This is a genomic window from Streptomyces daliensis (assembly GCF_054782395.1).
This window is the reverse complement of sequence record NZ_BAAGSO010000089.1, coordinates 1-56,821: the sequence shown is the minus strand read 5'-3', so window position 1 is coordinate 56,821 and position 56,821 is coordinate 1. Positions and strand designations below refer to the sequence as shown.

The 56,821-nt window shown below is 70.3% G+C and carries 55 protein-coding genes (1 of these 55 cut by a window edge); 32 read left to right on the top strand and 23 right to left on the bottom strand.

Annotated features, from left to right (window positions below):
- From ACYVOO_RS21770 to ACYVOO_RS21755, 4 genes are all read left to right on the top strand, one after another.
- On the top strand, positions 1–360 hold the final stretch of the coding sequence (locus ACYVOO_RS21770; protein WP_461017348.1) for an NAD(P)/FAD-dependent oxidoreductase. 903 nt of this gene lie to the left of the window's left edge; only the last 360 of its 1,263 coding nucleotides appear in the window; the start codon falls outside the window, past its left edge; its stop codon occupies positions 358–360.
- Between the two features lie 257 nt (positions 361–617).
- The gene (locus ACYVOO_RS21765; RefSeq protein WP_461017347.1) at positions 618–2,360 is read left to right on the top strand and encodes a pyruvate dehydrogenase; all 1,743 of its coding nucleotides are present in this window, start codon (positions 618–620) and stop codon (positions 2,358–2,360) included.
- 178 nt (positions 2,361–2,538) lie between these two features.
- Complete coding sequence (dnaG, locus tag ACYVOO_RS21760) at positions 2,539–4,458, top strand: DNA primase (RefSeq protein ID WP_461017346.1); 1,920 nt, start codon at positions 2,539–2,541, stop codon at positions 4,456–4,458.
- 265 nt (positions 4,459–4,723) lie between these two features.
- On the top strand, positions 4,724–6,133 hold the full coding sequence (locus ACYVOO_RS21755; protein WP_461017345.1) for an RNA polymerase sigma factor: 1,410 nt from the start codon (positions 4,724–4,726) through the stop codon (positions 6,131–6,133).
- 53 nt (positions 6,134–6,186) lie between these two features.
- Here ACYVOO_RS21755 and ACYVOO_RS21750 read toward each other — a convergent pair whose 3' ends face one another.
- Positions 6,187–7,752 carry an FGGY family carbohydrate kinase gene (locus ACYVOO_RS21750; protein WP_461017344.1) on the bottom strand — a complete coding sequence of 522 codons (1,566 nt, stop codon included), beginning with the start codon at positions 7,750–7,752 and terminating at the stop codon, positions 6,187–6,189.
- A gap of 281 nt (positions 7,753–8,033) precedes the next feature.
- Between ACYVOO_RS21750 and ACYVOO_RS21745 the strand changes: the two genes are divergently transcribed.
- Positions 8,034–9,122 carry a MalY/PatB family protein gene (locus tag ACYVOO_RS21745; RefSeq protein ID WP_461017393.1) on the top strand — a complete coding sequence of 363 codons (1,089 nt, stop codon included), beginning with the start codon at positions 8,034–8,036 and terminating at the stop codon, positions 9,120–9,122.
- A 140-nt stretch (positions 9,123–9,262) separates the two neighbouring features.
- On the opposite strand, the gene ACYVOO_RS21740 is transcribed toward ACYVOO_RS21745, so the two are convergent.
- From ACYVOO_RS21740 to ACYVOO_RS21720, 5 genes are all read right to left on the bottom strand, one after another.
- Positions 9,263–9,652, bottom strand: a complete 390-nt coding sequence (locus ACYVOO_RS21740; RefSeq protein ID WP_461017343.1) for a hypothetical protein — start codon at positions 9,650–9,652, stop codon at positions 9,263–9,265.
- Positions 9,653–9,707: 55 nt separating this feature from the next.
- Positions 9,708–10,208 (bottom strand): hypothetical protein, encoded by a 501-nt coding sequence (locus tag ACYVOO_RS21735; RefSeq protein WP_461017342.1) that lies wholly within the window; start codon positions 10,206–10,208, stop codon positions 9,708–9,710.
- 31 nt (positions 10,209–10,239) lie between these two features.
- Complete coding sequence (locus ACYVOO_RS21730; protein ID WP_461017341.1) at positions 10,240–10,506, bottom strand: hypothetical protein; 267 nt, start codon at positions 10,504–10,506, stop codon at positions 10,240–10,242.
- A gap of 85 nt (positions 10,507–10,591) precedes the next feature.
- A complete protein-coding gene (locus tag ACYVOO_RS21725; protein ID WP_461017340.1) occupies positions 10,592–10,852 on the bottom strand; it encodes a DUF7848 domain-containing protein in 261 nt (86 codons plus the stop codon).
- Positions 10,852–11,082, bottom strand: a complete 231-nt coding sequence (locus ACYVOO_RS21720; RefSeq protein WP_461017339.1) for a hypothetical protein — start codon at positions 11,080–11,082, stop codon at positions 10,852–10,854. Before ACYVOO_RS21720 ends, ACYVOO_RS21725 begins: the two co-directional genes overlap by 1 nt.
- 142 nt (positions 11,083–11,224) lie before the next feature.
- Between ACYVOO_RS21720 and ACYVOO_RS21715 the strand changes: the two genes are divergently transcribed.
- Positions 11,225–12,559 (top strand): tetratricopeptide repeat protein, encoded by a 1,335-nt coding sequence (locus tag ACYVOO_RS21715; RefSeq protein ID WP_461017338.1) that lies wholly within the window; start codon positions 11,225–11,227, stop codon positions 12,557–12,559.
- A 129-nt stretch (positions 12,560–12,688) separates the two neighbouring features.
- Here the strand turns inward: ACYVOO_RS21715 and ACYVOO_RS21710 are convergent, their stop codons facing one another.
- The 3 genes from ACYVOO_RS21710 to ACYVOO_RS21700 all read right to left on the bottom strand — a co-directional run bounded on the left by ACYVOO_RS21710 (position 12,689) and on the right by ACYVOO_RS21700 (position 14,151).
- Positions 12,689–13,348, bottom strand: coding sequence for a Clp protease N-terminal domain-containing protein (locus ACYVOO_RS21710; RefSeq protein ID WP_461017337.1), 660 nt, complete (start codon positions 13,346–13,348; stop codon positions 12,689–12,691).
- A gap of 5 nt (positions 13,349–13,353) precedes the next feature.
- On the bottom strand, positions 13,354–13,578 hold the full coding sequence (locus ACYVOO_RS21705; protein WP_453349544.1) for a hypothetical protein: 225 nt from the start codon (positions 13,576–13,578) through the stop codon (positions 13,354–13,356).
- A gap of 153 nt (positions 13,579–13,731) precedes the next feature.
- Positions 13,732–14,151 carry a DUF3592 domain-containing protein gene (locus tag ACYVOO_RS21700; protein WP_461017336.1) on the bottom strand — a complete coding sequence of 140 codons (420 nt, stop codon included), beginning with the start codon at positions 14,149–14,151 and terminating at the stop codon, positions 13,732–13,734.
- A gap of 226 nt (positions 14,152–14,377) precedes the next feature.
- Between ACYVOO_RS21700 and ACYVOO_RS21695 the strand changes: the two genes are divergently transcribed.
- Complete coding sequence (locus ACYVOO_RS21695) at positions 14,378–15,673, top strand: MFS transporter (protein WP_461017335.1); 1,296 nt, start codon at positions 14,378–14,380, stop codon at positions 15,671–15,673.
- A 44-nt stretch (positions 15,674–15,717) separates the two neighbouring features.
- On the opposite strand, the gene ACYVOO_RS21690 is transcribed toward ACYVOO_RS21695, so the two are convergent.
- Positions 15,718–17,061, bottom strand: a complete 1,344-nt coding sequence (locus tag ACYVOO_RS21690) for an ATP-grasp domain-containing protein (RefSeq protein WP_461017334.1) — start codon at positions 17,059–17,061, stop codon at positions 15,718–15,720.
- Positions 17,058–17,843 carry a class I SAM-dependent methyltransferase gene (locus tag ACYVOO_RS21685; protein ID WP_461017333.1) on the bottom strand — a complete coding sequence of 262 codons (786 nt, stop codon included), beginning with the start codon at positions 17,841–17,843 and terminating at the stop codon, positions 17,058–17,060. The genes ACYVOO_RS21690 and ACYVOO_RS21685 overlap by 4 nt, the downstream gene beginning before the upstream one ends.
- 215 nt (positions 17,844–18,058) lie before the next feature.
- Between ACYVOO_RS21685 and ACYVOO_RS21680 the strand changes: the two genes are divergently transcribed.
- The 7 genes from ACYVOO_RS21680 to ACYVOO_RS21650 are packed head-to-tail and all read left to right on the top strand — an operon-like array spanning position 18,059 to position 26,378.
- Positions 18,059–18,856, top strand: a complete 798-nt coding sequence (locus ACYVOO_RS21680; protein WP_461017332.1) for a methyltransferase domain-containing protein — start codon at positions 18,059–18,061, stop codon at positions 18,854–18,856.
- Between the two features lie 33 nt (positions 18,857–18,889).
- Positions 18,890–19,870 carry an ATP-grasp domain-containing protein gene (locus tag ACYVOO_RS21675; RefSeq protein WP_461017331.1) on the top strand — a complete coding sequence of 327 codons (981 nt, stop codon included), beginning with the start codon at positions 18,890–18,892 and terminating at the stop codon, positions 19,868–19,870.
- Entirely contained in the window at positions 19,860–21,299 is a 1,440-nt protein-coding gene (locus ACYVOO_RS21670; protein ID WP_461017330.1) for a DUF6002 family protein, read from the top strand. The genes ACYVOO_RS21675 and ACYVOO_RS21670 overlap by 11 nt, the downstream gene beginning before the upstream one ends.
- 5 nt (positions 21,300–21,304) lie before the next feature.
- The gene (locus tag ACYVOO_RS21665; RefSeq protein ID WP_461017329.1) at positions 21,305–22,600 is read left to right on the top strand and encodes a hypothetical protein; all 1,296 of its coding nucleotides are present in this window, start codon (positions 21,305–21,307) and stop codon (positions 22,598–22,600) included.
- A gap of 5 nt (positions 22,601–22,605) precedes the next feature.
- Positions 22,606–23,631 (top strand): 4-hydroxyphenylpyruvate dioxygenase, encoded by a 1,026-nt coding sequence (gene hppD, locus ACYVOO_RS21660; protein WP_461017328.1) that lies wholly within the window; start codon positions 22,606–22,608, stop codon positions 23,629–23,631.
- On the top strand, positions 23,628–26,165 hold the full coding sequence (locus ACYVOO_RS21655; RefSeq protein ID WP_461017327.1) for an aminotransferase class I/II-fold pyridoxal phosphate-dependent enzyme: 2,538 nt from the start codon (positions 23,628–23,630) through the stop codon (positions 26,163–26,165). The genes hppD and ACYVOO_RS21655 overlap by 4 nt, the downstream gene beginning before the upstream one ends.
- 42 nt (positions 26,166–26,207) lie before the next feature.
- Entirely contained in the window at positions 26,208–26,378 is a 171-nt protein-coding gene (locus tag ACYVOO_RS21650) for a hypothetical protein (protein WP_461017326.1), read from the top strand.
- 18 nt (positions 26,379–26,396) lie between these two features.
- Here the strand turns inward: ACYVOO_RS21650 and ACYVOO_RS21645 are convergent, their stop codons facing one another.
- Complete coding sequence (locus tag ACYVOO_RS21645; protein ID WP_461017325.1) at positions 26,397–27,614, bottom strand: acyl-CoA dehydrogenase family protein; 1,218 nt, start codon at positions 27,612–27,614, stop codon at positions 26,397–26,399.
- Positions 27,615–27,656: 42 nt separating this feature from the next.
- On the bottom strand, positions 27,657–29,222 hold the full coding sequence (locus ACYVOO_RS21640; protein ID WP_461017324.1) for a class I adenylate-forming enzyme family protein: 1,566 nt from the start codon (positions 29,220–29,222) through the stop codon (positions 27,657–27,659).
- 152 nt (positions 29,223–29,374) lie between these two features.
- Between ACYVOO_RS21640 and ACYVOO_RS21635 the strand changes: the two genes are divergently transcribed.
- Positions 29,375–29,971, top strand: a complete 597-nt coding sequence (locus tag ACYVOO_RS21635; RefSeq protein WP_461017323.1) for a TetR/AcrR family transcriptional regulator — start codon at positions 29,375–29,377, stop codon at positions 29,969–29,971.
- 80 nt (positions 29,972–30,051) lie between these two features.
- Here ACYVOO_RS21635 and ACYVOO_RS21630 read toward each other — a convergent pair whose 3' ends face one another.
- Positions 30,052–31,437 carry an MFS transporter gene (locus tag ACYVOO_RS21630; RefSeq protein WP_461017322.1) on the bottom strand — a complete coding sequence of 462 codons (1,386 nt, stop codon included), beginning with the start codon at positions 31,435–31,437 and terminating at the stop codon, positions 30,052–30,054.
- 259 nt (positions 31,438–31,696) lie between these two features.
- Here ACYVOO_RS21630 and ACYVOO_RS21625 point away from each other — a divergent pair, with 259 nt between their 5' ends.
- Positions 31,697–32,887 (top strand): serine hydrolase domain-containing protein, encoded by a 1,191-nt coding sequence (locus ACYVOO_RS21625; protein WP_461017321.1) that lies wholly within the window; start codon positions 31,697–31,699, stop codon positions 32,885–32,887.
- 21 nt (positions 32,888–32,908) lie between these two features.
- On the opposite strand, the gene ACYVOO_RS21620 is transcribed toward ACYVOO_RS21625, so the two are convergent.
- A complete protein-coding gene (locus ACYVOO_RS21620) occupies positions 32,909–33,400 on the bottom strand; it encodes an NUDIX domain-containing protein (protein ID WP_461017320.1) in 492 nt (163 codons plus the stop codon).
- Positions 33,397–33,717 carry a hypothetical protein gene (locus ACYVOO_RS21615; protein WP_461017319.1) on the bottom strand — a complete coding sequence of 107 codons (321 nt, stop codon included), beginning with the start codon at positions 33,715–33,717 and terminating at the stop codon, positions 33,397–33,399. Before ACYVOO_RS21615 ends, ACYVOO_RS21620 begins: the two co-directional genes overlap by 4 nt.
- Positions 33,718–34,078: 361 nt before the next feature.
- Between ACYVOO_RS21615 and ACYVOO_RS21610 the strand changes: the two genes are divergently transcribed.
- From ACYVOO_RS21610 to ACYVOO_RS21575, 8 genes are all read left to right on the top strand, one after another.
- On the top strand, positions 34,079–35,320 hold the full coding sequence (locus tag ACYVOO_RS21610) for a helix-turn-helix domain-containing protein (RefSeq protein ID WP_461017318.1): 1,242 nt from the start codon (positions 34,079–34,081) through the stop codon (positions 35,318–35,320).
- A 140-nt stretch (positions 35,321–35,460) separates the two neighbouring features.
- Entirely contained in the window at positions 35,461–36,693 is a 1,233-nt protein-coding gene (locus ACYVOO_RS21605; RefSeq protein ID WP_461017317.1) for a helix-turn-helix domain-containing protein, read from the top strand.
- Between the two features lie 75 nt (positions 36,694–36,768).
- Positions 36,769–37,032 carry a hypothetical protein gene (locus ACYVOO_RS21600; RefSeq protein ID WP_461017316.1) on the top strand — a complete coding sequence of 88 codons (264 nt, stop codon included), beginning with the start codon at positions 36,769–36,771 and terminating at the stop codon, positions 37,030–37,032.
- Positions 37,029–37,415, top strand: coding sequence for a hypothetical protein (locus ACYVOO_RS21595; RefSeq protein WP_461017315.1), 387 nt, complete (start codon positions 37,029–37,031; stop codon positions 37,413–37,415). The genes ACYVOO_RS21600 and ACYVOO_RS21595 overlap by 4 nt, the downstream gene beginning before the upstream one ends.
- Positions 37,412–37,834: a hypothetical protein gene (locus tag ACYVOO_RS21590; protein ID WP_461017314.1), complete on the top strand. Its 423-nt coding sequence runs from the start codon at positions 37,412–37,414 to the stop codon at positions 37,832–37,834. The genes ACYVOO_RS21595 and ACYVOO_RS21590 overlap by 4 nt, the downstream gene beginning before the upstream one ends.
- Before the next feature lie 26 nt (positions 37,835–37,860).
- Positions 37,861–38,025 (top strand): hypothetical protein, encoded by a 165-nt coding sequence (locus ACYVOO_RS21585; protein ID WP_461017313.1) that lies wholly within the window; start codon positions 37,861–37,863, stop codon positions 38,023–38,025.
- A 35-nt stretch (positions 38,026–38,060) separates the two neighbouring features.
- Positions 38,061–38,267 (top strand): hypothetical protein, encoded by a 207-nt coding sequence (locus tag ACYVOO_RS21580; protein WP_461017312.1) that lies wholly within the window; start codon positions 38,061–38,063, stop codon positions 38,265–38,267.
- A 14-nt stretch (positions 38,268–38,281) separates the two neighbouring features.
- Positions 38,282–38,776, top strand: coding sequence for a hypothetical protein (locus tag ACYVOO_RS21575; protein WP_461017311.1), 495 nt, complete (start codon positions 38,282–38,284; stop codon positions 38,774–38,776).
- Between the two features lie 162 nt (positions 38,777–38,938).
- Here the strand turns inward: ACYVOO_RS21575 and ACYVOO_RS21570 are convergent, their stop codons facing one another.
- The gene (locus ACYVOO_RS21570; RefSeq protein WP_461017310.1) at positions 38,939–40,534 is read right to left on the bottom strand and encodes a solute symporter family protein; all 1,596 of its coding nucleotides are present in this window, start codon (positions 40,532–40,534) and stop codon (positions 38,939–38,941) included.
- On the bottom strand, positions 40,531–40,923 hold the full coding sequence (locus tag ACYVOO_RS21565) for a DUF485 domain-containing protein (RefSeq protein ID WP_453349569.1): 393 nt from the start codon (positions 40,921–40,923) through the stop codon (positions 40,531–40,533). The genes ACYVOO_RS21570 and ACYVOO_RS21565 overlap by 4 nt, the downstream gene beginning before the upstream one ends.
- An 816-nt stretch (positions 40,924–41,739) precedes the next feature.
- On the opposite strand from ACYVOO_RS21565, the gene ACYVOO_RS21560 reads away from it, so the two are divergent.
- The 7 genes from ACYVOO_RS21560 (at position 41,740) to ACYVOO_RS21530 (ending at position 49,415) form a co-directional block, all read left to right on the top strand.
- Complete coding sequence (locus tag ACYVOO_RS21560; RefSeq protein ID WP_461017309.1) at positions 41,740–44,523, top strand: sensor histidine kinase; 2,784 nt, start codon at positions 41,740–41,742, stop codon at positions 44,521–44,523.
- Positions 44,520–44,954 (top strand): roadblock/LC7 domain-containing protein, encoded by a 435-nt coding sequence (locus ACYVOO_RS21555; protein WP_453349571.1) that lies wholly within the window; start codon positions 44,520–44,522, stop codon positions 44,952–44,954. Before ACYVOO_RS21560 ends, ACYVOO_RS21555 begins: the two co-directional genes overlap by 4 nt.
- A 15-nt stretch (positions 44,955–44,969) precedes the next feature.
- Positions 44,970–45,584 carry a DUF742 domain-containing protein gene (locus ACYVOO_RS21550; RefSeq protein WP_461017308.1) on the top strand — a complete coding sequence of 205 codons (615 nt, stop codon included), beginning with the start codon at positions 44,970–44,972 and terminating at the stop codon, positions 45,582–45,584.
- Positions 45,585–45,775: 191 nt separating this feature from the next.
- Positions 45,776–47,221: a tryptophan 7-halogenase gene (locus ACYVOO_RS21545; RefSeq protein WP_461017307.1), complete on the top strand. Its 1,446-nt coding sequence runs from the start codon at positions 45,776–45,778 to the stop codon at positions 47,219–47,221.
- 65 nt (positions 47,222–47,286) lie between these two features.
- On the top strand, positions 47,287–47,532 hold the full coding sequence (locus tag ACYVOO_RS21540; protein WP_461017306.1) for an acyl carrier protein: 246 nt from the start codon (positions 47,287–47,289) through the stop codon (positions 47,530–47,532).
- Positions 47,533–47,566: 34 nt separating this feature from the next.
- On the top strand, positions 47,567–48,373 hold the full coding sequence (locus ACYVOO_RS21535) for an alpha/beta fold hydrolase (protein ID WP_461017305.1): 807 nt from the start codon (positions 47,567–47,569) through the stop codon (positions 48,371–48,373).
- Between the two features lie 31 nt (positions 48,374–48,404).
- Complete coding sequence (locus tag ACYVOO_RS21530) at positions 48,405–49,415, top strand: zinc-binding dehydrogenase (RefSeq protein WP_461017304.1); 1,011 nt, start codon at positions 48,405–48,407, stop codon at positions 49,413–49,415.
- A gap of 69 nt (positions 49,416–49,484) precedes the next feature.
- Here the strand turns inward: ACYVOO_RS21530 and ACYVOO_RS21525 are convergent, their stop codons facing one another.
- The 5 genes from ACYVOO_RS21525 to ACYVOO_RS21505 all read right to left on the bottom strand — a co-directional run bounded on the left by ACYVOO_RS21525 (position 49,485) and on the right by ACYVOO_RS21505 (position 54,975).
- Positions 49,485–49,964 carry a MaoC family dehydratase gene (locus ACYVOO_RS21525; protein WP_461017303.1) on the bottom strand — a complete coding sequence of 160 codons (480 nt, stop codon included), beginning with the start codon at positions 49,962–49,964 and terminating at the stop codon, positions 49,485–49,487.
- Positions 49,964–52,057, bottom strand: coding sequence for an acetoacetate--CoA ligase (locus ACYVOO_RS21520; RefSeq protein WP_461017302.1), 2,094 nt, complete (start codon positions 52,055–52,057; stop codon positions 49,964–49,966). Before ACYVOO_RS21520 ends, ACYVOO_RS21525 begins: the two co-directional genes overlap by 1 nt.
- Entirely contained in the window at positions 52,054–52,806 is a 753-nt protein-coding gene (locus ACYVOO_RS21515) for a 4'-phosphopantetheinyl transferase family protein (protein ID WP_461017301.1), read from the bottom strand. The genes ACYVOO_RS21520 and ACYVOO_RS21515 overlap by 4 nt, the downstream gene beginning before the upstream one ends.
- A 97-nt stretch (positions 52,807–52,903) precedes the next feature.
- Positions 52,904–54,154, bottom strand: a complete 1,251-nt coding sequence (locus ACYVOO_RS21510; RefSeq protein WP_461017300.1) for an MFS transporter — start codon at positions 54,152–54,154, stop codon at positions 52,904–52,906.
- Between the two features lie 107 nt (positions 54,155–54,261).
- Positions 54,262–54,975 carry an AfsR/SARP family transcriptional regulator gene (locus ACYVOO_RS21505; protein ID WP_461017299.1) on the bottom strand — a complete coding sequence of 238 codons (714 nt, stop codon included), beginning with the start codon at positions 54,973–54,975 and terminating at the stop codon, positions 54,262–54,264.
- Positions 54,976–55,346: 371 nt separating this feature from the next.
- On the opposite strand from ACYVOO_RS21505, the gene ACYVOO_RS21500 reads away from it, so the two are divergent.
- Positions 55,347–56,714, top strand: a complete 1,368-nt coding sequence (locus tag ACYVOO_RS21500) for a cation:proton antiporter (RefSeq protein ID WP_461017298.1) — start codon at positions 55,347–55,349, stop codon at positions 56,712–56,714.
- The last annotated feature ends 107 nt before the right edge of the window (positions 56,715–56,821 follow it).

The following is a 56,821-nucleotide window of genomic DNA, read 5'->3' as shown; positions in this document are numbered from 1 at the left end:
CGCGTGGAGCACTGGGCGAACGCGCTGAACAGCGGCCCCGCCGCGGCCCGCGCCATGCTCGGCCGGGAGATCAGCTATGACCGGGTGCCGTATTTCTTCTCCGACCAGTACGACGTGGGCATGGAGTACAGCGGCTACGCGCCGCCCGGCTCGTACGACCAGGTGGTCTGCCGCGGCGACGTCGGAAAGCGCGAGTTCATCGCCTTCTGGCTGCGCGACGACCGGGTGCTGGCCGGGCTCAACGTCAACGTCTGGGACGTCACGGGGCCCGTCCAGGAGCTGATCCGCTCGGGCGACGCCGTGGACCCGCACGCCCTCGCCGACCCGGGCGTGCCGCTCACCGCGCTCAAAAAGGACTGACCACTGCCCACCGGGTAACCGGCCAAAAAGGGTCACAGGGGATAAATTGCCGTAGTCGGGGTCCGTCCGTCCGGGCAGCCCGCGCCAGGGGTGCCCGGACGCACGGCCCCTTCCCGTGCGCGTTCTCCCGTGCGCGTTCCCGTGCCCCGGGTCCACGCATGGGCCGGGGCCCGCGCGGCAAGGCGCCCCTGACGTATCCCCGACGTATCCCTGGCGTACCCAGAGCAGCAGACCCCGGCGAAGGGCAGTGAACAGCGATGGCGAAGCAGACCGTGGCCGAGCAGTACGTGGACACCCTGGTGCGGTCCGGGGTGAAGCGGCTGTACGGGGTCGTGGGCGACAGCCTCAACCCCGTCGTGGACGCCATCCGCCGCAACTCCGCGATCGACTGGATCCAGGTGCGGCACGAGGAGACCGCCGCGTTCGCGGCCGGGGCCGAGGCCCAGGTCGCGGGCCGCCTCGCCGCCTGCGCGGGCTCCTGCGGCCCCGGCAACCTCCACCTCATCAACGGCCTCTTCGACGCCCACCGCTCCATGGCCCCGGTGATCGCCCTCGCCTCGCACATCCCCAGCAGCGAGATCGGCACCGGCTTCTTCCAGGAGACCCACCCGGACCGGCTCTTCAGCGAGTGCAGCCACTACAGCGAACTGATCTCCAGCCCGGCCCAGATGCCGCGCGTCCTCCAGACCGCGATCCAGCACGCGGTGGGCCAGCAGGGCGTCAGCGTGCTCGCCCTGCCGGGCGACCTCGCGGCCGAGCAGGCCCCCGAGAGCCCCGAGGAACACGCGATCGTCACCTCCCGACCCACCGTCCGCCCGGGTGACGCCGAGGTCGACGCGCTGGCGCGCATGATCGACGACTCCGAGAAGATCACCCTCTTCTGCGGCAGCGGCACCGCCGGGGCCCACGAGGAGGTCATGGAGTTCGCCGAACGGATCAAGTCCCCGGTGGGCCACGCGCTGCGCGGCAAGGAGTGGATCCAGTACGACAATCCGTACGACGTGGGCATGAGCGGCCTGCTCGGCTACGGCGCCGCCTACGAGGCCACCCACGAGTGCGACCTGCTGATCCTGCTCGGCACGGACTTCCCGTACAACGCGTTCCTGCCCAAGGACGTCAAGATCGTCCAGGTCGACGTGCGCCCCGAGCACCTCGGCCGCCGCTCCAAGCTGGACCTCGCGGTGTGGGGCGACGTACGCGAGACGCTGCGCTGTCTGACGCCCAGGGTGCGCGCCAAGGCCGACCGCTCGTTCCTCGACCGCATGCTCAAGAAGCACGCCGACGCGCTGGAGGGCGTGGTGGCGGCGTACACCCGCAAGGTCGAGAAGCACACCCCGATCCACCCCGAGTACGTCGCGTCCATCCTGGACGAGGAGGCCGCCGACGACGCGGTCTTCACCGTCGACACCGGCATGTGCAACGTCTGGGCGGCCCGCTACCTCACCCCGAACGGCCGCCGCCGCGTCATCGGCTCCTTCACCCACGGCTCCATGGCCAACGCGCTGCCCCAGGCCATCGGCGCCCAGTTCGTCGACCGGGGCCGCCAGGTCGTCTCCATGTCGGGCGACGGCGGCTTCTCGATGCTGATGGGCGACTTCCTGACGCTGGTCCAGTACGACCTGCCCGTGAAGGTCGTCCTCTTCAACAACTCCTCGCTGGGCATGGTCGAGCTGGAGATGATGGTCGACGGCATGCCCGCCTACGGCACCGGCTACCGCCACACGGACTTCGCGGCGATCGCCGAGGCGGCCGGGGCGAAGGGCGTACGGGTCGAGAAGCCCAAGCAGATCCGCGGCGCGTTGCGGGACGCGTTGCAGCACAAGGGGCCGGCGCTCGTCGACATCGTGACCGACCCGAACGCGCTGTCCCTCCCGCCCAAGATCACCCGCGAGCAGGTGAGCGGGTTCGCCCTCTCGGCGGGCAAGACGGTGCTGGACGGGGGCGTCGGCCGCATGATCCAAATGGCCCGCTCCAACCTCCGCAACGTCCCCCGGCCGTAGCCCCGTCAGGGGCGCGGGGAACTGCGCGATCAGCCACGATGTGGCGGGCAGCCGGGTACGGCGGGCAGGGGCTGCCCCTGTCCGCGCATCGCGGCCTGCGAGTCCGCTGTGGTTGCTCGCGCAGTTCCCCGCGCCCCTGGCGGGCGGAGGTGTCACCGGGGCGCCGTAGACTTCACGCGTGGCTGGCAGGATCAATGACGAGGACGTGAAGGCGGTCAGGGACGCGGTCCCGATCGACGCCGTCGTCTCCGAGTACCTTCAGCTCCGCAACGCGGGCGGCGGCAACCTCAAGGGTCTGTGCCCCTTCCACGACGAGAAGTCCCCCTCCTTCCACGTCAGCCCCAGCAAGGGCCTCTACCACTGCTTCGGCTGCCAGGAAGGCGGGGACACCCTCGACTTCGTGATGAAGGTTGATCACCTCTCCTTCTCCGAGGCCGTCGAGCGGCTCGCCGCCACCGCGGGCATCACGCTCCGCTACGAGGAGGGCGGCTACGGCCGGGCCAGCCAGCAGGGGGAGCGCACCCGGCTCGTCGAGGCCCACAAGGTGGCTGCCCAGTTCTACGTGGAGCAGATGAGCGGGCCCGAGGCCGAGATCGGCCGCCGTTTCCTCACCGAGCGCGGCTTCGACCAGGACGCGGCCCACCACTTCGGCATCGGCTACGCCCCCGCCGGCTGGGACCACCTCACCCGCTTCCTGCGCGGCAAGGGCTTCTCGGACAAGGAGATGATCCTCTCCGGGCTTGCCCAGGAAGCCCGCAACGGCAGGCCCATCGACCGCTTCCGGGGACGGCTCATGTGGCCGATCCGGGACATCACCGGCGAGGTCGTCGGCTTCGGCGCCCGCAAGCTCCGCGACGACGACAACGGCCCGAAGTACCTCAACACCCCCGAGACCCCGATCTACAAGAAGTCCCAGGTCCTCTACGGCATCGACCTCGCGAAGAAGGACATCGCCAAGGGCAACCGCGCCGTCGTCGTCGAGGGCTACACGGACGTCATGGCGTGCCACCTGGCCGGGGTCACCACCGCCGTCGCCACGTCGGGCACGGCCTTCGGCGAGGGCCACATCAAGATCCTCCGGCGGCTGCTGATGGACAACTCGCAGTCGGAGGTCGTCTTCACCTTCGACGGCGACGCGGCCGGGCAGAAGGCGGCCCTGCGCGCCTTCGAGGACGACCAGAAGTTCGCCGCGCGCACCTCCATCGCGATCACCCCCGGCGGCATGGACCCCTGCGACCTGCGCCTGGCCGAGGGCGACGAGGCCGTCGCGAAGGTCGTCGAGTCCCGCTCCCCGCTCTTCGAGTTCGCCATCCGCACCTTCGTCGACCAGCACAACCTGGACACGGCGGAGGGCCGTTCGGCCGCGCTGGAGCAGGCGGCGCCCATCGTCGCGCAGATCAAGGACGTCTCGATCCAGCACGAGTACGCGGTGCGGCTGGCCGGGCTGCTCGGCATCCTGGACACGCAGTTCGTCGTGCGCCGCGTCAGCCAGCTCGCCCGCTGGGCCCGCGAGCGCGGGAACACCCCGCCGCGCGGCCAGGCGCCCGCGCACGCCACGGGCGCCGGACGGCCGGCGCCCCTGGCCGCCGCGCCGCAGCAGGGCCCGGCCCTGAACCTGCGCAGCCCCGCGCACCGCGTGGAGCGCGAGCTGCTGAAGCTGGCGCTCCAGCGCCCCGAGCTGGTCTCCCCGGCCTTCGATGCCTACGGTGCCGACGAGTTCACCGGACCGCCCTACGCCGTCGTGCGCCAGGCCATCGAGGCCGCGGGCGGTGCCACGGGCGGCGAGTCGGACAGCGGCTATCTGGCCCGGGTGCGCGAGGCGGCGCCCGACGACTCGGTGCGCACCCTGGTCACCGAGCTGGCCGTGGAGCCGCTGCGCAGCGCGCGGGGACGCGATCCCGACGAGGTGTACGCGGGCATGCAGCTCGTCGCCGTGCGTCTCGCGGCGGTCAACGCGCGCATCGCCGATCTGGAGAGCGCGGCCCGGCGTCTCGAAGCCCAGCGGGACCACGAGCAGTCGGCCTCCGTACGGCAGCAGATCTGGACCCTCCAGCAGTACGGGCGCGCCCTCCGGGAGCGGGGCGCGGCGGCGCTCTGAGCGCCTCGGCGGCGTAGCGTCCCACCCCGGCTGCCGCCCCGGCCGCCGGACGGCCGGACCCCGTGCGCGCCCGCAGGCGCCCCCGAGGCGCCTCGCGGACCCCGCTTCCGCGCCCGGGAGCGCGTGGCCGCGCCGGAGGCATGTGCCAATCGGCGCGCGCGGGGCCGGTTCGTAACCGTTCGTACTCATTGGGTCACGGTTCATCCCAAAAACTGGGCGCACGACCCTCGTGGCAGGAGTGTGTCGTACTCCACACTGGTTTGCGGTGCCTGAGTCCTCGGAGCGCGGCGGTGCTGGCCAGGAGGGGCCGGAGTCCCCCGCGGATCCGCACAGCAGATACGGACGGAGTGCGGCCCGGCCGCGGCCGTCCCCGTCGCGCACGCCGCCCCCCGAACCGGCAGCGATCACACTGGAGGTCGCCCCCGTGCAGACCCAGACCCTGACCGGCGCGGCCTCCGCCGCCCCAGAGGTTTCCACCGCTTCACCGGCGTCATCCGTGTCCCCGGCGGCCCACGCGCCCGCCGCTGCCCCCGGCGTCACCGTCGCACCCCAGCACTCCGAGGCGCCCACCGAAGCGGAACCAGCGGACACGGACACGGAAACGGAGGCGGCCGGGGCCGGGTCCGTCGAAGTCCTCGGGGCCGTACCGGCCCAGCCGGGCCCGCCCGAGCTGGAGCGCACGGCGGCTCCGGACCCGGAGGGGGAGCGGGAACGGGAGCACGAGCGCGAGCCGGAGGTCCCGCGGCAGGAGTCGCCCGGCGCCGGCCCCTCGGCCGACCTGTTCCGCCAGTACCTGCGCGAGATCGGCCGTATCCCGCTGCTGTCGGCCGCCGAGGAGGTCGAGCTGGCCCGCCGCGTCGAGGCCGGACTCTTCGCCGAGGAGAAGCTCGCCAACCACTCCAACCTGGACAGTCAACTCGCCCTGGATCTGGACCAGTTGGTCGTCCTCGGCCGGATGGCCAAGCGCCGTCTCATCGAGGCCAACCTGCGGCTCGTCGTCTCCGTGGCCAAGCGCTACGTCGGACGCGGCCTGACGATGCTGGACCTCGTCCAGGAGGGCAACCTCGGTCTGATCAGGGCGGTCGAGAAGTTCGACTACGCGCGGGGCTACAAGTTCTCCACCTACGCGACGTGGTGGATCCGCCAGGCCATGTCCCGCGCCCTCGCCGACCAGGCCCGCACGATCCGCGTCCCCGTCCACGTCGTGGAGCTGATCAACCGCGTCGTCCGCGTCCAGCGCCGCATGCTCCAGGAGCGCGGCTACGAGCCGACGCCCGAAGAGGTCGCCGTCCAGCTCGACCTGACCGAGGAGCGGGTCACCGAGGTGCTGCGCCTGGCCCAGGAACCGGTGTCGCTGCACGCGCCCGTCGGCGAGGAGGACGACGTCAACCTCGGCGATCTCATCGAGGACGGCGACGCGGCCTCGCCCGTCGAGTCCGCCGCGTTCCTGCTGCTGCGCGAGCACCTGGAGGCGGTGCTGTCCACGCTCGGCGAGCGCGAGCGCAAGGTGGTGCAGTTGCGCTACGGGCTCGTCGACGGGCGCCCGCGCACGCTGGAGGAGATCGGCCGTCTCTTCGGCGTCACCCGCGAGCGCATCCGCCAGATCGAGTCCAAGACGCTGAACAAGCTCCGCGACCACGCCTTCGCCGACCAGCTCAGGGGCTACCTGGACTGACGGACGGCAGCGGTCCGCCGCTCCTCCCGCCGCTTCCGCCGCTCCCGGCCTCGCTAGGCGCCGTACGTCCCGCCGTACGTTCCGTCGTACGCGCCGCCGTACGTGCCGCCCGTCTCCCCGGCCTGCCCGGGCGCGGGGTGCCCCGGCATCCGCTGGTCCGGCACCTGCTGCTGCCCCGGCCCGTGCTGCTCCCGCGCCTGGCCGACGACGGGGCCGGGACCGAACGCGCCAGGGTGGGTCTGTTCGCGCACCGTCACATACTGCTGCCGCACGGCCTGGCCCACCGGCAGCTCCTCGCCCGGCTCGAACGTCTCGGCCGCCGCCGCGGGCCACTGCGGCGGCTGTCCGCCGCCGCTGAGCGCCCACGCCGCCTGGCGGGCCGCGCCGAGCGCGGTGTAGTCGGCGGGCTGCGGCACGACCACCTGGGCCCCGAACAGCGCGGGCGCCGCCTCCCGCACGGCCGCCAGCCCCGCCGCCTGTCCGAGCAGGAAGACGCGCCGCACCTGTACGCCACGGGCGCGCAGTACGTCCAGCGCGTCGGCCAGCCCGCACAGCATCCCCTCGACGGCCGCGCGCGCCAGATGCTCGGGCTTCATGCTCTCGCGGCGCATCCCGTGCAACGAGCCCGCCGTGTGCGGGAGCTGCGGGGTCAGCTCGCCCTCCAGATAGGGGAGCAGCACCATCCCGTACGCGCCCGGCGTCGAGCGCAGCGCCAGCTCGGAGAGCCCGTCCAGGTCCGTGCCCAGCAGCTCGGCCGTGCCGCGCAGCACGCGCGTCGCGTTCAGCGTCCGTACGGCGGGCAGGTGCATGCCCGTCGCGTCCGCGTACGAGGTGATGGTCCCCGACGGGTCGACGAGCGCCTCGTGGTGCACGGCGAAGACGGACCCCGAGGCGCCCAGCGAGATGACCGCGTCGCCGATGCCGACGCCGAGCCCGAAGGCGGCGGCCATGGTCTCGCCCGTGCCCGCCGAGATCAGCAGCCCCTCGGGCGTGGACCCGGCGGAGTCGGCCGGGCCGACGACCTCGGGGACCCTGACCTGGTGCCCGAGCGCCAGCTCGATCAGGTCGGGGCGGTAGGACTCCATGGCGGCCGACCAGTAGCCGGTGCCCGACGCGTCGCCGCGGTCCGTGGTCCTGCGGGCCGGGCGGCCGAGGAGCTGCCAGACCAGCCAGTCGTGCGGCTGCATGAGTTCGGCGACGCGTGCCGCCGCCTCCGGCTCGTTGCGTGCCATCCAGCGCAGCTTGGAGACGGGGTGCGCGGCCTGCGGCACGGCGCCCACCGCCTGCGCCCATGCCTCGCGCCCGCCGAGCGCGTCCGCGAGGTCGGCCGCCGAGGTCTGCATCCGCTTGTCGTTGCCGAGCAGCGCGGGCCGTACGGGAGCGCCCGTCGCGTCCATGGCGATGAGGCCCTGCTGCTGCGCGGAGACCCCGATGGCCTGGACGTCGGCGAGCTGGCCCGTGCTGGCCGCCTTGCCGAGCGAGATGAGCCAGGACTGCGGGTCGTCACGCTCACCGGAGTGCTCGGCGTACCCCTGCTTGACGACGGCACCCGTATCGGCGTCGCAGACGATGATGCGTGTGTGATCGGCTGAGCTGTCCAGACCGGCGACTATCCCCATGCCCGGAATGATGCCTTACGTGTGCGCGCGTGCGGGGGCCGGGCTGGTGACGGGCCTGCCCGAGCCCTGGTCCGCCCCTTGGCCGCCCCCTGTTCGCGCGGCCCGTGAGGATCTAGCGTGGCGACGTGGCCAGCTCTCCTCTCTCCCGCCCCGGCGACGGCACTCCTCTGCCGCCGTCCCCGTTGTCCCCCGTCCCCGTCCCCGTTCCCGCCCCCGCCCCCGCCCGGGAGCCCAACCCGTTGCGCGCGTGCACCCTGGACGAACTGCGCCGCCGCACGAGCATGAAGTGGCGGACGTACCCGCCCGACGTGCTGCCGCTGTGGGTCGCCGAGATGGACGTGCCGCTGGCCGGGCCCGTCGCCGAGGCACTCCGTGACGCGATCGCGCGCGGCGACACCGGCTACCCGGCGGGCACGGACTACGCCGAGGCGCTGGCCGCCTTCGCCGGGCGCCACTGGGACTGGGACTTCCCGCCGGAGCGGACGGCGGTCGTGCCCGACGTGATGATGGGCATCGTCGAGGTGCTGAAGCTGATCACGGGGCCCGGTGACACCGTCGTCGTCAACTCGCCCGTCTACACGCCCTTCTACCAGTTCGTCTCGCACATGGACCGCCGCGTCGTCGAGGCACCGCTGACGGCGGAGGGGCGGCTCGATCCGGACACGCTCGCCGCCGCGTTCGCGCGGGCCGGGTCCGGATCCGGGAGTGCCGCGTATCTGCTGTGCAGCCCGCACAACCCGACGGGCACCGTCCACACCCCGGACGAGCTGGCGACGGTGACCGAGCTGGCACGCGCGCACGGCGTCCGCGTCGTCGCCGACGAGATCCACGCGCCCGTCGTACGGCCCGGCGCCCGCCACGTCCCCTACCTCTCCGTACCGGGTACGGAGCGCGCCTTCTCGCTGATGTCCGCCTCCAAGGCGTGGAACCTGGCGGGCCTGAAGGCGGCCGTCGCCGTGGCCGGGGAGGACGCGGCGGCCGACCTGGCCCGGATGCCGGAGGAGGTCGGCCACGGCCCCAGCCACCTCGGCGTCATCGCCCACACCGCCGCGTTCCGGCACGGCGGCGACTGGCTCTCGGCCCTGCTGCGCGGCCTGGAGGAGAACCGGAGGCTGCTGGCCGGGCTGCTGGAGCGACGGCTCCCGGAGATCCGCTATCGGCCGCAGGACGGGACCTTCCTCGCCTGGCTGGACTGCCGCGCGCTGGACCTGGGCGACGACCCGGCCGCGGCCTTCCTGGAACGGGGCCGCGTGGCCCTCAACCCAGGCCCCGCGTTCGGCACCGGCGGCGCGGGCCACGCGCGGCTGAACCTGGCGACCTCGCCCGAGGTCCTGGAGGAGGCGGTCAGCAGAATGGCGTCCGCGGTCTGACGGACCCGACTGCCGGGCGGGGCCCGACCAGGTCGTCGGGCTGACGACCTGGCGCGGCGTGGCCTCCTGGACTGCGGGCTGACGGTTCGGCGCGGGGCGTGGGGGCGGTCGCCGGGGGGACGCCAGGACGACCGGGCCGGCTAGAAGCCGCTCGGTGGGAAGCCCCAGCACTCCGGGTGCGCGGCCAGGTCGTGTGCCAGTGCCTCAGTGGTCGGGTCCACCACGTCCCACAGGTGTGCTGACGGGTGCTCGGCGTGCAGCCCGCACGCGTCGCCCTTGCACTCGGCGTCGCACCAGGTGAGCGTGGCGAAGCGGTGGCCCGTGTCCGACCACAGGAACCACACGGCGCATTCGGGCTCGGGACTGTCCCACATGTGGGCGGCGTGTTCGCCCTCGGCGTGCGCGCCCAGTTCGCATACCGCGTATCCGCTGGCGACCCCTGCGAGATCGTCGGGCGGGTCGTCCGCAGCGAGGATCTGCGAGAGCGTTTGGCGGGCGGGCAGTCGCCGCACGGCCGTGCACTGCAACATGGGTCGTCCTTGGTGGTCCGGAGGCGCGGATGCCCCGTCCGGGTGGGCGGGCGGCTCAGGGGGTTGGGCTGGGTGCGACGGAGGTGAGCTGTAGCGTGCGTCCGCCGACGAGTGGGGCGGTGAGGATGACGGTTCGGCCGTCGTGTTCCAGGGCCTTGCCGATACGGGCATGGCGGGCGTGCCACCAGCGCCGGGGCACAAGGACGGTGGCCAGGCAGTCGCGGGCGGTGCCGTCGACGGCGATGCGCTCGCCCTTCTCGCGCAGGCGCAGGGGGTGGCAGGCGTGGGCGGTCAGAAACGTCGCGTGGTTCCCTTCCATCAGCTCCAGGGCCTGCCCTTGGGGCATGGGGCGCGGGTAGCTGGTGAGGATGGCGGTTCCCTCTGGCAGCTCGTACATGAGGCGTACGGCGCGGTCCTGGATGCGTCGCATGACGAAGTGGGCTTGCTGGCCTTCGAGTACGGCGACGGGGAAGCCTGCGGTGCTGGCCCAGCCGTGAGGGTCGTAGAAGACGTCGTCGGGGTCGGCGGGGATGAGGACGGTGTGATCGCGAGGCACGGGGTTGCTCCAGGTCAGTTGCGGGTGGGGGTCACGGGTTGCGCACCACGCGCAGGGTGGGCGCGGGGGCGACGGGCTCGGTGTCGGTGCGGCGTTTTCCGGCGCCGGTGAAGACGGTGATGGCGCGGGCCACCGTCTCCCCGGTGACGTGGGCGCGGACGGCGGCGATGGGGAGGTAGGCGCCGTGCCGGGTGCACAGCCACACCGGCGCGTGCCACGGGTAGCGCGCAGTGGCCACGTACCGGACCGCCTGGCCGAGGTGGTTGCCGCCCTCCACCTCGCACGCGTGGCCGGTCACCGGTCCGTCTCCGGTGTCCGCTGGCGTACGGCTTCCAGCGCGGCCCGCAGCGCCTCCACGTAGCCGGGCAGGCGCGATCCTTTGTTCACGTCGGCCCCTCCCGCCACATGGCCCATGGGCGTTCGGTCACTTCGGCGTAGCTGGTGTGCTCGGGGAACTCCCGCATATGGGCAAAGGCCCACGTCTGCGGCTCGGTCGGATCATCGCTCGCGGGTGACTTCGCGGCGCACTCGGTGTCGTCGTCGTTGAGCGTGAGGCACCGGAACGCGTACGTGGTCGGGGGAGCGTCGGCGTCCTGGTCCGGCCGTAGCCGCCAGTCGAAGAACGCGAACGTGCGGCGAGTCATCACAGACGCTCACCCCGGCTGCGCGCGTTCGCGCGGTCGGTCTCCGCACGCAGACGCTCCATGGGGTCCACGGGGCGGACGCGTTCTGGCTCCGCCTCCCACTCAGCCCCGCCGCTGAGCGACCGCAGTCTCCAGCGGGGGCCGACGACCGCGCGGAACTCCCCGAACGTCACGTGCTGGGTGTCCACGACCAGCGCGCCTACGGAGGGCGGTTCCAGATCTGTACTCACTCGCCTACGTCCTTTCCGCCGCGAACCGGGCTGCTCACTCAAGGCAACCGGCTGATCACGGTCGGCGGTACCGTTGGGAAGGGGGGCAGGAGTTAAGAGCGTTAAGCGCTTAGGGCACTCATACATGGGGAGTTGGACGACCGTGGGCATCAGCGAGCCGAACACAGCATTAGAGCGTCTGTTCCGCGAGACCGGGTGGACGCTGCGACAGTTCGCCCAAGAGGTCAACCGCCTCGGTACCGAGCGCGGAACCCCTCTGAAGTACCAACAGCCCTCGGTACACCAGTGGTTGGGTGGCCACCTGCCGAAGGAACCCGTCCGGCCGCTGATTCTGGAAGCACTCGCCCGGAGACTGCTCCGGCCCATCACGCACACCGAAGCAGGCTTTCCAGCACCCTCGGAAGAGTCGAACAGCCGCCCAACTACCGTGGAAGGGCTGATTGACCTCGGGAGGCAGGACATGGACCCCTCACGCCGAAGCGTCCTCAGTGCAGGACTGTTCTCCGTTGCGCTCACCGTTCCCGGATGGCCGGATGTCGTGGGCCGCATGGAAGCGGTTCAGACTGGAAAGTCCGCGCGTATAGGAATGGCTGAGGTGGATATGGTCATTGCCATGACGGAGCGCGTATCCGACTTGGATGACCAATTCGGGGGTCGTCACGCACGGCCGATGGCGGCAGCATTCCTCGTAAATACGGTCGCGCCCTACCTTCGAGCCGATGCCTCCGATGAAGTCCGCAAGGCGATGATGTCGGCGGCTTCCGATCTCTGCTACCTCACCGGGTACATGGCTGTTGATGAGGGTATTCATGGCCTGGCACAACAGTATTACTTGAAAGCGCTAGAACTAGCAGGGGCCTCGGAAGACCATCTCACCTACTGCACGACGCTACGGGGAATGAGCGTCCAGGCCGTTGATCTCCGGCACGGAAAGGTGGCCATGCGTCTTGCCGACGCCGCCGCATCTGCTTCGCCGCAGGCTGGCCCACGAATGCGGGCTTTCCTGGCTGGGCAACAAGCGCACGCATCGGCGCAGCTTGGGGAGCGAGCGAACGCGCTGATGTACCTCCGAGAGGCTGAAGTGGCGATGGAGAAGGCTGAGTCACAGGCAAAGACTTTCGGCTCGTATAACCCTTCATCGCTTACCTATCATGCGGGACAAGTCCGTTATGAACTTGGGGATGTTCGCGGGTCGGTCCAAGAGTTGGAAGAGTCCGATAAGCTGCGGCACAGTTCCTTCAAAAGGAATCGAATCCGCTATCTCTCAATGCTCGCTGAGCGCCAACTGGAGATCGGGCATCTTGAGAGTGCGTGTGGCACGTGGGGTAAAGTTGTCGATATCTACCCGCATGTGCAATCAGGGCAGTGCGATCAAAGTATTTCGCGGATGCAGGCTCGAATTCGCCCTTACCTGAAGAATCAAGCCGCCCGGAACCTCTATGAGCGTGCGCGTCTCGCCACCACGCCATCACGGTGATTTGATCTGGGTCTGGCTTCGCGACACCGGCCAAGAGCCATCAGAAACGCCCTGCACCGGGCGCGTCTCTACGGGGCACGGCCAGACGGGGCACGCCTCCACGGGCCATGCCCCCACACCGCACCCGCGCTACGCCGCCGTACGCAGGTCCGCCAGCACCAGTTCGCGCACGTCCTTCGGCTCGACGCCCAGTCGCGCGAAGACGCCCTGGCTGATCCTGTCGTCCGCGCGCAGCAGCGCGAGGACCACGTGCTCGACCCCGATGTGCCGGTCCTTGCGCGCGATGGCCTCGCGCAGCGCCAGCTCCAGTGCCTTCTTGGCCCGGCCCGTGAACGGGATGTGCCGTCCGCCATCCGCCGCGCGGCCCCCGCTCGCGGCGGTCCCGTCGCCGCCGCGTTCCGGTTCGCCCCGGCGCCGCCGCCCGAAGGGCAGCGTCCTGCGCGGCTTGTCGCCGTGCCCCGGCGAGGGCGTGTCGAGGGCGCCCTCGCCGAAGGCGCTCTCGGCCCTGCGCCTGATCTCGTCGAGGTCGATACCGAGGGCCTTGAGGGCCTCCGCGTCCTCCGGGCCCAGCGCGTCACGTTCTCCGCCCGCCACGCCCGCGATCGCCGCGCGGCAGTTCTCCGCGGTGACCCCGAGCCGTACGAGCGTGGCCGCGCCCGGCTCGTCGGGCCGCCGCAGTGCCGCCAGCAGCAGGTGCTCGGCGCCTATCCACCCGTGCCCGAGGCCGCGCGCCTCTTCCTGCGCCCCGACGACGAGGGACCGTGCCTGTGTGGTGAACCGTTCGAACATCGTCCCTACCTCCTCGCGTGCTTCTTGTGTACGGCCTGCCTGCTCACGCCGAGCGCCGTCCCGATCTCGTCCCAGGACCAGCCCTGTGCGCGGGCGCTGTCGACCTGGAGCGCCTCCAGGCGCTCGGTCAGCCGCCGCAGCGCGGCCACCGCCCGCAATCCGACGCGCGGATCCCCGCTGAGCGCGGCCTCCGCGGTGTCCACCGCTTCCTTCGCCTCTGATCCGGCCATGTCTGTCAACGTAGGATGACAAGCGACGCCTGTCAACCATGGTTGACGCGACGGGTGTGCCGTGCCCCTGGCAGGCGTACTCACGCCGGGCGCCGCCCCGGCCGCCCCGGCCGCCCCGGTCGGCCTCGGACCGTCGAGTGCCGGAGCGCGGCCCTACGGCCGCCTTCGCCCCGTCACCGCGAGGGCCGTCCCGATCCCGGCGGCCAGCAGTCCGATCCCGCCGAAGATCAGCGGCAGCAGCCACAGCGAGGCGAAGCCGTTGATCCGCGCGTCCTCGGGCGCGTCGGCGCGGTACAGCACCTCCACCCGCTCGCCCCGTTCGTACGAGGGCGGGTTGGAGCCCGTCGAGCTGTGGAACGTCCTCGGCGTGCCGTCCGCCGAGGTGAACTCGACCACCGGGTACGCCGAGGGCTTGTCGTCCCCGTGCTTCTTGCGGGACGAACCCGTGTCGCTGACGCGCCACTCCAGACCGACCACCGTGCCCTGGGCGCGCTCCGCGCTCGTCAGGAACGAGACCGACGTCCCCGCCACGATCAGTCCGATGACCAGGAACAGCGTCCCGAACGCGATCACCCCGAACGGGACCCACCGGGGAACGCCCCGTCCGCGCACCTGAATCCGCACATCGTTCCTCTCGCTTGTCCGGCTGTTCGGCTGTTCGGCTGCCCGGACCGCGTGCCCGGAGCCGGAGGGACGCTATCCCAGATGCCGTGTACACCTGCCTCCGCCCCTCCTCGGCCCTTCCGGCCCTCCCAGGGCCTCTCTTGACTCCCGTTCAGAAGTCTGCCTATAAACCCTCATGACCTCGTCTCCGGAAAATCCCGCCCGGGCCGAAGAGAAAAATCCACCGACGACGATCGCCTCTTCCTCTCCTCTCAACTTCCCCAGCTTCCGCTATTTCTGGCTCTCCCGGACGGTTTCCGGACTGGGTTCGGCGATGTCCATGGTGGCCCTGCCCGTGCTGGCCTACCATGAATCGCAGTCCGCTTTCATGGTCTCGCTCGTCGCGGCTGCGGAGACCATTCCCTATGTGGTGTTCGGGCTTGTCGCGGGCGCCGTCGCGGACCGGTTCAACCGCCGTCTCATCATGATTCTGGCCGATGTGCTCTGCGCGGTTTCCCTGGCGAGTATCCCGCTGGCCCATATGCTGGGCGCGCTCACCGTCTGGCACATCGTGATCGCCGCCATCCTTTCCTCCAGCGGCGCCCTCTTCTTCGAAGCGGGGGTTTACGGTCTCGTCCCCGCTGTGGTGGGGAAGGAGAACATCACCAAGGCCAACAGCTATCTGTACGGCTCTTCGACGGTGGTCCGCATCGCCGGTACCGCGTTGGCGGGCGCGCTCATCGCCCTGGTGGGCGCGGCCAGTTCCATCGCCATCGACGCGCTGACGTTCGTCGCCTCGGCCCTCTGTATCCGCGGCGTCACCTATCGCGAGCCGGCGGCCAGCAAGGGCATGGCGAAGTGGCCCGGTTACCGCAAATCCATCAAGGAGGGGCTGAGTTTTCTGTGGGTGCAGCCGACGCTGCGCATCATGACCGTCGTCGGTACCCTCCAGTCGATTTCCGGCGGCGCGATCATCGGGCAGCTCGTCGTCTTCGCCAACCGGGGCCTCGGGCTGTCCGGTTCCGACGCCCGCATCGGCCTCCTCTACACGGCCTGGAGCGCCGGTGGCATCGGCGGTGCGCTGCTGCTGCCGAAGGTCAGGCAGCGGCTCGGCTCGTTCCAAGTGCTGCTGGTGGTCCTGCCGCTCGGCTCCCTCCTCGGCCTCTTCGTGGTGCTGACGACGGACTGGCGTGTCGCGATGGTGGCCATCACCACCTGGGGAGTCGTCTATCTGATGGTCCTCGTGAACACGATGAACTACTGCCAGCAGGTCACCCCGCCGGAAATGCAGAGCCGCGTGAACACCACGCGAAGGACCTTCTCCTCCGGGCTCGGTGTGCCTTTGGGCGCCCTTGTGGCAAGCTCATTGACCACCCATTTCAGTATCCGGGTCGGGATTTCCACCGCGGTGTTCTCCGTCGCTCTCGCCGCGCTTCTCGTCTGGGCGGTGCAGATAAAGAGGAACCTCGCGCCCGCCCCCGTCGCCGAGTGACGGGCTCAGCCGGAATCAGCCGGAATCAGCCGGGATAGCCGGGATCAACCGCCGGAGAATGCCACGGACGACAGCGCCCGGTGGCCGTGGACGCTGACCACGCCCCCGTGCCCGGGCGGAAGATGGCGCACCATGCAGCCGGCCGGGCGCTGATCGAAGAGGAAGGGGCTGAAAACGGGGAAGACCTCGGCCTCAAAGGTGCCGGGGCCTTCGCCTTCGGCGAATTCCATGGGGTACGGGGACGGCTGGACGTACTCCTGCGCGATGTAGTCGCCGTTCACCGTCGCGTCGCGCACTGTGTTCCGCCACAGCCGTTCGTCGCAGGCGCGGCCGAGCAGAATGTTCTGCCCGCTCATGCCGATGGCGGGCTTGAGCACGAACTCCTCGGGACGTTCCAGGAGCAGTCGTGGGATTTCGTGGGTGCCTCCCCGCCAAGTGGTCGTCCTGTCGGCGACGACGCGGGTCCACGGCAGATACCGCTCGACGGCCTCGCGGTCCAGGGCCGTCATCCACGGACGCCCCTCGGAAACCCAGGCCAGCACCTTTTTGTTCGCTATCAGATAGGCGGTCTGGGTCGCGAGGAGTTTCAGCCCCGAGTCGAGCGCGGTGCGCAGGGGTGACAGGTCGATGCCGAGCGTGCGCCACTCCGGGATGGTGAAGTGGCGCAGCCCCACTTCGTAGCGGAGCCCCGACGGCTTCCCGATGCCCTCCAGCAGGTCCTCCGGTTCAAAGAACTCGGCCTCGACCCCGCGCCGTCGCAGCGGTTCGAGCTGGACGTCCCAATAGCGGTGCGGGCGGCTGCCCTTGAGGTCCCGGGTGGTGCCGACGACGGCGACGGCCGGTTTGGCCCCGAGGTCCTCCACCGCGCGCACCAGCGCGTCGGCGCGCACGGCCAGGGGGTCGGCCCCGTGGAACGGGGCCAGGGCCGCGCCGCCGAAGCCCTCGGTCCACGCCGCCGAGTGCAGCGACGTGTCCACGACGCCGCCGAGGCCCGAGCCGATGTTGAACTCCAGGAACTTCGGGCCCTCCGCGTCGACGACGAGGTCGGGACGCGCGCTCCACGTCGCGTAGTCCTCCTCGATCTGCCCCTCCATGACCAGGGGATAGACCGCCTCGTCGGCGCGGAGCGCGGCGATACGCGCGGCAGCGGTGGGTGCCGCCTCCAGCAGCGTCCGGCGCAGCAGGCCGAGGAGGTGGGACGTGGCCGTGAACAGCTCCCGGTAGGAGGCGTCGGGCAGGACGAAGGGGCGCACGGCGGTCGGGGACATCGGGACGACGTGCACGTACTCGCCGTCGTCGACGGCCCGGACGAGGTCGTGCACCAGCTCCGGCACCGGGCGCCGCGACCCCAGCGGCAGCGACGCCGACCCGTACCACGGGGACGTCACGAGGACGGGTTCTCGCCGGTGCGCCGGTACACGGCGATCCGGTTGTCGCTGTCCTCGCGCAGCGGCCCCTCGGTCCAGTCGGCGTACTCGGCCTCCAGCTCCAGGCCGGCCCGTCGCGCCATGGCGTCGAGCTGCGCGGGGAAGAGGTACTGGAACCGCAGCGACCGGAGCCGGACGTCGCCCGGCTCCTCCACGATCATGCGCTGCACCCAGAGCACCTGCTCCGGCACCTCCCACTTGCGTGAGGTGAACTCGACGCGGGAGCCCGTGAGTTGAGTCGTCTCCGGCCCTGTCAGCGTCGAAGCGGCGGGCGGGCGGGGCACGAACGCCTCGACCACGAACGTCCCGCCGGGCAGCAGATGAGCCGCCACCCTGTTGAGCATCGCCTGCTGCGCCGCGTTGCTGTCCAGTTGGAAGAGGGAGTTGAAGGTGACGTAGGCGAGCGAGAACTCGCGGTCGAGCCGGAACGCCGCGCAGTCCTCCAGGACGGTCTCCACGGGGAGCGATGCGCCCTGCTCCGCCATGACCTTCAGCATGGCCGGCGCGTTGTCGACCCCCGTCACATGGACCCCGCGCGAGGCCAGCGGAATCCCGATGCGGCCCACCCCGGCGCAGAGGTCGAGATAGGTGCCGCTTTCGCCGCCCCTTTTTAGCAGGAAGTCAATGACGTCGCGCGCGTTCTCCCGGTCCGCATAGCGACGTGAATACTGCTCGGCCCATGCCGCGTCGAACCCGCTGGGCCCGTCCTCATCAGTGGAACTCTCAGGCGAACGACCCAGCATTGCCTTTCCCCCTGTGAATCTAGAAATTTGGCGGAACGGAACTACCCCGGCCCACCCCCCGGCGAAACCTCCCCTCCATGTGACGCAGATCACTGTGTGCGAGGAGCGGAAAACTTGTTGCGCCCGCAGACCCGCTCATGGTGCGATCGAAATCAGTCGGTGCACGGTACAACCTCACAGTCATGCGTAAAGAACGCTAACAATACGGGGTAAAAGTGGACACTGCTGGGCAGGGCACGGTAACCGAGAGCACGCGCACGAAAAACGGCAAGGCGGAAGCCAAGAAGGAAGGTTCGGAAGTCCCCGAGGAAATCGGCGACGACCTCTCCGCCGGGCTTGCGGGATGGACCTTCTCCGGCGGGGTGTACCGGACATTCGACGAGCATATTGCTCGCAGCGTCCCCATGTACGCCGAATGCCATGACCTCATTCTCGAACTGTCCGACTTCTTCGTCCGCAAGGACAGCCTGATCTACGAGCTGGGCACGGCCACCGGCACGCTCGCCGGACGGATCGCGCAGCGGCACGCGAAGAAGATCCGCCGGGTCATCGGCATCGACATCGAGCAGGCGATGGTGGCCGAGGCCGCCCGCAAGTGCGGGACGATACCCGGCGTCGAATTCGTCGAGGCCGATCTCATGGCCTACCGGTTCGAGCCCTGTGACCTGGTGATCTCCTACTACACGCTCCAGTTCCTGCGCCTGGAGGAGCGGCACGACGTCATCAGGTCCATCTACGACAGGCTCGCCAGGGGAGGAGCCTTCGTCCTCTTCGAGAAGGTGCGCGAGCCCGACGGGCAGTTGCAGGACCTCATCGGCCAGCTCTACCTGGACTACAAGCTCCAGCACGGCTTCACGCCGGGCGAGGTCATGGCGAAGTCGCGCAGCATCCGCTCGGTCCTGGAACCCTCGACCTCCGAGGAGAACCAGGACGCGCTCCGCGCGGCCGGATTCAGGTCGGTCGGAATCGTGCACAAGAGCCTGTGCTTCGAGGGGTATCTCGCCGTCAAGTGATCGCGCCCTCGGGGGAAAGCGGAGGATTCGGCTGTGCGCAAGACCATCACATGGATATACCAGTCCGGCGACTATACGGCGTCCGCTGCCGCGCGTTTCGAGAAGGGCCTCACGGAGAAATACTCGGCCGTCGCCGAGCCGCGCGGTTTCGACTTCCGGGTGATAGGCGCCGCCGAGTTGATACCGTCGTGCCTCGGAAAGCCCGTGCTGCGTCATCGCGGCGAGGATCTGCTGGCACAGCGGCAGTGCTTCATCGTCGGCGACAAAAGCCTTGACCCGCAGGCGCTCGCCGCCATGCGGGCCGTATACCGGACAATAGAGGCCAGCGATTCCGTCCTGCTGAACCGGGCGATATCGGGACCCGACTATCTGGAGCGGGACAAGCTGTCCCTGTTGCAGCATGCCGCAAAACTCGGGGTGCCGACCGCAAGCACCATAGCGGTCCCCTTCGGAAGGTACGCGCACCTCGTGCTCGACGAAGTGGAACGCGAGATCGGCCCCGGGCCCTACATCGTCAAGCCCAGGGAACTCACCATGGGCATCGGCGTCCTGCGGGTGGATTCCACCCAGCAGCTCGTATCGGCTCTCGACATCGTGGCCCAGAGCGGGCTCCCCTACATCATCCAGCCCTACCTTCCGCACACCGCCGACATGCGCGTGTACGTCGCCGACGGGGAGGTGGTCACCTCCCTGAGCAAGCGGCCGCAGCCGGGCGGATACATCTCCAACATCAGCCTGGGCGGTACGGCAGAGGCCACCCAGGAGCACCGGCAGGTGGTCGGCCACTGCCGTGCGCTCGCCGAGAGCCTCCAGGCCGAGTATCTGTGCGTCGACTGGCTGCTGACGGAGAACGGCCCGGTGCTCAACGAGTGGAGCACGGCGCACGGCGGGTTCCTGGTGCTTCCGGAGCCCGGACTGACCATGGTGGCCGACGCCTTCTTCTCCTGGATCGAGCGCAAATTCAACGGAAACCAGCGCCGTAAGGCTTCGAAAAGGACGGGACATGCTTCTTGAGGGCGCGCTTGCTCACTACTACGGACAGGTGCAGACCGCGCTGAGGGAACTGCTGCCCCCGTCCCCGGAGGGCGGGGGTGGGGGCGGGGGCACGGGCGACTTCACGCCCGGCGTCGAGCTGCCCGAACTCACCCCCGCAGTGCGGGAGTTCCTCGGCGCCTCCGCGCTCGCCCACTCCCCGATGCGGCCGTACAAGGGGCGGAACCTCGCGCTCCTCGACCTGACGCGCAACCCGGCCACGATGACCACCAAGACGTTCGCCTCGCTCGTCATCGTGGCCCGCGCCGTGCGCTTCATCCAGGACACTGGCGAGCGCGTCACCATCGTCACCCCCTCGTCGGCGAACAAGGCCATCGCGCTGCGCGACGCCGTACTGCGGGCCATCAGCACGGGCCTCGTCGGCGCCGACCAGCTCAACATCACCACCGTGGTCCCGGCCGAGTCCGTGCCCAAGCTGCGCAGGACGGAGCTGTTCACCGACCCTGACCTGCGCGCGCGCAACCCGGTCGCCGTCCACCACGGCGCCGAGCCCGGCGAGGTCAAGACGCTCGCGCGCGGCGTCATCGACGAGCACCGCACGGCGCTGGAGCGCGGCGGCAAGACGAACCTCTGGTACACACTCCAACTGGAGAACTACCTCGCCGCCGACGTGGTCCGTGCCCTGGCCGAGGACGAGTTCTTCCCCGCGACGGGCGGCGCGCCGCGCCTGCACGTGCACGCCGTCTCCAGCGCGTACGGGCTGCTGGGCCACGCGTACGGGTGGCAGCGGCTGCCGGAACTGTCGCGGGCGTCACGACCGTCACGGCCGTCGCATACGGAGCCGGGACCGGAGCCCGCGCGCACACCGCCCCGCTACTTCCTCGTCCAGCACCTCGGCGCCCCCGACATGGTGCTCAGCCTCTACAACGACGGCGCGACCGACCCCTCCCTCGCACCCCGCTACACCTACGAGACGGAGTCGGGGCTGTACGCGCAGGCGGAGAACCCGCGCTTCCCCGCCGTCACCTTCGACCCGGGGGAACGGCTCGACAGCACCTTCTACACCCGCAAGCCGCCGACGTCGGCCCGGATGAACGAGCTGATCGGCAAGCAGGGCGGCGGCGGCATCGTGGTCTCCCTGGCCGAGTGCCTGAACCGGTACGGGCAGGTCAGGGCGATCCTCGCCGACGCGGAGGTGCGGCTGCCCGCCGATCCGCGCGAGGTGCGGGAGTGGTCCCTCGTGATGGCCGTGGTCGGCGCGCTCAACGCGCTCGACCGCGACCTCGTGCCGGAAGGGGGCCCGGAGGGGAGTCCGGAGGGGGACATCCTCGTGCACGGCTCTGGGAGCTACGCCGTCGGCGACTTCGACGCGCTGTCCGCCACGGAGCTGCACCGGGTCGACGGCGTCGACGACCTGCGGAACGTCGTCCTCCAGGCCACCGCGCTGTGACCGGCGTGACCGGCGCACACCAGCACTCGCCGAGCCGCCCGTCGCGGGACCTGTCGCGGGACGTGTCGCGGGACCCGTCGCAGCATCCGCCGCGCTCGCCGCTGGGGCAGCGGCTCCGTATGCAGGCCGGATACCGCTGGCGCAACAGCGACAGCCCCGCCCTCGTCCGGCTGCGCACGGAGTGGGACACCCGGGACCGGGCACGCTTCCCCGCCATCCGCTCCGAGCTGGGCGGCCTCTCGGTCGCGTACGCGGGCCTCGCGGAAGGTCTCGCGTACACCCTGGAGTTCACCGAGCTGCGCCGCGAGGGCGGCGAGGAGCGCGAGGCCGGGGAGGAAGCGCGCGCCGTGCGCAGTGCGGAGCTGGTGACGGGCCGGGACCTCACCAGGCCCGAGGCGCTGCCCGACGCCGACATCGTGATCGTCGGCACCAGCGCGGCCCGCGCCCGCAAGCTGCCCTCGACGGCCTCCCTCATCGTGCCGATGCGCGTGCACTTCGTCGTCGACACCGACGTCGACGCCGAGACCGTCAGCCGACGGTTCTCCAAGCGCGAGCGCTCGCAGCACCGGCGCAGCCTGCGCGAGCGGGACTGGAGCTGGGAGGTGTGCGAGGACCCCGCCTGGTTCGACGCCTTCTACGACCACTACTACCGGCCCACCATGCTGCACCGGCACGGCAAGCGCGAGCGGACCGAGAACAAGCCCACGTCCTACGAGTGCCTCTTCAGGGGAGGCCGCCTGTTCATGCTGCGCGAGGGCGGCGAACCCGTCGGCGGGGCGCTCTGCCACTGGGACCCCCGCTCTGGCACCCTGACCCTCCGGCTGCTCGGGGTGCGCGACGGGGCGCAGGAGCACTACGACAGCGGTGCCTTCAAGGCGATCTACCACTTCCTGGTGGGGTGGGCGGCCGACAACGGGGTCGACCACCTGGACTTCCAGGGCACCGAGCCCTTCCTCAGCAAGGGCACCTACCAGTGGAAGCGGCGCTTCGGTACGCGGGTCGTGCTGCCGCCCAACCACTTCGGCGGCAAGCGGCTGTGGCTGCGGGTGCGGCACGACACTCCGGCCGTACGGGACTTCCTCGTCGCCAATCCGCTGCTCGCCGAGTCGCGGGGCGGAGGCGGGGGCGGGAAACTGGAGGCCGTCTACTTCCACGACGCCGAGCGGCCGGCGCGCCTCGACTACTCGGCGAAGTCGCCGGGCGTGGAGCGGGTCCGGCTGATCGACCTCGACACCTTCCTCCGGGCGCCGTCGTCCCGCACCGCCGCCCCCGCTCCCGCCCCGGCATCCTCCAGGAGGTAACCCCCGTGTCCGCACAGGACATCGCCTACATCGAGCTGTACACCGCCGACGATGCCGCCATGGTCGACTACTTCGTCTCGGCCATGGGCTTCACCCGGACCGGCCACCGTCCCGGCACCGGACGCGGCTCCGTCCACCTGGCGCAGGGCGACGTACGGCTGGTCGTCACGTCGGGCCAGGAAACCTGGGGGTTCCTCGACCGGCACGGTGACGGTGTCGCGGACATCGCCCTGGCCTGCGACGACGTCGACGCGACACGGGACGCGGCCCTCGCGGCCGGCGGTCGCCCCGCGGACTCGGCGAACGGGACCGCGAGCGGTGCCGCGAACGGAGCCCCGGCCGTGCTCGGCTTCGGCGGCGTACGCCACACGCTGCTCCCCGCACCGCCATCGCCACGGCCCACGTCCACGGGGCGATCGCGCCCGGACCCGGCGGGGGAGCGGATCCGGCTCCTGGACCATGTGGCCGTCTGCCTCGAAGGCGGCACGCTCGACCAGTTCGCCGACTTCTACCGCGACGCCTTCGGGCTCGCCCGCTACTCCTCCGAGTACGTGGACGTCGGCGGGCAGGCGATGGACTCGATCGTCGTGCGCGGCGCGTCGGGAGGCATCACCTTCACGCTGGTCGCGCCGGACCCGGCGAAGGGCTCCGGGCAGCTCGACGCGTTCCTGGAACGCAACGGCGGCCCCGGTGTGCAGCATCTCGCGTTCCTGACCGATGAGATCGTCCCGGCCGTGCGTGAACTGCGCGCCCGTGGCGTCGAGTTCCTGGAGACGCCGGGCTCGTACTACGACATGCTCCAGGAGCGGTTCACCGAGACGCCGGAGAGGATCGCGGAGCTGCGGGACACGCACGTGCTGGCCGACCGCGACGAATGGGGCTACCTGCTCCAGTTGTTCAGCCGTTCGCCGTACGAGCGCGACACCCTCTTCTACGAGCTGATCCAGCGCCGGGGCTCCCGGGGGTTCGGCAGCGCCAACATACGGGCGCTGTACGAAGCGGTGGAGCGCGACCGGCAGGCGGCGCTGTGACGGACACCGATCCCGGCTTCGCCCCCCTCACCCTGGCCGACTACGCCGAACGCGCCCGCGCGGCCGTGCCCGTGAAGACGTGGGACTTCATCGAGGGAGGCGCGGGCGACGAACGCACACTCCGCTCGAACGCGGACGCCTTCGAGCGGGCGCGGCTGCTGCCGAGGGTGCTGGCGGGCGTCGGCCTGCCCGACACCGGGACCCGTGTACTCGGACGCACCTGGGCGGCGCCCGTCGGCATCGCGCCCATGGCGTACCACACCCTGGTCCACGAACAGGGCGAGATCGCGACGGCGCGGGCTGCCGGAGCCACCGGACTGCCGTTCGTCGTCAGCACCTTCGCGGGGCACACCTTCGAGGACATCGCCGCGGCGGCCTCGTCACCGCTCTGGCTCCAGGTGTACTGCTTCCGCGACCGCTCCCTCACCCGGGAGCTGATCCACCGCGCGGAGCGCGCCGGGTTCGAGGCGCTGGTCCTCACCGTCGACGCACCGCGCCTCGGCCGCAGACTGCGGGACCTGCGCCACGGCTTCACACTCCCGCCGACGGTCCGCCCGGCCAACCTCCAGGATTCCGGCTCCGGTACGGGGTTCGGCTCGCCCATGGAGCACGCGCTCGCCGAGTTCGACGCGGCCCTGGACTGGTCGGTGATCGGCTGGCTGCGGTCGGTCAGCTCGCTCCCCGTGCTCCTGAAGGGGGTGCTCGGCGGGGCCGACGCGCGCCGGGCCGTCGACGCGGGCGTGGACGGCCTGATCGTCTCCAACCACGGGGGACGCCAGTTGGACGGTGCGCCGTCCACGCTCGACGCGCTGCCGGAGGTCGCCTCCGCCGTCGCGGGTGCCTGCCCCGTCCTCGTCGACGGCGGCGTCCGGCGCGGCGCCGACGTCCTGACGTCGCTGGCGTCGGGCGCCGACGCCGTGCTCCTGGGGCGGCCCGTGCTGCACGGGCTGGCCGTCGGCGGGGAGGAGGGCGTGGCGCGGGTGCTGGGGATCGTCGCCGACGAGCTGACGGAGGCGATGGCGCTCTGCGGCACCGCCTCGGTGGCGGACGCGGGCCCGGACCTGCTGGCACCGCGAACGGCTCCGCCCGTGCAGGAGGGTTCGCGAGGGGGAGAGGCGCGAACAGCGGAGCCGCGACGAGAAGAGCCGCGAGGGGGAGACGTGCGAGGGGGAGAGGCACGAAGGGAGGAGTCGCGCACCGAGGACCTGCGAAGGGAGGAGGCGCGCACAGAGGCCCTGCGAAGGGAGGACCTGCACGGCAGCGTCCGTGACCCGCTCCTGGGCACGATGAACTTCCTCAACGAGATCACCAGCCGCTACCCCGAGGCGATCTCCTTCGCACCGGGCCGCCCCTACGGCGGCTTCTTCCACTCCGAGCAGATCTTCGACCACCTGCGCCGCTACCTCGACCACCTGACGGCCACAGGCCACTCCCCGGACCAGGTGCGGGACACGGTGTTCCAGTACGGCCCGACCAGCGGCCTGATCCGCGACCTGGTGGCCGACACGCTGCGCCGCGACGAGGGCATCGACGTACCGCCGGAGTCCATCGTGGTCACCGCGGGCTGCCAGGAGGCCATGCTGCTCGCGGTGCGCGCGCTGATCGCCGGGCCCGACGACGTGCTGCTGGTCCCCGACCCCTGCTACGTGGGGATCACGGGCGCTGCCCGGCTGCTCGACGTCGAGGCCGTCGCGGTCCCCGAGCACGCGAGCGGCTTCCGCTGCGCGGACCTCGAAGCGGTGCTCAGCGCCCAACGGGCGCGCGGGCGCAGACCCCGCGCCTTCTACGTCACCCCCGACCACGCGAACCCCTCGGGCGCGACGATGCCCGTCGAGACGCGGCACGAACTCCTGGCACTGGCCGCCCGCCACGACCTCCTCATCCTGGAGGACAGCCCGTACAGGTCCGTCAGCCCCGGCCGTCAGTTGCCGACCCTGAAGTCCCTGGACCGCACCCGCAGCGTCGTCCACCTGGGGTCCTTCTCCAAGACGCTGTTCCCCGGCGCGCGGATCGGCTTCGCCGTCGCGGACCAGCCGGTGCGTGGCGACGGCGAGGGCGCGAGCCTGCTGGCGGACGAGCTGGCGAAGATCAAGAGCATGGTGACGGTCAACACGTCAGCGGTGAGCCAGACCGTCGTGGCAGGCATGCTCCTCGCCGCCGACGGCCGCCCCTCGGACTTCAACGCCGACACGGCCGCCTACTACGGCAACGCGATGCGCACGGTACTCACCCGCCTCGAAGAGCGCTTCCCCCCAGCCGAACGCACGGCCCTCGGCATCCGCTGGAACACCCCCACCGGCGGCTTCTTCCTCACCCTCGACGTCCCCTTCCCCACGGACAACGCGGCACTGACCCGCTCGGCGGAGGACTTCGGCGTCATCTGGACCCCGATGTCGTACTTCTACCTGAACCAAGGCGGCGAATCCGCCCTCCGCCTGTCCATCAGCTACCTCACCCCGGACTCCATCAAGGAGGGCATCGACAGACTGGCCCGCTTCATCAAATCCGAGGCGGGGGCAGACGGGGCGAGCTGAGGAGCCCCGCATGCGCGGGGACCACGTGCAACTCCCCCTGATGTGACGGAAGCGCTGTTCGTCGCAGCGGTCCTCCGCCGCGAGACCGTCTACAAGGGCACCACCATGGCCATCTACGGGCTCCACGGCTCGTGGATCAAGGTGCAGTACTCGGACCGCACGAACGACTGGTGCGGCTGGGTCCCCAGCAGCTCGATCGAAACGTACTCCTAGCGCGATTCCCCAGCGCGATCAGGCGGTCCGGGCCGGTTCCGCGAAGGCCAGGAACTTGGCGATGCCGTTGCGCTGGATCTCCGACGTCCCGGTCAGGACGCGGAACATGCGGATCTTACGGAAGAGGAACTCGATCTCGTTGCCCTGCGTGAGCCCTTCCTTGCCGAAGATCTGCACGGCCTCGTCGAGTATGCGGAAGGAGGACTCGGCGACGAACAGCTTGCACATGAACGCCTCGTTGTGGACCTCGCGGCCCTCGTCGAGCGCCGCGAGCGCGTCGTACGTCATGGAGCGGGCGGCGTAGAGCCCGGTGGCCATGTCGGCGATCTTGTGCTGGATGGCCTGGAGCTTCAGCAGCGGCTGGCCGCCCGCGACCTTGCGGTTGCGGGTGCGGTCCAGCGTCAGGGCCAGCGCGCGACGGGTGGCGCCGAGCACGGTGGGGCAGTGCAGCAGCCGGTTGGTGGTGACCCGCCCGAGGGCGATGCGCATGCCCTTGCCTTCCTCGCCCAGCAGGTTGGCGGCGGGGACATGGCAGTCGTCCAGGACGATGTCGCTCTCGATGTGCTCCCCGGACATCGGCGTCGCCCCGTCCTCGACGCGGCAGCCGGGGCTGTCCAGATCGACGAGGAAGGCGGAGAACTCCGGCTTCTCGCCCTCCCGCTCGCCGGTTCCGGCCATCCGTGCCACCACGATCGCGAAGTCGGCGAACGGCCCGGCCGAGGAGAACACCTTGTGCCCGGTGAGCCGGTAGCCGTCGTCGCCGTCCCGCACGGCGACGGTGCGCATGGACCGTACGTCGGAGCCCGCGTCCGTCTCCGTCAGGGAGAAGCAACAGGCACGCTCGCCGCGGATCAGCGGCAGCAGGTACGTGTCCAACTGGTGCTGGGTGGCGTGCTTGAGGATGTCGCCCGCGCGCAGCGGCCCGCCCATGTCGCCGAGCACGCTGTGCGACAGGACCCGGCCGCTGGCCCCGATCTCCTCCTTGAGGGCGGCGAGTTGGCTGAACGACAGGTTCTGCCCGCCGTACTCCTCGGGCAGGTGGATGCCGTAGAAGCCCAGCTCGCGGCTGCGCCGCCACACCGGTTCGAGGTCGGCGCGGGTGAGGCGGCTCTCGCGGGTGAGGCCGCGCTCGCGTTCGTAGTCGGCCAGCTCGCCGTCGAGGTATGTGCGCAGCCGCTCGACGAGTTCGGCCAGGCGCGGGTCGTGGTCGTAGGCGGGGTGCAGGGTGAACGGCACAGGGGCTCCAGGGTCGGGGCGGAAGCGGAGGGCGGGCGGGGGTCAGTTGACGCGGCGTGCGGTGTCGGCCCAGTACGGTTCGCGCACGGCCTTGCGGTCGAGCTTTCCGTTCCGGTTGTGGGGCAGTTCGGCCACGAAGTCGACGGAGCGGGGCTTCTTGAGGCGGTCCAGGCGCTCGGCGCAGAAGCCGGTCAGCTCGTCGGCGGTGACGGTCGCGCCGGGCTGTGTGACGACGACGGCCTTGACCGCCTCGCCCCACTTCTCGTCGGGGACGCCGATCACGCACGCTTCCTGTACGGCGGGATGCTCGTAGAGCGCGGCCTCGACCTCGGTGCAGTAGATGTTGAACCCGCCGGAGATGATCATGTCCTTCTTGCGGTCGACGAGGAACAGATAGCCGTCCTCCCGCATCCACGCCAGGTCCCCGGTGTGCACCCACCCGTCCCGGAAGGTCTGCGCTGACAGCTCGGGCTCCTTCCAGTACTCGCGCACGCAGTCGGGCCCCCGCACGATGATCTCGCCGACCTCGCGCGGGCCCAGCTCCCGGCCCGCCTCGTCGACGACACGTATCTCGGTGTCGTACGCGGCGCGCCCGCACGACTGGAGCAGCTCGGCGTCCTCCTCGACGGCGCGCGCGATCTCCTCGCTGCTCAGGCCCGCGACCACGCTGGTGGTCTCGCCCAGCCCGTACCCCTGCGCGACGACGGGTCCGAAGAACTCCACCGCGTCGCGCAGGCGTTGGGGCGAGATGGGGGCGCCGCCGATGCGCACGCTCGTGAGCGACGACAGGTCGCGCCCGGCCGCGCCGGGGTGGGCGAGCACCATGTTCAGCATGGCGGGCACCAGGAACGTCGCGGTGACGGCCTCCTTCTCCACCGTCGCCAGGAAGCTCTCCGGGCTCCAGGCGGGCAGCACATATGTCGTGGCCCCGCCGAAGACACCGGCGAGCAGGCCCATTCCGGTGGCGTGCGTGATGGGGCCGCAGGCCAGATAGCGGCTGCCAGCGCGTGGCCTGGACTCGTCGCTCATGAGCTGCTTGCGCATGTTCGCGAGCCGGTTGCCGACGGTCTGCACGGCCGCCTTGAGCGCCCCGGTAGAGCCCGACGTGAAGTTCAGGACGCAGGGCTCGTCCTCGGCGACGTCCACGCTGAACGGGTCGTCCGCGCTCTCGGCGAGCAGCGCGTCGTAGGCGGCCTCACCGGTTTGCGGGCTCGCGGGCGGGTCCAGCGGGACGGGCAGGCAGCCGGTGCCGGCGGCGGCGATGGCGGCGAGCGCGTCCTCGCGGTGCGCGGCGTCGAAGACCAGGGCGCGTACGGGGGCGTAGCGCAGGATGTGCTCGATCTCGCCGCGGCCGAGGCGTGCGTTGATCGGGGCGCGGGTCAACCCCGCCTTGTACAGGGCGAATTCGACCTCCACCAGCTCGCCGCGGTTCCACGCGAGGGACGCCACCGCGTCACCGGGCCGCAGGCCGCGGGCGGCCAGCGCGGAGGCGAGGCGGTTCGTGACCCTGTCCAGCTCGGCGAAGGTCGCGGACCGCTCCCCGCACACCAGGGCCGTCTCCTGGGGCCAGTAGCGGGCGCTGCGGGACAGATAGGTGCCGAGGTTCATGAGGGCGTACTCCCGGTGCGGTGGCGGAGGTGCGGAATGTGGGTTGCTTACAACACGAACAATTACATACAGGCTGTTCATTAACTGCTTGGGTGTCAAGGCTCTCCTACACTGGTGCGCGCACCGAAGGCGGCAGGCGAGGAGAGGTCACGATGGCCGAGGACAGACGGATCAGGCGGTCGCGACGCCTGCTGGGCGGGGCCCTGGTGGAGCTGGTCCTGGAACGCGGGTTCACGGCCCTGACGGTGGAGGACATCACCGAGCGCGCCGACGTCGCGCGTGCGACGTTCTACGCGCACTTCCGGGACAAGGAGGACCTGTTCGCGCGTGTGACGTCCGACCTGCTGGAGACACTGGGCGAACGCCTGGCCCCCGCGGTGGCCGACAGCACGGTGGGCTTCACGGGCAAGCCGGTCCTGGAGATGCTGCGGCACGCCCGCGAGGAACGCGACCTGTACCGGATCGTGCTGCGCGGCGAGGGCGACGGTAAGCCACTGCAAATGTTCGTCGACGCCTGCGCGCGGGCCACGGCCGAGGAGTTCCGGGCCCGCGCCGAGCGCAACGGCGTACAGCCGCGCATCGACGCGGACCTGCTGGCCCGGGTCTGGGTCGGCGAGCAGGTCGCGGTGCTGCGCTGGTGGGCGGAGCAGGACGCGCCGTCGCTTCCCGCCGAGGAGGTCGTACGGATGCTTCTGGACCTGTCGATGCGCGGGCGGTACTGGGCGAGCGGCTTCGACGCCCAGGACTGAGCGGGTCCAGGACTGGGCGGGTCCAGGACTGAGCGGACGCCGGTCCGTGCGGGCCCCGGCCTGGGCGGACCCGGGCCCGCTCAGGCGGCGGAGTCCTCGACCAGCCCCAGGCGCCGCGCGTCGCGTTCGGGCCTGATGGTCAGCAGCGCCACCAGGCCGGTCAGCAGCATGACGGCGGCGGTCAGCAGGAACGCGCTGGTGTAACCCGCGCTCTGCGAGTCCGCCGAGTCCAGCATGTGCCCGGTGAGGTAGGGGGCGATCAGGTTGGGCAGGGTGCCGCTGGCCGCGACGATGCCGAAGAGTGCCCCGCGCTGGAGGGGCGGCACGACGGCGGCCGTGGTCATGTAGTGCAGCGGGAAGACGATGGCGTGGCCGCCGAACGCCAGGGCGAGCAGCACGATCGCCAGCACCTGCCCGTCGGCGAAAGAGAGCGCCGCCATGGCGACACCGGCGGCCATGACGGCGATGCCCTGCGGCACCCCGCTCGACCAGCGGGTGGACACTCCGCGCCGGTTCAGGAAGTCCACCAGCGGCGAGACCGACAGGAGCAGGACGAGGCTGAAGGCCGCGATGGCGCTGATGAGTGTGGCCGCCGTGCCCGGCGTCAGGCCCAGCTGGGTCCGCAGATAGACGGGCAGCCACGCGTGGCTCAGGGCCATAGCCCACGAGGCGCCGAAGGCACCGGCGATGCTGCCGATCACGGTGCCGTTGGTCAGCAGCCGACGGTAGGGGAGCCGCTGTTGGGGCGGCGCGGGAGCGGCGCCGGTGTGCGCTGCACGGTCACGGGCCGCACGGTCGCGGGCGGGACGGGCGGCGCCGTACGGCCCGTCGCGCCCCACCTTCCACCAGATCGCGCTCCACACCACACTCGTCACGGCCAGCGCGGCGAACGCCGAGCGCCAGCCGAAGCTGGTGATGAGCCAAGTGACGACCGGCGCCGCGATCAGCGTGCCGAGCGCGGCCCCGCTGATCTGCAACGCAGACGGCAGGCCGCGCCGGTCCAGCGGAAACCACTTGTACAGGGCGTGCATCGACATGGACGTGGCGGGCCCCTCCGCCGCGCCGAGCAGCACCCGGCCCGCCACCAGCGTCGACACCGATGCCATGACCAGGACGGGAAGCTGGGCCACCGCCCACAGCATCGCCATGGTGAACAGCAGCACCCGGCTGGAGATCCGCGCCGAGACGAACCCGACGACCAGCCCGGACAGGCTGAACAGGATCGAGAACGAGCTGGATATCGCGCCGTACGTGCTGTTGCTGATGTTCAGCTCGGCCATGATCGGTACGGCCGCGAGGCCGAGCACGGACTTGTCCGCGAAGTTGATGATCATGAACGTGACGATCATCGCGGCGATGAGCCAGGCGTGCCGCCGGTCGAAGACGGGCGCCGACGCCGCCTCGGCGTCGGGGACGGTGTGCGCGTCCGCGTCCAGGGGTGCGGCGGACGGTGGCGGGTTCGCCATTGAGACTCCTGCGGCTCGGAGGGAAGGGCTGTGCGGCCGTCGCTGCGCATGTCCCCCTGCGCAGGTCGCAGACCCGACGCGCACATTTCCCAAACAAATTGTCTGGTAGCGAGCAACTAATTTGGCAACGTAACGGGGGGCCGTCTTCCGGTCAACGGTTCTGACCGCACCCTGTCGAAAATGCTGAACAGTCTGTACGTTAACGAGAGGCACGTACGGAACCAGTAAGCCAGCTCCGAACAGAAAGAGAGCAGTCCTCATGCCCCACACGGCCCCGCTGAGCGAGCTGAAGTGGACCCGCGGATACTCCGACCCCGACTGGATCCGCCGCTTCACGTCAGCGGGCCGCGAACTCTCGCCGAGCCGACGCGTGTGGCGGGGCCGTGAGCAGCGCCGGGAACTGCCCGGGCGGGACGCGGGCATCGACACCGTCGAGATCACCGCACCCGACGGGCGCACGCTCAAGCTGCCCGAACTGTTCGCCGCGGCGCAGACGGACGCCCTGCTGGTGCTGCACCGAGGCACCGTCGTCCACGAGACATACCTGCACGGCACGCGCCCTGAGACCGCCCACTTCAACGCCTCGGCGGCCAAGTCGTATCTGGGGCTCCTGGCGGCGACGCTCGCCCACCAGGGCGAACTGGACCGCGACGCGCGCACGTCCGCGTACGTCCCCGAGCTGGCGGAAACCGCGTTCGGTGCCGCGCGGATCGACGACCTGCTGCACATGGGCACGCGGATGAGCTACGCGGGCCGCGCCTTCGACAAGGCGATCGAGGCCCAGCGCTACCAGGCGGTCATCGCACCCCAGATGTGGCCCTACGGCTACCAAGGCCCGACGAGCATCCGCGAACACCTCTCCACCGCGCGGGCCACCGGAGCGCCGGGCACCGCCTTCCGCTATGAGAACGGCAACGTCGAAGCCCTCGCCGAAGTCCTGCGCAGAGTGACGGGGCTGACGACATCCGCGCTGCTCAGCGAGCTGATCTGGTCCCGTCTCGGCGCGGACGAGGACGCGTACTACGTCCTCGACAGCGAGGGCGTCGAGGCCGCCTGCGGCGGGTTCAGCGCCACCGCGCGCGATGTCGCCCGGCTCGGCGAGATGCTGCGCTGCGGCGGAGCGGTGGGCGGGCGCCAAGTGGTCCCCGAGGCCGTCGCCACCACCATCGTCAGCGGTGTCCCCGACGGTTACGCCCGACGGGTCCGCTTCCCCGCCGCGCCCCCCGACTCGCCCGCCAACCTCTCGTACCACGACCTGTGGTGGGTCCTCAACGACCCCTACGGCTCCTTCATGGCCAGCGGCATCCACGGCCAGCGGCTGTTCGTCTCACCCCGACTCGACCTGGTCATCGTCCACTTCGGCTCCCAGGTCATGTCCCCATCCGTCCCGCCCGCACCACTGGTCCCGGCCTTCCTCCAGATCGGCACCCACCTCGACGGGCTGGGCTGAGGGCGGGGGCCGCGTCCGGGCTCAGGTGATGTACGGGGTCTGCGAGGTCAGCCCGTGTCTGATGCGTTCCAGCAGTGCGGGATGCACGGGGTACGTGTCCAGTTCGGACGGGTCGATCCAGCGCACTTCGGCCGCCTCGTCCGGCTGGGGGCGTACCTGCCCGCCGAGCAACCGGGCCCGCAGGCAGATGTTGATCGGCTGCCGTACCTCGTCCACGCGGTCTCCGTGCATGTAGACGATCACGTGGTCGGGAGTGGAGAACACTCCGACCAGGCCCACCACCTCCACATCGAGCCCGGTCTCCTCCTTGCACTCCCGAATTCCGGCCTGCCCGACGGTCTCGCCCTTCTTCACGCCACCGGTGGGGATGGTCCACAGGTCGTTGTCGACGCGGCGCAGCATCAGCAGCCGGCCGTCGTCGTCGCGGACGAATACGCTGGCCGAGGTCTTGCGGCTGGTCGGCTGCGGCGCATCCGGGTCCCGCCAGTGGTCGATCCTCCGCGTCCCCTTCATCGCCCCTCTTCCGGGTTCCCCAGGCTGACGGGCCGGGCCGATGCCCATACCCGCTCGTACGACTCGACGTAGGTGTGGAAGAACTGGCCGTCTATACGCCGCAGATGCATCGTCGGCGTATAGGCGGCGAGCACGCCGTAGGCGTGGACGTTGACGATCATCTCGTCGTCGAAGCGGTAGATGCTGTTGTACAGCGGAGTGTCGTGCAGCCGTACTTCGACGGAAGCGGGCATCCGGTCGCCGTAGTAGGCGAGGACCCGACCAGCCGTGGGCCCGCCGTCGCGACGACGGCCGCGAAGTCCGGTCGTGTCAGCCACGCGTCCAGGAACGGCGCGAAGCTCGCGCGGGCCGCCAACGGGTCACCGCTCCCCGCGTACACCTCGTCATGCAGGTCCAGCAACCGCTCCTGCTCCGCGCAGGCCTCCGCCCCGCCCAGGCGCCGCAGCACCGGCTGCCCGGACCGCTGGCCGTTCATCTCCACGTCCCTTCTTCCCGTTCGACGGTAGACCCGCCCATGGAGCCCTGAAAGGCAGAACAGCCGGCTGTACGGGGCACGTGGATGCCGCTCGGCGACGCTCATGCATGCGGCCCCCGCCGTGAGGCGAGGGGCGACGACTGTCGCCCGGCGCGGCGCCGGGCGTACCGTCCCAAGTGTCAGCAATGGGATGGGAGTTCAGTATGCCGCAATGGGCTGAGTACAGCACAGGCGAGCGAATCAAGATTCTCCGAGGTGAACGCACCCAGGACGAGCTGGCGCACCTCGCCGGTCTCTCCCCGGTCCGCGTCCGCCGAGCCGAGCAGGACGTGCAGCTCACCCTGCCCACTCTGCTCGCCCTCTCCGACGCGCTGTCCGCCGACGTCTCTGTCATCCTCGGCCAGCAGGCCCCGCGCCGTGGACTCGGGCACGAGGACCGGCAGATGCTCCGGCGGCTGTCGCACACGGTCCACGACACGGCGGCTGGGATTCTCCAGCAGGATGACGAGGCGCCGACCGTCGCGGAGCTGCGCGCCGCCGTGGACCGGTGCTGGGATCTGTACTGGGACGGCCGGTACGCGGAGGCCGGTGCGGTCGCGGCACCCTTGGTGCGCTCGGCGGCGGCCCGACTGCACGACCAGCCGGACGGGGCTCGTGCGGGTGCCCATGGTCTCCTGGCCGACGCCTACCGGGTGGCGGCCTACGTCTCGAACCTGCTCGGCCAGCGGGACCTTGCCTACACCGCGATCGGCCACGCCCGCTCCGAGTCCGCCGCGGCGGCGGACGATCTGCGGCAGGCACTGGTGGACTCCGGCCGGGCCTGGATCTACTTGCGCGACGCCCGGCTCCCCGATGCTCTGAGGCTCGCGGAGAAGGCGGCCGCCGATATCGAGCCTCGCTTCTCCCGCGCCACCGTGGAGCAACTGACCGTCTACGGCAGCCACGTGAACTTCGCGGCGGTCGTCGCCTCGCGGATGGGGGACAAGGAGCGGTCTGCGGACCTGCTGAGCCAGAGCCATGCGGCCGGGGCCCGGATGGGCGGCGAGCACAGGGCGCACGGCACCCTGTTCGGGCCCGTCTCCGCCACCACTCAGGCCGTGGGGATCAACGTCGCATTGGGCAAGGCCGGTCAGGCGCTCGATCTGGCGGGCAGTGTGACGCCGGATGACGAGGCGGAGTTGTCCCAGGCCGCGCAGCGCCGGTACGCGCTGGACCGGGCGATGGCGCAGGCGGACACGCGACGGTGGGACGACGCACTGGACACGCTGGAGGAGGCGCTGACCGCGTCGCCGGAGTGGGCGCGGCACCAGGCGTTGCCGCAGGTGATCGTGGACAAGGTCGGACGCGCGTCGACGGCGCGTCTGCGCCGGGTCTCGACGCTGATCGGGGCGCGGGAGACGGCACCGACAGGATTCGCGACGGCGACCTCCCGCACGGCCCTGTAGCTGGACCTCGGGCAGAGCTGAGGGCGGGGGCCGCGTGAGTGCTTCCCGTAGGGGAAGCCCGCATTGTGACCCGTGCGCGGGCCCATCACCCGGCCGTACGCTGGCCGGTGAGTGCTCTACATCCCATCAAGGGGACCCACATGATCGAACCGTCCAACATGACCACCGGGGAGCGGATCAGGTACTACCGCAACCGGAAGGGGATGCCGCAGGCAGCCCTCGCCGGGCTCGTCGGCCGCTCCGAGGACTGGCTCTCGAAGGCCGAGCGCGGCATCATCCCCATCGACAGCGTGTCCATGCTCATCACCATGGGCCGGGCTCTGGACATCGAAAACGTCGCCGACCTCACTGGCCCGTACTTCGACCTGAGTCTCGCCGCTGGCCCCGAGCATCCGACCGTTCCCGGCATCCGACGGGCCATCAACACGCCGCCTTCGCTGCTCGGGATCGGGTTGCCCGGCGACGCACTCACCGCGCAGCAGCTCGCCGAGCGCGTGCGCGAGGCGTGGGCCATCTACGAGAACGAGACCGAGCGGTACCTGCCGGTCGGTGAGCTGCTGCCCGGTCTGCTCGCGGAGGCGTACGCCACGCTGCGCGACGTGACCGGCGAGGACGAGCTTGCGGCGACCCGCAGCCTCGTGTCACTGCTGCACCTGCACCAGGTGTTCCTGCGACGCGTCGGCGAGCGCAAGCTGAGTCTGCGGGCGGCCGACCGCGCGATGCAGATCGCGGACGAGACCGGGGATCTGTCGCTGATCGCCGCAGCAGCGTGGAACGTCTGCGGCATCCTCGTCAGCTCCGGCGAGGTCGCTGACAGCCTCGATCTGGCCCGGCGCACTATCGATCACTGCCGACCGGGCGAGGCAGCGACACCCGAGCACCTCTCGGCGTACGGAGCCCTCCACCTCGTTGCCGTCATCGCCGCAGCACGCGACAGCAAGGCGCCTACGGCGTGGGAGATGCTGCACAAGGCAGAGGACGTGGCGGACCGGATCGGCGCCGATCGCAACGATTTCCACACCGCCTTCGGGCCGACGAACGTCCGCATGCACGGCGTGCACCTCGCGGCCGAGGAAGGCGACGCGCATGAGGCGTTGCGCTTGGCTGACGACGTCACGGTGCCCGAACCCGGCGGGGTGCTGCCGCTGGAGCGGACGACGCGATACCTCGTCGAGGTGATGCACGCGCACCGGCTGACCAACGATGACTTCGGCACGCTCTACATGCTGAACAAGATCATGGAGGCAAGCCCGGAGGAGATCCGGTACTTCCCTCTTGTGAGGGAAGCCGTACAGACCCTCCTCAAGCGACCTCGCCCGCAGATGCGCAGTGACGTGCACAAACTCGCGTCACACATCGGTGTGCTGACGTAGCCTCAACCCGGAACCAGGGACGGCCCGGAAAATCCTTCCGGGCCGTCCCTTGCTGTGCGCCCTACCGTCCGTGACATGAGGACGACTCACCGACAGCGGAGGGCGACCGAAGTGACCGCCAACCCCGCCCAGGGCGTAAGAATCGAACGGCTCTCCCGGCGCCCCTTACGGCGCACACAAGCGGGCCGTATCGCACTCCCGCTATGGGTGCTCAAGGACGGCAAGCACGTCGGTGACGGCGACCTCGTCATGACGCAGGACGAGGCGACCGAACTGCTACTGGAACTCCAGGCGCAGCTCGCGAACCCGTCGACCATCGACCGCGAGGCGACGACATGAGCCGCACTGTCCCTGACCACATCCGCCGCGCCAGCCTCGCCGACGCGGCAACCGGACGCACAGCGGTCGTCCTGTACCTGTGTCTGGCGGCCGATGCGGATGCCGCCTCGCCGCTGATCGAACTGCGCCGGTATGCCGCTGCCCGCGACTGGACCGTGGTCGCGGAACTGGTGGACCGCTGCGGCCCGGAGACAACGCTCCGGGACCGGGAGCAGTGGCCCTCTTTGGCGGAACTCCTCGTCTCGGGGCGGGCACAAGGGTTCGTCACGCAATCCACGGAGATGTGGAGCCACCGGCCGGGGGAACGCAAACGCGTCCTCGACTGGGCCGCAGACCACCACACGTTCGTCTGCACGGTACGCGCAGAGCAGGCAGTCCGATGAGCCCGGCCCTTCACACATGGGCTCCGCCCTCCGGTGTCGCCGCCGAGTTGTTGCCCGCCGGGGTGTTCTGGGATGGGGTCGCAGTCCCCGCGTATCTGGGCCGCCAGGTGCTGGCGCGGCTCGGCCGTGAGTCCGGCGCCGTGATCCGGGATCCGTACGGGTACCGGCTGACTTGGTTGGTGCCGCCCGGTGCGACGCGGGGGTGGGTGGTGCCGGAGACCTCGTGGGTGCAACTGCTCGGCACTGCGCAGCATCTGACGGTTCCGCCTGGCTGGTGCACTCGCTCGGCCTTCACGCACTGGGTGCGGGGGTGGGCGGAGCATGGGCTCACCGATGCGCGGTTGCTGCACGTGGTGCTGGACGCGGTGATCCGTGCCGAGCACGGGCCCCGCGAGTACGAGAGCGGGGCCGGGCGGTGAGTCCGCGCTGTTTCCGGTGCTGTCGGGTGCCCGGTACGCAGACGGTCCTTGAGCTGTACTCCGGTGACGAGCGGGGCGCGAGCCCGCAGACACGGACGCGCACTGTTCCGGTGAAGGTGTGTGACGGGTGCGCGGCCGACATCGCCGCCGAGGACGAGGCCCGCGCCCAGAACCCGGAGGCGGCACGGTGACCGGCCGCGCCTGCGAAGTGGAGGGTGACGGTCACGTGGGCCCCGTCATGCGCTACCTGGCCACCGCGCGCTATCCGTGGCACGAACCCGTGTGGCTGTGCCCCGGGCACGGCGCCTACCTCCCCCTCGCCGCCATCCGCGCCGACGTCACCGGGGAGACCGTGGCCCGCGCCATCACCGTCTTCACCGGCGCCGGAAAACGTCGCGCCGACGACACCGACCCCGCGCCCACCCACCACTGACCTGGAGCAACCCTGTGTCCCGCGATCACACCGTTCTCATTCCCGCCGACCCCGAGGATGTCTTCTACGACCCTCACGGCTGGGCCACCACGGCGGGTTTCCCCGTCGCCGTCCTCGACGGCCAGCAGGCACGCTTCGTGATGCGCCGCATCCAGGACCGCGCCGTGCGGCTCATGTACGAGCTGCCGCAGGGGCCCGCGTTTCTCACCAGTTACCCGCGGCCCATGCCGTCCGGGCAGGTCATCGAGATCATGGAAGGCAACCTCGCGACGCTCCTCACCGGCTACGCCTGCCACGCCCTGCGCCTGCGCGAGAAGGGCGAACGGATCGCCGTCGACGGGGAGACCCGCGACTGCCTCAGCACCCTCCTCGCACCCCGCCACTGGTGGCACGCCCGTCACACCCGTATCGGCAAGGCCCTGCAACACGAGGGCCGCACCGTCATCCTCACCGCGCCCCTCGTCGGCGGACGCGGGCTCCAACTGACCACCGTCGCACCCGCCCCATAAAGCCCCCGTCCCCTGGGGGAACCGTCGGCAGCGGTCCAGGGGACGGGCCCCACGTCCCGGCGTGGGCGCGACGGCGCCCGGCACCCGGACCCCGTGCCGGGGCCCCGCGCCAGGACGGCGAAGCCCCCGCTCTCAGCACGAGAGCGGGGGCTTCGCGAGCGGCTACAGCCGGGCGCCGATCCCGGTCAGCGCCCGGACCTCCATCTCCGCCTGCTTGTCCGGATCCGCGGGGCGTCGGCTGAACACGGTGCCGAGGAAGCCCAGCACGAACGAGAGCGGGATCGACACGATGCCGGGATTGACGAGCGGGAAGAGGTGGAAGTCGACGCTCGTGAAGATCGACGTGGAGGTGCCCGAGACCGCCGGTGAGAAGACGATGAGCACGAGGCAGGACACCAGGCCGCCGTAAATGCTCCACAGCGTCCCCGACGTGTTGAAGCGTTTCCAGAACAGGGTGTAAAGCATCGTCGGCAGGTTGGCGGAAGCGGCGAGGGCCAGGGCCAGCGATACGAGGAAGGCGACGTTCTGGCCGTCGGCCACGATGCCGCCGACGATGGCCAGGAGGCCGACCACGATCGCCGTCAGCCGGGCCACCCGGATCTCGGACCGGGGATCGGCCTTACCGCGCCGTATCACGTTGGCGTAGACGTCATGCGCGAACGAAGCCGAAGCGGCCAGGGTCAGACCGGCCACGACCGCCAGGATCGTTGCGAAGGCCACCGCCGAGACGACTCCCAGGAGCACGACTCCACCGATATGGAAGGCGAGCAGCGGCGCCGCGGAATTCTCGCCGCCCGGGGCGTTGGCAATCACGTCGGAACCGACCAGCGCTGTGGCGCCGTAACCGACGACCAGAATTCCCAGGTAGAAGATGAACATCGACCAGGAGCACCACACCACCGAGCGGCGCGCCTCCTTGGCATTCGGCACGGTGTAGAAGCGCATCAGCACATGCGGCAGGCTGGAGATTCCGAGGACCAACGACAGGGCCAGCGAGACGAAGTCGATTTTGCTGATCGCGTTCTGGCCGTACGAGCTGCCCGGTTCGAGCAGTCGGCTGCCCAACGGGCTGTTCTCCGTCGCCTGTTGCAGAAGCGCGGAAAAGCTGAATCCGAACTTGCCGATGATGAACACGCTGATGAATGTCACGCACACCAGGAGCAGACCGGCCTTGATGATCTGCACCCAGGTGGTGCCCTTCATCCCGCCCACCAGCACGTACAGGAGCATGACGGCGCCCACGCCGCAGATGAGCAGCGCCCGCCCGCCCCTGGTGTGCACGTCCAGCAGCAGGGCCATCAGTCCGCCCGCGCCGGCCATCTGGGCGAGCATGTAGAAGAGCGTGATGACCAGGGTGGCGTTGGCTGCGGCGGCGCGTACCGGGCGCTGCTTCATGCGGAAGGCCATCACGTCGCCCACGGTGTAGCGCCCGGTGTTGCGCAGCCGCTCGCCGATGAGCAGGAGGGCGACCAGCCAGGCGACGAGCCATCCGACGGAGTAGAGGAACCCGTCGTAACCGTGGACGGCGATCGCCCCGGAAATGCCCAGGAAGGACGCCGCGGAGAGGAAGTCGCCGGACATCGCGATGCCGTTCTGCACACCGGTGAAGGCACTGCCCGCGGCGTAGTAGTCGGATGCCGTCTGGTTTTTGTTGGTGACCCTGTAGACGATGAGCAGGGTGATGACGACAAATACCAGGAACACGCTCAGATTGAGCATGGGGCTGCCGATGGCGTCGGACGCGATCTGCCTCTTCATTGCTTCTCGACTCCCGCCAGTTCGTGGATCCTGTCCACTTCCGGATCAATCCTCTTCCGGGCGAAACGCCGGTACGCCAGAACGATCACGATCGTGGACACGAACTGCAACAGACCGAGGATGGTGCCCATGTTGATTTCGCCCGTGACCTTTTGGCTCATGAAGCCGTGGGCGTAGGCGGAAAGCAGAGCGAACGTCATGTACCAGCAGAAGAAGAGCGCGCTCATCGGGAAGACGAACAGCCGGAGCCGTCTGCGTAGCTGGACGAACTCCTCGCTCTGCTGAATCGCGGAGTAGTCGGGCTCGCCTTGGCGACGGGGATCGGTGAACTCCCGTCCGGCAGGCCGCTCGGACACTTCAAAGGGGGGCGACCCTGCCGGCCTGGTCACGTTCCTCTTTCTGTGGATTCGGGCAGGAGGACGCGTGGGCGCTCCTGCCTGCGGCGAGCGGGCGAGCGATGGAAAGGAGCAAGCCGTAGCCCCTGGGCGCTGGAGAGTGTAGCGAGCCGCCACACACCGTCAACCAGTGCCCCACGGCTCACGCGGCGAGCGTCGAATCCCGCGTGGGTGTCCAGACGCACCCCGAGAACCGTTTCGAACCATTCAATGCCCGCAATGGCTCCGAACTGAAGGCGACTTGATCCTATTTTTGCCCAGCATTTACCGAACCCGCATGGTGTCGTCGACCGGACCTCCGAATGTGGAGATCATGTGCGTAACGGTTTGGTTCGTCGATGACTGGGTCGGGGGGCCGCATTGTTGCCGTTCGTCTGGCTGTCCTAAACTCGCCTGGGTCCCACAGCGCTTGACAGGTCGGCACACGGCATGCGGGGATCGGTTCGCATCCGAGGATTGGGAGACGGAACAATGGTTTTCCTTGGGCGCACCCGCGACGTCGCCGGGTCGGTTGAGGGCCCTTGGGTGAACCCTCTCTTAGTTCTCGAAATACAACTATCCAATGCCCGGGACATATGCCCGCCCCTGGGGTCGTGCATCGTGGCGTGACCGCAGGCAGCCGCGCCATCCCCCCTCCGGCACCACTCTGTGCTGCCGGGCGTCCCCGTCCTGCTCAGGTGAAAACCCGGGAGAAAACAGCATCGTGACAGGTACCAGCGAGCAAGCTCTTCCGAGTACGGAGTTCATACCGTGAGCGCGGCCAGGCATGCGGCAACGCGCCCGGCACGGCCGTCGCGGTGGGCTTCGCTCGTGCAGTGGCGGAACTGGCGGCTACTGGTGAAGCTGGCGGCGGTACTGCTCGTGCCAGCGCTGCTCGCTGTCGGTCTCGGCGTCGTGCAGATCCATGACGACGTCACGCGTGCGAACTCGTACGCGGATATGCAGCGGCTGGTCAAGATGCGCGGTGAGCTGCGCACTTTGCTGAAGGCCCTGCAAATGGAACGCACGATGTCCGTCGAACGACTGAGTGCCGCCGACGCCGACGCAGGAGCAGGCGACGCCCACGACACGGACGCCCACGACACGGACGCCCACGACACGGACGCCCACGACACGGACGCCCACGACACGGACGCCCACGACACGGACGCCGCCGACGCCGCCGATCTGCGGAAGCAGCGCCAGAGCGTCGACAGCGCCAGGACCACCGTCGCCCACACCAGGAAGCAGGAGGTCTCGCTCACGGACGTCGCGGCGCACCGCTACAGCGACGCCCTCGGCCTCATGGACCGCCTGCCCGCGCTGCGCGCACAGGTGACGTCCGGCGACGTCAGTTCCTGGTCCGCGCTCAACGGCTACGGCAAGGTCATCACGGGAGTGCTCGATCTGGACCAAGCACTCGCCAGCGGCTTGCAGACCCCCCAACTCACCAGGGCCGCCACCGCGTTGTACGTCCTGGAGGCCGTCGAGGAGCAGATCCACCTGGAGCACGCGATCCTGGCGCAGGCAGCGGGCCGAGGCCGTTCGATGACCCCGACGCTCACGAAGGCGCTGCGCGAGGCCGACGTACGCATGCGGGACAGGCTCGCCGACTTCCGGGCCGTGGCCACCCCCGCTGAGCTGAGCGAGTACAAGCGGACGGTCACCGGCCCCGCCGTCACCCGGCGTGCGGACGTGGTCAGCACCGTGCTGGCCCAGCCCCTCACGTCGGGCACACAGCAGGACGCCGCGTCGCTGCCCGTCCCGGCCGACAAGTGGAACCGCGACTCGGAGACCGCGGGAAACCTCGTCGACAAGGTGTCGGGCGGCTTCCTCCACAAGCTGCGCACCTCGTCGGCCCAGGCGCAGGACGAGACGAGCGACCGCGCGGGCGCGGCGTCCGTCATCCTCTTCGCCGTGCTGCTGCTCGCCCTGACCATCGGCCTCGGCATCGGCAGGCATCTGCTGCGGTCACTGACCGTCCTGCGCTCGACGGCACTCGACGTGGCGGAGAACCGGCTGCCCGCCGCCGTCGAGAGCATGCGCGAGGGGCGGAAGGCGGACGGCGTGGTCGACGTCGTGCCGGTGCACACCACGGAGGAGTTCGGCCAGCTCGCCAGGGCGTTCGACACGGTGCACGCGGAGGCCGTGCGCCTGGCAGCGGAGCAGGCCGCACTGCGCGGTGACCTCAGAAGCACCCTGGTCAACCTCTCCCGGCGCAGCCAGAGCCTCGTGGACCGGCTGCTGCTGATGATGGAACAGCTCGAACGGCACGAGGAGGACCCGGAGCAACTGGCCAGCCTCTTCACGCTCGACCACCTGGCGACGCGCATGCGGCGCAACAACGAGAACATGATGGTCCTGTGCGGCAGCAGCCTGGTGCGCCCTGCCCACGGTGCGGCGCTGGACACCGTGCTGAGGGGCGCGGTCTCCGAGATCGAGCACTATCAGCGCGTGCTGGTCCAGCCCAGTCCAGCCGTCGACGTGGTCGGGTACGTCGCCGGTGACCTGGGGCGGCTCGTCGCCGAACTGCTCGACAACGCCACGACGTTCTCGCCCCCGCATACTCAGGTGGGCATCGGCGGCATCCGGCAGGCCGACGGCTCGCTGCTGATCGAGATCCAGGACGGGGGGATCGGGATGAACGAGAGCGACCTGGCCAGGGCCAACCGGCGCGTGGCGACGGACACCGCCTCGGACGCGCCCGCGTCGCGGCAGCTCGGGCTGTTCGTGGTCGGCCGCTTGGCGGGTCGGCACGGCATCGACGTCAGCCTCAGCTCGCAGCCGGGCGTCAGGGGGCTGCGCGCCAGCGTCGTGGTACCGGCCAAGCTGGTCACGGCACAGGCGACGGCGCCGTCCCGCACGGACCAGCCGGGCGCCGTGGCCGGACGGCGCCCCGCCGCCGCGCTTCCGACGCGGACGCCCGGTGGCCGGGCGAACGGAGGCCGGACGGACGGCGGCCGGACGGGCGGCGGTCAGGCGGGCGGTGGCAAGGCGGACGTCGGCAAGGCGGACGTCGGCAAGGCGTCGTCGGGCCTGCCGCAGCGGCCGGTCTCCGGCGCCGCCGTGACGACAAGGCCCGCTCCGGGCGGCAGGGCCGCGCCTCAACAGCCCGGCGGCCCCTCGTGGTTCGACCACCCCGCGTCGGCGGCGTCGGACCATGGCGCGAACCACGGCGCGAACCACGGCGCGGGGAACGGCGCGAACGCACAGGCGCGGCGCCCCGCGCCGGAGAAGCCCGCACCCGCACCCGCCTCCGCCTCCGCCTCCGCCTCCGCGCCCGCAGCCCGCCGCCCGGCCGGGGACGGTGCGCGGGAGCCTGGCCAACCGGCCGGGCTGACGGAGAACGGGCTGCCCAAGAGGGTCCCGCGAACGCGACCCGCTCCGGCCCGGACCGAGCGGCCCGCCACCGCCACCGGGGCCGGAGACGGGAACGGGTACGGGAACGGGAACGGGAATGCGAACAGGGACGGAAATGGGAACGGGAACGAGGGCGCCGTGAGCAAGAACGCCAGCCGCGCGCACAGCTTCCTCAGCAGCTACCAGTCGGGCATCCGTCGGGCTCAGCCTGATCAGACGCACAATCCATCGGCGACGGGCAGGGAGACCCCATGACAGCACCCCACTCCCCGGAGGTGAGCCAGTTCGGATGGCTGGTCACCAACTTCACGGAGCGAGTGCCCGACGTGGCGCACGCCGTGGTGATCTCGGCCGACGGACTGCTGCTCACCGCTTCGGACCAACTGGCACCCGAACGTGCCGAGCAGCTCTCCACCATCGCGGCGGGTGCCGTCAGCCTGGTCCAGGCCGTCGCCGACTGCATGGAGACCGGGAACGCGCTGCGCACCGTGATCCAGATGGAGCACGGCAACATGCTGATGATGTCGATCAGGGACGGCTCGTGTCTGGTCGCCCTGGCGGCTCCGGACTGCGAAATCGGCCAGATCGCCTACGAGATGACGGTGCTCGTCGACCAGGCCGGTGAGATGCTGACTCCGGAACTCCGAACCGAGTTGCAGCAGTTCCAGCAGACTGCTGCCCGATAGCCGGACGGGGAGAACATGAGCACCGGTGGAGGACCGTCCGGCCCTCGAAGAGATCAGGACGCGGAGGACGAACAGACCTTCGCCGACGTGCTCAACGCGTTCAGTTTTGGTACCGGACGGCGTAAGCGGAAGACCTCCGGCGATCGCGGCACGCCGGAGGACACGGCACACGGCGAGCGCGGCGAAGCCCCGCGGTCCCCTGCCCCTGCCCCCGGGTCGCGCGGTCCGGTTTCCCCGGAGGCGGAGGGCTACCAGCCGCCCGCCTGGGAAGCGGGGAACGCGGAGCCCGGCGCACCGGCCTCCTTCGTCCGCGCCTACGCGTGGACGGGCGGCCGGACGAGGTCGCACCACCACTTCGAGGTCGAGACCCTGGTCACCGCCACCGACCCGAACGGCGTCCCCGCCGCCGCCACGCAGTGGGACCGCGCGGTGCTCGACCTGTGCCGGGAGCCGAGGTCGGTGGCTGAGGTGGCGGCGCTCGTCGCGGTGCCCCTGGGGGTGGCCAAGGTGCTCCTCGGCGACATGGCGGACCGCGGGATGATCGTCATCCACGAGGCAGCAACCAACGCCGACGACACCCCGACCCAGGCCCTGCTGGAACGGGTTCTGACGGGCCTGCGCCAACTCTGACGGGCGCCCCCCGCCCATCCGGAACGCCCCTCGCCCCCGCCCCGGGCCCACGCGCCCGCCACGCTCGCGCGCTCCGTTAAGGGTGCCTTTAGAGCTGAGGCGAACCCGGATTTAGGCGTGCGTGTTTGCCTTGATCCGGCACCCGATGACTGTGACCGCGTCCTGGCAGGCGGGAAACGAGGAGATCGTTCATGTCGAAAGTCCTGGTGATAGGCGGTGGGCCAGGCGGCTCGCTGGCGGCCGCGCTGCTCGCGCGGGCGGGCATCAGCGTCACGCTCCTGGAACGGGACGTCTTCCCCCGATACCACGTCGGCGAGTCACTCACCTCGTCGTGCCGCGTGATGATGGACATCGCCGGTGTCCTCGACAAGGTGGACGCCGCCGGATTCACCAGCCGTCGCGGCGCGCTGCTCCGCTGGGGCGCCGAGGACTGGACCATCGACTGGGCCGAACTCTTCGGCCCCGACGTGCGGGGCTGGCAGGTCGAGCGCGCCGACTTCGACGAGATCCTGCTGCGGCACGCCCAGGAGCAGGGCGTCGAGGTCGTGGAGGGCGCGCACGTCAAGGACGTGGTCTTCGACGGAGACCGGCCGGTCTCCGCGAAGTGGGTGGACACCCGGCAGGGCAACGCGCAGCGGGAGACCGGGTTCGACTTCCTCATCGACGCGTCGGGCCGGTCCGGGGCGCTCTCGGCACAGAAGTTCAGGAACCGGCGGCCCCACGAGATCTTCCGCAATGTGGCCATCTGGAGCTACTGGGACGCGGGCGAACTGCTGGAGGGCACCCCGCCCGGAGGTCTGAACGTCGTGTCGGCACCGGACGGCTGGTACTGGGTCATCCCTCTTCGGGAGGGTCGTTTCAGCGTCGGCTTCGTGTCGCACAAGACGCGGTTCGTGGAACGGCGCAAGGAGTTCGGCTCGGACGACGAGATGATCCGGGCCCTGGTGGAGGAATCGAGCACGGTGCGGGAGCAGCTCGCCATGGGCGCCTTCTGCGGGCCCACCCGCGTGGAGCAGGACTATTCATACGTGGCCGACAGCTTCTGCGGCCCCGGCTATTTCCTCGTCGGTGACGCCGCCTGTTTCCTCGACCCGCTGCTGTCCACCGGTGTCCACCTGGCGATGTACAGCGCGGTCCTGGGCGCGGCCTCCGTCATCGGCGTCGACGCCGGTGAGATCGACGAGACGGAGGCCCAGGGCTTCTACGAGTCCCTGTTCCGCAACGCCTACGCCCGCCTGATCGTGCTGGTCTCCGGGGTCTACGAGCAGTACAAGGGCACCGAGAGCTATTTCTGGCTGGCTCAGCGGCTGGTGCGGGAGAAGGAGACGTACGACCGGCCGAACGGTGCCTTCGCGGAAATATCGGCGGGTCTGACGGATCTGCGCGACGCCGAGGACACGCGGGGCGTGAGGGCGCTGCCGGAACTGGTCGAGGAGGCCGACCAGGCGCGGAAGCGCGCCGACGAGGAGGCCCCGCAGGGGCAGGCGGCGAACCTCAGCGCACTGCGCATCGAGCCGAATGACCTCTACGACGCCGCGTCGGGCCTGTACCTGGTGACCAAGCCGCGTCTCGGTATCAAGCGGGCCCGTCCGCCCGCCGGACGGCCCCGGGTGAGCACGGCTCGTACGCGCCCCTGACGCCGTCCGCCGCCCCGTTGTCCTCGTCATACCCGTCATGCACGCGAGGAAAGGAAACCGTCAGTATGCCCGCGCTCACACTTCCGCCCGACGTGATCAATTGGGTCTACGAGCAGAACCCGGACGTGGAAGACATAGACCCGGACCTCGACCTGTTCGACTCCCGGCTGGTCAACTCGCTGTCGTTGATCGAGTTCGTCATCGTCATCGAGGAGGCGAGCGGCCGGACCATCGACCGCCGCAATCTCAAGACGGACCAGTTCCAGACGCTGCGCACCATCCAGGAGACGTTCTTCAACGGTGCGTCATAGTCCGGGTGGCAGACCGTGACCTCGGGAGAAAGCAGTGCCGACTGTCGAAGCAGGGGGAACCCAGCTCTCCTACCAGATACGTGGAAGTGGCGTCCCCCTGGTACTGATCGCTCCCGCGGCGTCACCCGCCGCGGTGTGGGACCGCTACCAGGTACCCGCGCTCGTGCGGGCCGGGCATCAGGTCGTCACCTTCGACAACCGGGGAAGCCGGCCGTCCGCCGTCCCGCCCGGCCCTTACACGCTGGAGGACTTCACGGCGGACACCGTCGGCCTGATCAAGGAACTCGGCGTCGGCCCCTGCCTGCTGGCGGGCGTGTCCCTCGGAGCCATGATCGCGCAGGAGGTGGCCAGCGCGTACCCCGAACTGGTGCGCGGGCTGGCCCTCATGGCGACCCGTGGCAGAGGTGACGCGTTCCGCGACGCACTGGCGCGGTCCGGCGCGGAGGCGATGCGGGCCGCCGGCCGGATCCCGGCCGAGTTCGCCGCGGTGGCCACGATGAGCCAGCTCTTCGGGCCCGCCACCCTCGCCGACGACCGGCTGGCGAAGGACTGGCTCACGACGTTCACCCTCTTTCCGCAGCACGGGGAGGGGTGGGCAGCGCAGTACGAGTCGACGATCGCGGGCGACCGGCTGGCGGGGCTCGCGGCGGTCCGCTGCCCGTCACTGGTGCTCGCCTTCGCACACGACGTGGTGATGCCGCCGACGATGGGCCGCGCCGTGGCCGACGCCATCCCGGGCTGCCGCTACGAAGAGCTGGCGGGCTGCGGCCACTTCGGATTCCTGGAAAGGCCCGACGAGGTGAACCGCATCCTCACCGACTTCTTCCGCACCGTGGTGTGACGCGTGGCGGCCAGACCTTCAGGAGCGAGCCATGCCGTACGCGTCCCCGCGGGCACCCGGCGCCCGCACCCGCGAGCGACTGGGGCTGACGCGCCCCGGCGTGCTCTCCTTCGCGCTGGAGAGCACGCCCCACGAGCCACCCGAGCCCGGCGAGGTGGGAATCCGTGTCCACGCGGCCGGGCTGAACTTCACCGATGTGCTGACGGCCATGGGACTGTCCGACACCTTCTACGACCGCGTCCCGCCCCTGGGCCTGGAGTGCGCCGGTGTCGTCACCGGGACGGGGCCAGGCGTGCGGGAGGTGAAGGCCGGTGACCGTGTCGCCGCCGCCGTCGAGGACGCCTTCGCCTCCGAGGTCAACGCACCGGCGAGCGCCGTCGTGCCGCTGCCGGACCAGATGGACTTCGCCCAGGGCGCGACGCTCCCCGTCGCGTACCTCACCGCCTGGTACGGGCTGTGTCACCTGGCCCGGCTGCGCCCCGGCGAGCGGGTGCTCGTCCACTCCGCCGCCGGCGGGGTCGGTTCGGCCGCGACCACGGTGGCGGCCTTCCGCGGCGCGGAGCTGCTGGCCACCGCCGGAACCCCGGAGAAGCGCCGCCATCTGAGCGAACTCGGCATCCGGCACGTCATGGACTCCAGGGACGGGACGTTCGGCCAGGAGACGCTGCGGGCCACGGGCGGGGAGGGCGTCGACGTGGCCCTCAACTCCCTCCCCGGCGACGCCATCCGCACGGGCCTGGAACTGCTGCGGGTGCGGGGGCGGTTCGTCGAGATCGGCAAGCGGGACATCATGGCCGACGCCCCCTTGGGGATGCTGCCGTTCCAGCGGGGCATCAGCATGCACAGCCTCGACCTCAGACTGCTCATGACGGAATGCCCGGAGCTGATCGGCTCGTTGCTGGGCGAGCTGGCACCGCTGTTCGCCTCGGGCGAGCTGGCTCCGCTGCCCTGCTCCCCGTTCCCGGTGGAGGACGCCGCCGCCGCGTTCCGCAGGATGAGCGGGGGGCGGCACATCGGGAAGATCGTGTTGACCTTCGCCTGAACGTTGACCTTCGCCTGAACCGGGACGCCTCGGGGGCGGGCGGACCGGGCGCGTGCAGGCCGGTTCCGCTCAGGGGCGGCGGCGCAGCATGTTCATGATGGTGAGGGTCATGACGGTCTCGTCACGCTGGTTGAGCACGGCGACATCCGTGTGGACCATTCCGCGGTCCGGCTTGGACCGGGAGGGGCGGGCCCCTACCACGGTGGCGCGGATCGACAGGCTGTCACCGGGCCGGACCGGCCGCAGCCAGCGCAGCTCGTCGATGCCGGGAGACGCGAGGGAGGCCACCTTGCTAAGGTAGTGTTCGGCGTACAGCCGCATCATCACGGCCGTGGTGTGCCAGCCGCTGGCGATCAGGCCCTCGAAGGGGCCCTCGGCCGCCGCCTCGGGGTCGGTGTGGATGCTCTGGGTGTCGAAGCGTCGGCCGAAGTCGAGGATGTCCTCCTCCGTGACCGTGATGCTGCCGTAGCTGTGCACCGAGCCCGTCTCGTAGTCCTCGAAGTACCGCTCGTGGACCGGGGTGGTGAAGGTGTCGGCGGTGGTCGTCATCAGTCGTCAGCGCCCTCTCGGAGACTTCTGTCGGATCGGCCGGCGGCGGCCGTCGAATGGGTACGGTAACGCACCGCCACCTCCTCGAAGGCGGTGAGCGAACCGGGGTTGGCCAGTGCTCCGTCGGCTGCGACCTCCGCCGCCGCGGCCCCGCTCAGGACGCGTTTGACGGGCACCTCCAGCTTCTTTCCCGAGAGGGTCCGGGGAACCGCGGGGACCCGCACGATGTGGTCGGGGACGTGGTGTCCGGAGAGGGAGTCGCGGAGCTCGTCGCTGATGCGTGCCCGCAGGGACGCGTCCAGCACGACGCCCTCGCGCAGCACCACGAACAGCATCAGCTTGCCGCTTCCCGCCGTCTCGACGTGGACGACCAGTGAGTCGGTCACTTCGTCGACGTCCTCCACCACGGCGTAGAACTCGGCGGTTCCCAGGCGTACTCCGCCGCGCTTCAGCGTGGCGTCGGAGCGCCCGCTGATGACGCACGACCCCCGGTCGGTGACGGTGATCCAGTCCCCGTGGTGCCAGACGCCGGGGAACCTGTCGAAGTAGGCGGCACGGCGGCGGGTACCGTCCGTGTCTCCCCACAGGGCGACGGGCATGCTGGGCATCGGTTCGGTGATCACGAGCTCACCGGTGCTGCCGGTCACGGACCGGCCCTCCGGGGTGTACGCCTCGACCTTCGCGCCGAGGGCCCGGCAGGTGATCTCCCCTTCGACGACGGGCAGCCACGGCACCCCGCCGACGAAACCGGTGCACACGTCGGTGCCGCCCGAGAGCGAGGTGAGGACCGGGAGCCGAGGGGCCTCGTCGTCCGCCGGGACGCGCGGCCCCTCACCCGTCGCCGGGAGGCGCGCGGCCTCACCGGCCGCCGCCTCCTCGTAGACCCACCGGAACCCCTCCGCCGGCAGGGGAGAGCCCGTCGAGCCGATGCCGCGCAGCCGGGAGAGGTCGTGATCCCGCCACGGGGTCAGCCCCGCCCGGCGGGACGTCATCAGGAACGGTGCCGAGGTGCCGAAGTACGTGGTGCCGGAGTCCGCGACGAGTCGCCACAGTGCCCCGAATCCGGGGTGGTTGGGGTCGCCGTCGAACAGGACCACCGCGCTGCCCACGGCGAGGCCGGAGACGAGGTAGTTCCACATCATCCACCCGGTGCTGGTGAACCAGAGGAACCGGTCGGAGGGGCCCAGGTCGTGGTGCAGGGCCAGCATCTTGAGGTGTTCGAGGAGGATTCCGCCGTGGCCGTGCACGATGGGCTTGGGGAGCCCCGTCGTACCGGACGAGTAGAGGATGTAGAGCGGGTGGTCGAAGGCCACGTCCTGGAAGGCGGGCTGCTGGAGGGCGGCCCCTGGCTCCTCCAGCAGGCGGTCCCAGGAGAGGGCGTCGTCCAGACCGGCCCCCGTGTACGGCACGCACACCGTGCGGGTCAGCGACGGCAGCGCGGCGCGGATCTCGGCGACCTCCTTGCGGCGGTCGGTGAGCCGCTCCCCGGAACGGTAACCGTCCACCGCCACCAGGACCTTGGGCTCGATCTGCTGCCAGCGGTCCCGCACCGACCGGGCCCCGAACTCGGGTGCGCAGGAGGAGAACACGGCCCCCAGCCCGGCGCACGCGAGCAGCAGCACCAGTGCCTCGGGGATGTTCGGCAGGTAGGCGGCGACCCGGTCCCCCGCCGTCACGCCGAGACGGCGCAGGCCGCGGCTCGCCCGGGCGACCTGGTCACGCAGCTCGTCGGCGGTGACGACGACGGTCTCCCGGGTCTGCGAGTAACCGAACACCATGGGCGCCGAGCCGTCGGCCCCCGGCATGGCCAGCACGCGCTGGGCGTAGTTCAACCGGGCGCCGGGGAACCAGCGGGTCTCCGCCGGGTCCTGGCCTCCGGCGCGTGCGGTCGCCGGTATGTGCGGCGTGACGTCGAAGTACTCCCACAGGGAGGTCCAGAACTCGTCCAGCGAGGACACCGACCAGCGCCACAGCTCGGAGTAGTCGCGGAAGCGCAGGCCGCGCTGTGCGTCGAGCCAGCGCAGATAGTGCCCGATGCGGGTGCGGTCCAGGACGTCGTCGGGCGGAGTCCACAAAGGGGCGGGGATGGTCACGGCCGGTCGTCACCTCGTACGTCACTTGTGGCGGGGGAGTGGGCGGTCAGCAGGACGAGGCATCCGGCGTATCCCGGTTCGGGGGTGAAGGCGATGTCCGCCCATGTGCTTCCGCGGCCGTGGTGCTCCGCACCGATGTCCCGCAGCCCGGCTCCGGACGCCTTCGTCCACGCCTCGCGCCTGGTCCAGCTTCGGTACCAGTCGGCGACGCGTTCACCCTCGGGCGCCGTGGACCACCGCTCGTACTCGTCGGCGGAGAAGAAGTGCCGGGCGATGCCGGTGAAGTCCCGTCCGGGAGCGAGGCGTTCGACGTCGACGCCGACGCGTCCCGGCCCCTTCGTCACGGCGAGGACGGCGAGCCGGCCGGAGTGGGCGAGGTTGAAGTCGAGGCCGGGGACGGGAGGCCGGGCCAGGAAGGGGCGGCCCTCGTCCGTCGAGCCGAACGCGATCCCTTCCCCGCCTTTTCCGCCGCCCGTGACGTGGCGGGCGAGCACCCGCCGGGCCAGGGCACGGCCCGCGACGTACTGGGCCCGGGCGCTGTCCGTGCGGATACGGGTGAGGCGTGCGCGTTCAGCGGAGGTGAGGGTGGCCTCGTCAGCGGCGTACGTCTCCGTATGAGGGGCGGCGCACCGGGTGCTCCACAGTTCGACGGGCTGCTGGAGTGGCCGGTACACGCCCAGCAGACGGGGTCGGCCGGTGTCCGTGCGGGGGCCGGTGTCGGTGAGGGGCGGTCCGGGGTGCGGATTCATCGCGATGGCCTCCTGGGCGCGAGGCGGTGTCCGGGAGCCGCGCGGGGTGCCCGGAGACACCGTAGGGATCCGCCTTAAAGACCGGCTAACCGGTGCCTTAAGCCGGGCGTGGGGAGGGAGGGTCCGGCTGTGTCCTGGCGGCCGTCGCGACGGTCAGGCAGGCGACCCCGGTCAGCGCGGAGAAGGTCACGACGGCGGGGAAGAGCCCGACCTCGGCGGCGAGGAAGCCGACGCCGATGACCGGGATACCGACTCCGAGATAAGTGATCATGTAGAAGGCGGACAGCACTTCGGCGCGGCTCTCCGGCGGCGCCAGTTCGTTCGTACGGGCCAGCGCCGCCATGAAGGCGATGCCCTGACCCGCCCCTCCGACGACCGCGGCGGCCAGCAGCAAGGGAGTGAGCCGGGTGGCACCCGCAGCGGCGAGCAGCGCCAGACCGGCGACGAGCAGGAGCAGGCCGACGGCAGGGCGCGCGACGGTGCCGGTGCGTGACAGGACGTACTGGGCGAGGGCGGCGAAGAGCAGGAACATGCCAGCGGCCGTCCCGGACAGCAGCAGGTTGTCCCGGTGCAGGATCACCGACGTGTACGAAGGCACCATCGCGAGGAAGAGGGCGACCACCGCCCAGCCCAGGAAGCTGACGGCGCCCGCGAGCGCGAACTGCCGCCGGGCGGCGGCCGGGATGCTGGGGCGGCGTGGACGCCAGGCGGGCCGGGGACCGGTCGGCGTGGGGAGCTGGGTGACGGCGGCCATGGCCAGGGCGAGGAGCCCGAGTTCGAGGAGATAGGTCAGACGGAGAGGCAACGGGGCGTACTGGGCGAGGAGCCCGGCCAGCACGGGGCCGAGCCCGCCGCCGCCGGTGACCATGGCCGAGGCGAGCGAGGAGGCCCGGGTGCGGTTGCCTGACGGCTCGGTCTCGACGAGGGCGGCGGTCAGTGCGCTGGAGGCCGCGCCGACCGAGATGCCCTGGAGGGCGCGGGCGGCGAACAGCGAGCCGACTCCGTCGGCCGCGGCGAAGAGCGCGGCGGCCACCCCGGCGAGCGCGATGGCGGGGACGACCACTCTGCGATGCCCGATGCTGTCGGCCAGCGCGCCGGACATCAGCAGGGTGGGAACGAGAGTTCCGGCGTAGACGGCGAAGACCAGGGTGACCACGATCGGGGTGAAGCCGAACTCGGCCTGATAGCGCGCGTACAGCGGGGTGGGCATGTTCGTGCCGACGGTCAGGACGAACAGGATGTAGGCGGCTGCGGCGAAGGGCAGGGCGCCACGCGCGCCGGAGCCACGGCCGCGGACAGGTGCGGTTAAGGCTTCCGACCGGCCAGTTTCTGTGGGGCGAGAGGTCATGGGGAACCGTATTCGACGGACGCTTCGGTGCCGGCCGAAGTGTTGTGGCGTCCTGTGCCCGTGCGGCACGCGCGGCGGCGGGCCGGGTTACGTGGCGCCGGGCCGGGTTACGCGGCGGAGAGCGGAGAGTCGGCGTGGTCGAGCCACGGCTCCCGCGCGAGTACGGCACGGTGGAGTTCCCGCAGGCGGGTGCAGGGCTCCATGCCCAGATCCTCGTCGAGCTGCCGTCGCAGCGCGTGGTAAACGGCCAGGCATTCGGGGACGCGGCCACTGCGGTAGAGCGCGATCATGAGGTACGCGTACAGGTTCTCCCACATCGGGTGCTCCTCCAGGAGCACATACAGTTCCCCGATCAACTGGGAGTGCCTGCCGAGGCTGAGTTCGATCTCCATGCGTTTCTCGCGGACCGCGTTGCGCCGCTCCTCCAACTGCCGCGCGTACGCGTCCATGGTGGAGGTGCCTCGTACGTCGGCGAGGGCGGCTCCGTCCCACAGTCTCAGTGACTCGGACAGCAGTGACGCGGCCTCCCGTGCCTGGCCGGCTCTGGCGACCTGCTGGGCCCGTCTGGTCAGGAAGTCGAACACCGTGAGATCGAGCGAGGCGCAGCTATCGGTTCGGAGCGTATAACCGGACGAGTCCGTGGTGATGACGGTGTTGCCCGCGTCCGCGTGGGAGATCTGCTGCCGGAGTTTGGAGACGTATACCTGGAGCGCGGTGGCCGCCGTCCGCGGTGGGTTCCCGGACCACAGTGCGTTGATGATGCGTGCCGGGGGCACCGGCCGGTTCGCGTTGAGGCAGAGCAGGGCCAGTAATATGCGCACTTTGAAGGCCCTTGGGGTGACTGTTTCCCCAGCTTCGGTCACCATTTCCACCGGGCCCAAAATGTGGAACCTCATCTGTCTCCTCGTGAAGTCGCGGAACTACGCACCCGGGGAAAGCATGTGAGGGGCACGGAGTGCATGTCAAGGTATTTCCTCCTCCTTTCGCCAGTAGGCCCTCTTGTTGGCACCTGTTATAGTGCGCGTCTATTGGTTTTCGTAAGTGCGTATATTTCGCGACAAGGAACTACAAATTAGCGGCGATATGTATTTAAGTCCCTCGCTTATGTGGTACTTAGGGATCGCTTTGGCCGTTCTTCGGCGCCGGGTGGGAAGGTTGCCCGGAATCCCTGGTGGGCCGATCGAGGAGGCTTATGTACCAGTTCGCATTTACTACGGTGGACGACCCCAACCTGGCGCTCGCACTGAAGATCCTGCCTGCTTTGATCGTGGTGCTTGTGGCATCGGCCGTGTGCGGAAGGCTGGCCATCGCGGTGAAACAGCCGCGCGTGCTCGGGGAAATGGTCGCAGGTGTTCTTCTCGGGCCGACATTCCTCGGCATGCTGTTGCCGGATATTCAGCAGCGGCTTTTTCCGGCGGAAGTGAAATCCTTCCTCTATGTGCTCAGCACGATCGGACTGACGCTGTATATGTTCCTGGTCGGCGTCGGCATGGAACACGGTGAGCGCGGCGAGGCGAAGAAGACCGGCCGTCAGGCCACCGTGCTCGCCATGTCGGGCGTGCTGCCGGCCCTGGTGCTGGGCGCCGGTGCCGGAGTGCTGTGGTACGACGAGTTGTCCCGGGGTGACATATCCCGTGCGGAGTTCGCGTTCTTCGTCGGCTCAGCGCTGTCCATCACGGCGTTCCCCATGCTCGCCCGCATCCTGTACGAACGAGGTCTCCAGCACAGCCGGCTGGGCAAGCTGTCACTGGTCGCCGCCTCGATGGACGACGCCGCGGCGTGGTGCCTGCTGGCGGTGCTCTCCGCCGTACACGCCGGTACCGGCCTCACGGGCGCGCTGCGGACGATCGTGCTGGTCGCGATCTTCGCGGCGCTGATGCTGCTGGTCGTCGCACGGCTGCTGCGGCCCCTGGGAGCGACGGTGGCGCGGACCGGGAGGCTCGCCCCCGGGCAGATGTATCTGGTCGCCGTGATCGTGCTGACCGCGGGCTGGTTCACGGACTTCATCGGCGTGTATTCGGTCTTCGGCGGTTTCATCGCCGGTCTGGCCATGCCCCGGAACGCGGCTTTCAGGGAAGCGCTGCACGGCAGAATGATGGACTTCGTCTGCGTCTTCCTCCTCCCGGTCTTCTTCGCGTTCTCCGGCCTCAACACGAAGCTCGGCGGGGTCACCGACGGAACCATGCTGCTGGCTCTCGGCACGCTCCTGGCGGCCGGGTTCGCCGGAAAATACGTGGGCTGCGGGCTCACGATGCGGGCGGTGGGCTACTCATGGCGGGAGTCCTGGGCCGTGGGCGGTCTCATGAACGCCCGGGGACTGATGATCCTCATCTTCATCAATATCGGCCTCGCGCAGAAAATGATCACGCAGGAGCTGTTCTCCATGCTGGTGCTGGTCGCGGTGATCACCACGGCGGGGGCCGTTCCGCTCTTCCGCTGGGCCCTTCCCCCGCGTCACGAAGCGCGGCTCCTGCCCCCTGTTCCCGTCGGCGCGGGGATGGATACGACGGGGCCCGCCCCGCGCGACGCGGCGGACGTACCGGCGGAGACCCGCCGGTGAACCGGAGCTTTCGGCCCTTTCGGCCGCCGTTACTGAGGTTTTCGGGTTGGTGTCGGTCAGGGTGGAGTGATGGCCAGTCCGGTCTCGGCCAGGCAGCCGTCGATGAG

Excerpts from the sequence above, each read along its gene's own strand:
- ACYVOO_RS21765 (WP_461017347.1), top strand. The coding sequence starts at position 618 with ATGGCGAAGCAGACCGTGGCCGAGCAGTACGTGGACACCCTGGTGCGG.
- ACYVOO_RS21750 (WP_461017344.1), bottom strand. The coding sequence starts at position 7,752 with ATGGGGATAGTCGCCGGTCTGGACAGCTCAGCCGATCACACACGCATC.
- ACYVOO_RS21745 (WP_461017393.1), top strand. The coding sequence starts at position 8,034 with ATGAAGTGGCGGACGTACCCGCCCGACGTGCTGCCGCTGTGGGTCGCC.
- ACYVOO_RS21740 (WP_461017343.1), bottom strand. The coding sequence starts at position 9,652 with ATGTTGCAGTGCACGGCCGTGCGGCGACTGCCCGCCCGCCAAACGCTC.
- ACYVOO_RS21725 (WP_461017340.1), bottom strand. The coding sequence starts at position 10,852 with ATGACTCGCCGCACGTTCGCGTTCTTCGACTGGCGGCTACGGCCGGAC.
- ACYVOO_RS21710 (WP_461017337.1), bottom strand. The coding sequence starts at position 13,348 with ATGTTCGAACGGTTCACCACACAGGCACGGTCCCTCGTCGTCGGGGCG.
- ACYVOO_RS21705 (WP_453349544.1), bottom strand. The coding sequence starts at position 13,578 with ATGGCCGGATCAGAGGCGAAGGAAGCGGTGGACACCGCGGAGGCCGCG.
- ACYVOO_RS21695 (WP_461017335.1), top strand. The coding sequence starts at position 14,378 with ATGACCTCGTCTCCGGAAAATCCCGCCCGGGCCGAAGAGAAAAATCCA.
- ACYVOO_RS21685 (WP_461017333.1), bottom strand. The coding sequence starts at position 17,843 with ATGCTGGGTCGTTCGCCTGAGAGTTCCACTGATGAGGACGGGCCCAGC.
- ACYVOO_RS21670 (WP_461017330.1), top strand. The coding sequence starts at position 19,860 with ATGCTTCTTGAGGGCGCGCTTGCTCACTACTACGGACAGGTGCAGACC.
- ACYVOO_RS21640 (WP_461017324.1), bottom strand. The coding sequence starts at position 29,222 with ATGAACCTCGGCACCTATCTGTCCCGCAGCGCCCGCTACTGGCCCCAG.
- ACYVOO_RS21635 (WP_461017323.1), top strand. The coding sequence starts at position 29,375 with ATGGCCGAGGACAGACGGATCAGGCGGTCGCGACGCCTGCTGGGCGGG.
- ACYVOO_RS21630 (WP_461017322.1), bottom strand. The coding sequence starts at position 31,437 with ATGGCGAACCCGCCACCGTCCGCCGCACCCCTGGACGCGGACGCGCAC.
- ACYVOO_RS21625 (WP_461017321.1), top strand. The coding sequence starts at position 31,697 with ATGCCCCACACGGCCCCGCTGAGCGAGCTGAAGTGGACCCGCGGATAC.
- ACYVOO_RS21620 (WP_461017320.1), bottom strand. The coding sequence starts at position 33,400 with ATGAAGGGGACGCGGAGGATCGACCACTGGCGGGACCCGGATGCGCCG.
- ACYVOO_RS21610 (WP_461017318.1), top strand. The coding sequence starts at position 34,079 with ATGCCGCAATGGGCTGAGTACAGCACAGGCGAGCGAATCAAGATTCTC.
- ACYVOO_RS21605 (WP_461017317.1), top strand. The coding sequence starts at position 35,461 with ATGATCGAACCGTCCAACATGACCACCGGGGAGCGGATCAGGTACTAC.
- ACYVOO_RS21600 (WP_461017316.1), top strand. The coding sequence starts at position 36,769 with ATGAGGACGACTCACCGACAGCGGAGGGCGACCGAAGTGACCGCCAAC.
- ACYVOO_RS21595 (WP_461017315.1), top strand. The coding sequence starts at position 37,029 with ATGAGCCGCACTGTCCCTGACCACATCCGCCGCGCCAGCCTCGCCGAC.
- ACYVOO_RS21590 (WP_461017314.1), top strand. The coding sequence starts at position 37,412 with ATGAGCCCGGCCCTTCACACATGGGCTCCGCCCTCCGGTGTCGCCGCC.
- ACYVOO_RS21570 (WP_461017310.1), bottom strand. The coding sequence starts at position 40,534 with ATGAAGAGGCAGATCGCGTCCGACGCCATCGGCAGCCCCATGCTCAAT.
- ACYVOO_RS21555 (WP_453349571.1), top strand. The coding sequence starts at position 44,520 with ATGACAGCACCCCACTCCCCGGAGGTGAGCCAGTTCGGATGGCTGGTC.
- ACYVOO_RS21550 (WP_461017308.1), top strand. The coding sequence starts at position 44,970 with ATGAGCACCGGTGGAGGACCGTCCGGCCCTCGAAGAGATCAGGACGCG.
- ACYVOO_RS21545 (WP_461017307.1), top strand. The coding sequence starts at position 45,776 with ATGTCGAAAGTCCTGGTGATAGGCGGTGGGCCAGGCGGCTCGCTGGCG.
- ACYVOO_RS21540 (WP_461017306.1), top strand. The coding sequence starts at position 47,287 with ATGCCCGCGCTCACACTTCCGCCCGACGTGATCAATTGGGTCTACGAG.
- ACYVOO_RS21530 (WP_461017304.1), top strand. The coding sequence starts at position 48,405 with ATGCCGTACGCGTCCCCGCGGGCACCCGGCGCCCGCACCCGCGAGCGA.
- ACYVOO_RS21525 (WP_461017303.1), bottom strand. The coding sequence starts at position 49,964 with ATGACGACCACCGCCGACACCTTCACCACCCCGGTCCACGAGCGGTAC.
- ACYVOO_RS21515 (WP_461017301.1), bottom strand. The coding sequence starts at position 52,806 with ATGAATCCGCACCCCGGACCGCCCCTCACCGACACCGGCCCCCGCACG.
- ACYVOO_RS21510 (WP_461017300.1), bottom strand. The coding sequence starts at position 54,154 with ATGACCTCTCGCCCCACAGAAACTGGCCGGTCGGAAGCCTTAACCGCA.
- ACYVOO_RS21500 (WP_461017298.1), top strand. The coding sequence starts at position 55,347 with ATGTACCAGTTCGCATTTACTACGGTGGACGACCCCAACCTGGCGCTC.